Origin of the sequence: Acidithiobacillus ferridurans (genome assembly GCF_003966655.1) — a bacterium.
GTDB lineage: Bacteria > Pseudomonadota > Gammaproteobacteria > Acidithiobacillales > Acidithiobacillaceae > Acidithiobacillus > Acidithiobacillus ferridurans.
Window position 1 is genome coordinate 1,901,069 of record NZ_AP018795.1, and the last position, 56,538, is coordinate 1,957,606.

Annotated in this window: 56 protein-coding genes and 3 pseudogenes (2 of these 59 only partly in view); 43 read left to right on the forward strand and 16 right to left on the reverse strand. The window is 57.1% G+C overall.

Annotated features, from left to right (window positions below; genetic code table 11):
- The 5 genes in view from AFERRID_RS09820 to pilM are tightly spaced (at most 44 nt apart) and all read right to left on the reverse strand, a layout consistent with a single transcriptional unit that may run on beyond the window.
- On the reverse strand, nt 1-97 hold the beginning of the coding sequence (locus tag AFERRID_RS09820; protein WP_126605106.1) for a type IV pilus secretin PilQ. It extends 2,258 nt beyond the left edge of the window; the window shows 97 of its 2,355 coding nt (coding positions 1-97); the start codon lies at nt 95-97; the stop codon falls past the left edge of the window.
- A 44-nt stretch (nt 98-141) separates the two neighbouring features.
- Nucleotides 142-690, reverse strand: a complete 549-nt coding sequence (locus AFERRID_RS09825; protein WP_126605108.1) for a pilus assembly protein PilP — start codon at nt 688-690, stop codon at nt 142-144.
- On the reverse strand, nt 687-1,340 hold the full coding sequence (locus AFERRID_RS09830) for a type IV pilus inner membrane component PilO (RefSeq protein WP_113527037.1): 654 nt from the start codon (nt 1,338-1,340) through the stop codon (nt 687-689). The genes AFERRID_RS09825 and AFERRID_RS09830 overlap by 4 nt, the downstream gene beginning before the upstream one ends.
- Entirely contained in the window at nt 1,337-1,930 is a 594-nt protein-coding gene (locus tag AFERRID_RS09835) for a PilN domain-containing protein (RefSeq protein WP_113527036.1), read from the reverse strand. Before AFERRID_RS09835 ends, AFERRID_RS09830 begins: the two co-directional genes overlap by 4 nt.
- Nucleotides 1,927-2,991 carry a type IV pilus assembly protein PilM gene (gene pilM, locus AFERRID_RS09840; protein WP_113527035.1) on the reverse strand — a complete coding sequence of 355 codons (1,065 nt, stop codon included), beginning with the start codon at nt 2,989-2,991 and terminating at the stop codon, nt 1,927-1,929. Before pilM ends, AFERRID_RS09835 begins: the two co-directional genes overlap by 4 nt.
- 224 nt (nt 2,992-3,215) lie before the next feature.
- Here pilM and tadA point away from each other — a divergent pair, with 224 nt between their 5' ends.
- The 9 genes from tadA to pssA all read left to right on the forward strand — a co-directional run bounded on the left by tadA (nt 3,216) and on the right by pssA (nt 11,168).
- Nucleotides 3,216-3,752 carry a tRNA adenosine(34) deaminase TadA gene (gene tadA / locus AFERRID_RS09845; RefSeq protein ID WP_226832954.1) on the forward strand — a complete coding sequence of 179 codons (537 nt, stop codon included), beginning with the start codon at nt 3,216-3,218 and terminating at the stop codon, nt 3,750-3,752.
- Nucleotides 3,749-4,180, forward strand: a complete 432-nt coding sequence (locus AFERRID_RS09850) for a secondary thiamine-phosphate synthase enzyme YjbQ (RefSeq protein WP_126605110.1) — start codon at nt 3,749-3,751, stop codon at nt 4,178-4,180. The genes tadA and AFERRID_RS09850 overlap by 4 nt, the downstream gene beginning before the upstream one ends.
- A complete protein-coding gene (locus tag AFERRID_RS09855; RefSeq protein ID WP_126605111.1) occupies nt 4,180-4,605 on the forward strand; it encodes a hypothetical protein in 426 nt (141 codons plus the stop codon). The genes AFERRID_RS09850 and AFERRID_RS09855 overlap by 1 nt, the downstream gene beginning before the upstream one ends.
- Before the next feature lie 63 nt (nt 4,606-4,668).
- A complete protein-coding gene (locus tag AFERRID_RS09860; protein WP_113527031.1) occupies nt 4,669-6,207 on the forward strand; it encodes an endonuclease MutS2 in 1,539 nt (512 codons plus the stop codon).
- Nucleotides 6,208-6,335: 128 nt separating this feature from the next.
- Nucleotides 6,336-8,081 carry a biosynthetic-type acetolactate synthase large subunit gene (gene ilvB, locus AFERRID_RS09865; protein WP_113527030.1) on the forward strand — a complete coding sequence of 582 codons (1,746 nt, stop codon included), beginning with the start codon at nt 6,336-6,338 and terminating at the stop codon, nt 8,079-8,081.
- A gap of 2 nt (nt 8,082-8,083) precedes the next feature.
- The gene (ilvN, locus tag AFERRID_RS09870) at nt 8,084-8,569 is read left to right on the forward strand and encodes an acetolactate synthase small subunit (RefSeq protein ID WP_126605113.1); all 486 of its coding nucleotides are present in this window, start codon (nt 8,084-8,086) and stop codon (nt 8,567-8,569) included.
- 52 nt (nt 8,570-8,621) lie between these two features.
- Nucleotides 8,622-9,638, forward strand: coding sequence for a ketol-acid reductoisomerase (gene ilvC / locus AFERRID_RS09875; protein WP_113527029.1), 1,017 nt, complete (start codon nt 8,622-8,624; stop codon nt 9,636-9,638).
- A gap of 118 nt (nt 9,639-9,756) precedes the next feature.
- The gene (locus AFERRID_RS09880; protein WP_113527028.1) at nt 9,757-10,419 is read left to right on the forward strand and encodes a phosphatidylserine decarboxylase; all 663 of its coding nucleotides are present in this window, start codon (nt 9,757-9,759) and stop codon (nt 10,417-10,419) included.
- The gene (pssA, locus tag AFERRID_RS09885) at nt 10,416-11,168 is read left to right on the forward strand and encodes a CDP-diacylglycerol--serine O-phosphatidyltransferase (protein WP_012536330.1); all 753 of its coding nucleotides are present in this window, start codon (nt 10,416-10,418) and stop codon (nt 11,166-11,168) included. The genes AFERRID_RS09880 and pssA overlap by 4 nt, the downstream gene beginning before the upstream one ends.
- On the opposite strand, the gene AFERRID_RS09890 is transcribed toward pssA, so the two are convergent.
- Nucleotides 11,144-13,018, reverse strand: a complete 1,875-nt coding sequence (locus tag AFERRID_RS09890) for a pyruvate kinase (protein WP_126605115.1) — start codon at nt 13,016-13,018, stop codon at nt 11,144-11,146. The two genes, pssA and AFERRID_RS09890, sit on opposite strands and share 25 nt — an antisense overlap.
- Before the next feature lie 165 nt (nt 13,019-13,183).
- Here AFERRID_RS09890 and AFERRID_RS09895 point away from each other — a divergent pair, with 165 nt between their 5' ends.
- Nucleotides 13,184-13,609, forward strand: coding sequence for a universal stress protein (locus AFERRID_RS09895; protein ID WP_113527026.1), 426 nt, complete (start codon nt 13,184-13,186; stop codon nt 13,607-13,609).
- Nucleotides 13,610-13,697: 88 nt separating this feature from the next.
- Here AFERRID_RS09895 and queF read toward each other — a convergent pair whose 3' ends face one another.
- On the reverse strand, nt 13,698-14,123 hold the full coding sequence (gene queF / locus AFERRID_RS09900; protein WP_126605116.1) for a preQ(1) synthase: 426 nt from the start codon (nt 14,121-14,123) through the stop codon (nt 13,698-13,700).
- Between the two features lie 60 nt (nt 14,124-14,183).
- Here queF and smc point away from each other — a divergent pair, with 60 nt between their 5' ends.
- Both smc and AFERRID_RS09910 read left to right on the forward strand, forming a co-directional pair.
- A complete protein-coding gene (gene smc, locus AFERRID_RS09905) occupies nt 14,184-17,636 on the forward strand; it encodes a chromosome segregation protein SMC (RefSeq protein ID WP_126605117.1) in 3,453 nt (1,150 codons plus the stop codon).
- A gap of 258 nt (nt 17,637-17,894) precedes the next feature.
- Nucleotides 17,895-18,863, forward strand: coding sequence for a protoglobin domain-containing protein (locus tag AFERRID_RS09910; protein WP_126605118.1), 969 nt, complete (start codon nt 17,895-17,897; stop codon nt 18,861-18,863).
- Between the two features lie 5 nt (nt 18,864-18,868).
- Here the strand turns inward: AFERRID_RS09910 and AFERRID_RS09915 are convergent, their stop codons facing one another.
- Nucleotides 18,869-19,561 carry a histidinol-phosphatase gene (locus AFERRID_RS09915; protein ID WP_113527022.1) on the reverse strand — a complete coding sequence of 231 codons (693 nt, stop codon included), beginning with the start codon at nt 19,559-19,561 and terminating at the stop codon, nt 18,869-18,871.
- Nucleotides 19,562-19,677: 116 nt separating this feature from the next.
- On the opposite strand from AFERRID_RS09915, the gene ligA reads away from it, so the two are divergent.
- The 3 genes from ligA to AFERRID_RS09930 are packed head-to-tail and all read left to right on the forward strand — an operon-like array spanning nt 19,678 to nt 22,878.
- The gene (gene ligA / locus AFERRID_RS09920; RefSeq protein WP_126605119.1) at nt 19,678-21,693 is read left to right on the forward strand and encodes an NAD-dependent DNA ligase LigA; all 2,016 of its coding nucleotides are present in this window, start codon (nt 19,678-19,680) and stop codon (nt 21,691-21,693) included.
- A 2-nt stretch (nt 21,694-21,695) separates the two neighbouring features.
- The gene (atpC, locus tag AFERRID_RS09925; protein WP_012606638.1) at nt 21,696-22,211 is read left to right on the forward strand and encodes an ATP synthase F1 subunit epsilon; all 516 of its coding nucleotides are present in this window, start codon (nt 21,696-21,698) and stop codon (nt 22,209-22,211) included.
- A gap of 16 nt (nt 22,212-22,227) precedes the next feature.
- Nucleotides 22,228-22,878 (forward strand): class I SAM-dependent methyltransferase, encoded by a 651-nt coding sequence (locus tag AFERRID_RS09930; protein WP_126605120.1) that lies wholly within the window; start codon nt 22,228-22,230, stop codon nt 22,876-22,878.
- A 147-nt stretch (nt 22,879-23,025) separates the two neighbouring features.
- Here the strand turns inward: AFERRID_RS09930 and AFERRID_RS09940 are convergent, their stop codons facing one another.
- Entirely contained in the window at nt 23,026-23,760 is a 735-nt protein-coding gene (locus AFERRID_RS09940; protein WP_126605121.1) for a M48 family metallopeptidase, read from the reverse strand.
- Nucleotides 23,761-23,957: 197 nt separating this feature from the next.
- Nucleotides 23,958-24,866, reverse strand: a complete 909-nt coding sequence (locus tag AFERRID_RS09945) for a LysR family transcriptional regulator (protein ID WP_126605122.1) — start codon at nt 24,864-24,866, stop codon at nt 23,958-23,960.
- A gap of 275 nt (nt 24,867-25,141) precedes the next feature.
- Here AFERRID_RS09945 and AFERRID_RS09950 point away from each other — a divergent pair, with 275 nt between their 5' ends.
- From AFERRID_RS09950 to AFERRID_RS10050, 21 genes and pseudogenes are all read left to right on the forward strand, one after another.
- On the forward strand, nt 25,142-27,475 hold the full coding sequence (locus tag AFERRID_RS09950; RefSeq protein WP_126605123.1) for a TonB-dependent receptor: 2,334 nt from the start codon (nt 25,142-25,144) through the stop codon (nt 27,473-27,475).
- Between the two features lie 350 nt (nt 27,476-27,825).
- A complete protein-coding gene (locus AFERRID_RS09960) occupies nt 27,826-28,620 on the forward strand; it encodes a sulfite exporter TauE/SafE family protein (RefSeq protein ID WP_113527123.1) in 795 nt (264 codons plus the stop codon).
- 703 nt (nt 28,621-29,323) lie between these two features.
- On the forward strand, nt 29,324-30,028 hold the full coding sequence (locus tag AFERRID_RS09965; protein WP_113527015.1) for a MotA/TolQ/ExbB proton channel family protein: 705 nt from the start codon (nt 29,324-29,326) through the stop codon (nt 30,026-30,028).
- A gap of 48 nt (nt 30,029-30,076) precedes the next feature.
- Entirely contained in the window at nt 30,077-30,475 is a 399-nt protein-coding gene (locus AFERRID_RS09970; RefSeq protein WP_126605125.1) for an ExbD/TolR family protein, read from the forward strand.
- Nucleotides 30,476-30,566: 91 nt separating this feature from the next.
- Nucleotides 30,567-31,316, forward strand: coding sequence for an energy transducer TonB family protein (locus AFERRID_RS09975; RefSeq protein WP_126605126.1), 750 nt, complete (start codon nt 30,567-30,569; stop codon nt 31,314-31,316).
- 60 nt (nt 31,317-31,376) lie between these two features.
- A complete protein-coding gene (locus tag AFERRID_RS15645) occupies nt 31,377-32,129 on the forward strand; it encodes a cytosine permease (RefSeq protein WP_232027495.1) in 753 nt (250 codons plus the stop codon).
- Nucleotides 32,081-32,794, forward strand: coding sequence for a hypothetical protein (locus AFERRID_RS15650; RefSeq protein WP_232027497.1), 714 nt, complete (start codon nt 32,081-32,083; stop codon nt 32,792-32,794). The genes AFERRID_RS15645 and AFERRID_RS15650 overlap by 49 nt, the downstream gene beginning before the upstream one ends.
- A gap of 2 nt (nt 32,795-32,796) precedes the next feature.
- Entirely contained in the window at nt 32,797-34,026 is a 1,230-nt protein-coding gene (locus AFERRID_RS09985) for an amidohydrolase family protein (protein ID WP_126605127.1), read from the forward strand.
- A gap of 47 nt (nt 34,027-34,073) precedes the next feature.
- Nucleotides 34,074-35,117 carry an adenosine deaminase gene (locus AFERRID_RS09990; RefSeq protein ID WP_113527010.1) on the forward strand — a complete coding sequence of 348 codons (1,044 nt, stop codon included), beginning with the start codon at nt 34,074-34,076 and terminating at the stop codon, nt 35,115-35,117.
- A 23-nt stretch (nt 35,118-35,140) separates the two neighbouring features.
- Nucleotides 35,141-36,142, forward strand: coding sequence for a purine nucleoside permease (locus AFERRID_RS09995; RefSeq protein WP_225981957.1), 1,002 nt, complete (start codon nt 35,141-35,143; stop codon nt 36,140-36,142).
- Nucleotides 36,143-36,203: 61 nt separating this feature from the next.
- Entirely contained in the window at nt 36,204-38,462 is a 2,259-nt protein-coding gene (locus tag AFERRID_RS10000) for a xanthine dehydrogenase family protein molybdopterin-binding subunit (RefSeq protein ID WP_126605128.1), read from the forward strand.
- Between the two features lie 2 nt (nt 38,463-38,464).
- On the forward strand, nt 38,465-38,914 hold the full coding sequence (locus AFERRID_RS10005) for a (2Fe-2S)-binding protein (RefSeq protein ID WP_126605129.1): 450 nt from the start codon (nt 38,465-38,467) through the stop codon (nt 38,912-38,914).
- Nucleotides 38,914-39,780 (forward strand): FAD binding domain-containing protein, encoded by an 867-nt coding sequence (locus AFERRID_RS10010; protein WP_126605130.1) that lies wholly within the window; start codon nt 38,914-38,916, stop codon nt 39,778-39,780. Before AFERRID_RS10005 ends, AFERRID_RS10010 begins: the two co-directional genes overlap by 1 nt.
- Nucleotides 39,781-39,783: 3 nt before the next feature.
- Entirely contained in the window at nt 39,784-40,368 is a 585-nt protein-coding gene (locus AFERRID_RS10015) for an ureidoglycolate lyase (RefSeq protein ID WP_126605131.1), read from the forward strand.
- A gap of 18 nt (nt 40,369-40,386) precedes the next feature.
- Entirely contained in the window at nt 40,387-41,478 is a 1,092-nt protein-coding gene (atzD, locus tag AFERRID_RS10020; protein WP_126605132.1) for a cyanuric acid amidohydrolase, read from the forward strand.
- The gene (locus AFERRID_RS10025) at nt 41,475-42,437 is read left to right on the forward strand and encodes an XdhC family protein (RefSeq protein ID WP_126605133.1); all 963 of its coding nucleotides are present in this window, start codon (nt 41,475-41,477) and stop codon (nt 42,435-42,437) included. The genes atzD and AFERRID_RS10025 overlap by 4 nt, the downstream gene beginning before the upstream one ends.
- Nucleotides 42,438-42,478: 41 nt before the next feature.
- Nucleotides 42,479-42,634, forward strand: a complete 156-nt coding sequence (locus tag AFERRID_RS10030) for a DUF4089 domain-containing protein (protein WP_232027505.1) — start codon at nt 42,479-42,481, stop codon at nt 42,632-42,634.
- The gene (locus AFERRID_RS10035; RefSeq protein ID WP_126605135.1) at nt 42,631-44,028 is read left to right on the forward strand and encodes an AtzE family amidohydrolase; all 1,398 of its coding nucleotides are present in this window, start codon (nt 42,631-42,633) and stop codon (nt 44,026-44,028) included. Before AFERRID_RS10030 ends, AFERRID_RS10035 begins: the two co-directional genes overlap by 4 nt.
- A gap of 13 nt (nt 44,029-44,041) precedes the next feature.
- Nucleotides 44,042-44,428: an oxalurate catabolism protein HpxZ gene (hpxZ, locus tag AFERRID_RS10040; RefSeq protein WP_113527000.1), complete on the forward strand. Its 387-nt coding sequence runs from the start codon at nt 44,042-44,044 to the stop codon at nt 44,426-44,428.
- Nucleotides 44,429-44,436: 8 nt separating this feature from the next.
- Nucleotides 44,437-45,045: an NTP transferase domain-containing protein gene (locus AFERRID_RS10045; protein WP_126605136.1), complete on the forward strand. Its 609-nt coding sequence runs from the start codon at nt 44,437-44,439 to the stop codon at nt 45,043-45,045.
- Nucleotides 45,006-46,210 (forward strand): annotated as a pseudogene (locus AFERRID_RS10050) (gamma-glutamyltransferase family protein). The gene AFERRID_RS10045 and the pseudogene AFERRID_RS10050 overlap by 40 nt, the downstream one beginning before the upstream one ends.
- A 21-nt stretch (nt 46,211-46,231) precedes the next feature.
- On the opposite strand, the gene AFERRID_RS10055 reads toward AFERRID_RS10050, so the two are convergent.
- A complete protein-coding gene (locus tag AFERRID_RS10055) occupies nt 46,232-47,554 on the reverse strand; it encodes an IS701 family transposase (RefSeq protein ID WP_070807692.1) in 1,323 nt (440 codons plus the stop codon).
- A 133-nt stretch (nt 47,555-47,687) separates the two neighbouring features.
- Between AFERRID_RS10055 and AFERRID_RS15655 the strand changes: the two are divergent.
- Nucleotides 47,688-47,764 (forward strand): annotated as a pseudogene (locus AFERRID_RS15655) (hypothetical protein); the annotation flags it as partial.
- Nucleotides 47,762-48,217, forward strand: coding sequence for a gamma-glutamyltransferase (locus tag AFERRID_RS10060; RefSeq protein ID WP_232027507.1), 456 nt, complete (start codon nt 47,762-47,764; stop codon nt 48,215-48,217). The pseudogene AFERRID_RS15655 and the gene AFERRID_RS10060, both read left to right, overlap by 3 nt.
- A 71-nt stretch (nt 48,218-48,288) precedes the next feature.
- Here AFERRID_RS10060 and AFERRID_RS10065 read toward each other — a convergent pair.
- From AFERRID_RS10065 to AFERRID_RS15660, 3 genes and pseudogenes are all read right to left on the reverse strand, one after another.
- A pseudogene (locus AFERRID_RS10065) lies at nt 48,289-48,588 on the reverse strand (IS66 family transposase); the annotation flags it as partial.
- Nucleotides 48,589-48,610: 22 nt separating this feature from the next.
- Nucleotides 48,611-49,135, reverse strand: coding sequence for a HugZ family pyridoxamine 5'-phosphate oxidase (locus AFERRID_RS10070; protein ID WP_113526997.1), 525 nt, complete (start codon nt 49,133-49,135; stop codon nt 48,611-48,613).
- Nucleotides 49,136-49,169: 34 nt separating this feature from the next.
- Nucleotides 49,170-49,487 carry a type I restriction-modification system subunit M N-terminal domain-containing protein gene (locus AFERRID_RS15660; protein ID WP_113526996.1) on the reverse strand — a complete coding sequence of 106 codons (318 nt, stop codon included), beginning with the start codon at nt 49,485-49,487 and terminating at the stop codon, nt 49,170-49,172.
- A 298-nt stretch (nt 49,488-49,785) separates the two neighbouring features.
- Here AFERRID_RS15660 and AFERRID_RS10080 point away from each other — a divergent pair, with 298 nt between their 5' ends.
- From AFERRID_RS10080 to AFERRID_RS10100, 5 genes are all read left to right on the forward strand, one after another.
- The gene (locus tag AFERRID_RS10080; RefSeq protein ID WP_126605137.1) at nt 49,786-50,526 is read left to right on the forward strand and encodes a polysaccharide deacetylase family protein; all 741 of its coding nucleotides are present in this window, start codon (nt 49,786-49,788) and stop codon (nt 50,524-50,526) included.
- 91 nt (nt 50,527-50,617) lie between these two features.
- Nucleotides 50,618-51,937: an NAD(P)/FAD-dependent oxidoreductase gene (locus AFERRID_RS10085; RefSeq protein WP_126605138.1), complete on the forward strand. Its 1,320-nt coding sequence runs from the start codon at nt 50,618-50,620 to the stop codon at nt 51,935-51,937.
- 1 nt (nt 51,938) lies between these two features.
- Nucleotides 51,939-53,012 (forward strand): chorismate transformation enzyme, FkbO/Hyg5 family, encoded by a 1,074-nt coding sequence (locus AFERRID_RS10090; protein WP_113526993.1) that lies wholly within the window; start codon nt 51,939-51,941, stop codon nt 53,010-53,012.
- A complete protein-coding gene (locus tag AFERRID_RS10095; RefSeq protein WP_113526992.1) occupies nt 53,009-53,812 on the forward strand; it encodes a lysophospholipid acyltransferase family protein in 804 nt (267 codons plus the stop codon). Before AFERRID_RS10090 ends, AFERRID_RS10095 begins: the two co-directional genes overlap by 4 nt.
- On the forward strand, nt 53,809-54,570 hold the full coding sequence (locus AFERRID_RS10100) for a glycosyltransferase family 2 protein (protein ID WP_126605139.1): 762 nt from the start codon (nt 53,809-53,811) through the stop codon (nt 54,568-54,570). Before AFERRID_RS10095 ends, AFERRID_RS10100 begins: the two co-directional genes overlap by 4 nt.
- Here the strand turns inward: AFERRID_RS10100 and AFERRID_RS10105 are convergent.
- Together AFERRID_RS10105 and fabG are read right to left on the reverse strand one after the other, a co-directional pair.
- Nucleotides 54,552-55,898 carry a cation:proton antiporter gene (locus tag AFERRID_RS10105; RefSeq protein ID WP_113526990.1) on the reverse strand — a complete coding sequence of 449 codons (1,347 nt, stop codon included), beginning with the start codon at nt 55,896-55,898 and terminating at the stop codon, nt 54,552-54,554. The genes AFERRID_RS10100 and AFERRID_RS10105 overlap by 19 nt on opposite strands.
- 15 nt (nt 55,899-55,913) lie before the next feature.
- Nucleotides 55,914-56,538, reverse strand: the 3' portion of a protein-coding gene (gene fabG, locus AFERRID_RS15665) for a 3-oxoacyl-ACP reductase FabG (protein WP_232027509.1). The gene runs 587 nt beyond the window's last position; only the last 625 of its 1,212 coding nucleotides appear in the window; the start codon falls outside the window, past its right edge; the stop codon is at nt 55,914-55,916.

The following is a 56,538-nucleotide window of genomic DNA, read 5'->3' on the forward strand; positions in this document are numbered from 1 at the left end:
GAATGGCAAGGTGTGCAGGCCTTGGCAGCGGAAGCCGTGGGTGCGAACTTGCGCTGACACGGCGGGTGTGGCGGGAGGTACTGGATGCAGTGCTCATCTTTTCGCTATCCTCTGTATTCTTTGGGGTTAGGCAAGTCGTGTTCAGTGGCTGTTCTGCATCTGCAGGACAGTCTGCTCTTTTTGGAATCCACCGAAGGCGTTGGGCATGAATTGTTCGACGGTAACCGACCGCTTCGTCATGCCGTCGTCAATATGGACGATGCGACCGTCATGGGTACCGATGTAACTGCCGACCGTAGCGCGATACACCTTATGATCCGGCGTGAGGAACACGGCCCAGAGCTTGCCCTGGCTGTCGCGAACGATGCCGGTCACGCTCAGGCTGGAAAGCGCGTACTTCTCCAGGGGTTGGAGTGGTCCATGACTGGCGGGACGTGGACCCGTGCTGGCGGCGGCGGCCTCCTTGCGAAGCAGCAGTTCCGAAAAGCTCGTGAAGGGGTCGCGATTTGTCGGATTTTCATAAGCCTTCGGCTGGTAAGCAGGGGTCTTGGGCAGCGGCGTGACATGCGCGCTGATTTTCGGTCCGTTGGCCACAAAAGCCTGAAGATGACTGAGGTTGTCGCTCTCCGAGCAGCCGCCCAGCAACGCCATGCCGGTAAGCACCATCATGAACCGGAAAGAACGCTTCATGACTTGCCCCCATTCTTGTTCCGGCCACCGGCATTGTCCCGGCTATCCAGGTAACGATAGGTGGTTGCCGTGCATTGCATGACCAGTTTCTGGGAGGCCTGCGCCTTGGCGAGGCTGGTCGCACCCGCATCAGGCATCCGCGCAATGTCGATATCGTTGATGGTGACGATACGGGGCATGGCGGCCACCGCAGCGGCGAAGCGACCGATATCATTGTAGGTACCGACCACTTTGAGCTTTACCGGAATTTTCGCGTAGAAATTTTTGTTGACCTCGCTGGTCGGCTGGAAAAGTTCGAAATCCAGCCCACGGCTGCGTCCCGCCAGGGTTACGTCATCCAGCAAGGATGGGATCTGGGTGCGGTTGGGCAACTGCTGCAGAAAGTCCTGAAAACGCCGGTTCATTTCTTTGATCTGGGCTTGGTAGGCGGGCAGGGAGGCGGCCAGCAACTGTTTTTGACGCACCTGGGTCTTCAGGCTGTCCTCCTGGGTTTTTAGCTGATGGTATTGGTTGTTCTCGGGTGAGATGAACTCCAACCAGGCCACGATACCGAGTATGAGGACGATGATAACGATGGCGACGAGTTTGGTTTTGGCGGGCCAGCGGACGATGTCGTCGATTTGCAGATTGCGGAGTTCGTCAAAGGTCATGGCCGGATCTCCTTATTCTGCGCAGGCGCGCCACTTTTATCCGCGGCAGTTGGCGTGCGGATGCTCATCTGCAGCGTGAATTGCCCTACTTCTTCATTACCCAGTTTGGATTTACTGATGATGTTGAGTTCCGGCTTCGCAAAAATCCTGGAGGCCTCGATGTTGCGCATGAATGCCGCGACCTGATCGTTTGCCTGGGAATAGCCGTCGACGGTAATGCTGTCGCCTACCTGCTTGAGGTGGGTCAGAAATACGCCATCGGGTGTAACCCTGGCGAGGGTATTGAAGAGACGCACCACCATATCCCGCTGGTCCTGCAGGTCAGTGATGATGCTCTCGCGGGCGAGCAGTTGGTCGCGTTTCTTGCGCAGGTCGGCAACGGACGCGATTTTTTGATCCAGTTGGGTGGTGACGTTTTGCAGATACTGCACTTTTTGCTGTTCGGCGGAAACGCGTGCGCTGAAAATGCTGTAGATGCCGTAGTAGAAAAGCGCGGTGAGCAGCAGGATACCGACGAGAGCTAGCGCCAAAAGCTGGCTGCGCTGAACCCGCCGGGCCTCCCGATAAGGCAGCAGATTGATGCGGATCATGCAGAAATCCTCCTTAACGCCAACCCGCAGGCCACCGCCAGGGATGACCGGTCTGCATCCATGAAACGACGACTGATCTGAGGGGCCATTTCCATGCCCGCAAAAGGATCTGGCACGTGGACCGGAAAGTTCACGAGCTGGCGCAGTTGTTCGGCAAGTTGCGGAATCCGGGCTCCGACACCAAAGAGATGCACCGATCCCGCCGGAATATCCGGCATACTGGCCTGAAAGAAATCCAGAGAGCGAAATAGTTCCTGGGCCGTGCTCCGGGTAAAGGGGCCGAGCACATCACGCCCGTAGTCCGGTGGTAGACCGCCGAAGCGCTCCATGCGTTGCGCATCGTTGAGGGCGAGGTCGTAGCGGCGCTGGATTTCTTCGATCAGACGACTGAGACCGAAATGATGTTCTCGGGAGTAAACCGGGTGGCCTCCCTGAAAAGCGTAAATGGTGGTGGTGATGCTACCCATCTCCACCAGAATGACTGCGCTGCCCGGAATACTGCGCTGGGGTGGGGACAGACTGGCAAGGTGCTCATACAACAACCAGAGCGCAAAGGGCTTGACGTCGACAATTCTGGGCTTGAGGCCGGCCTCTTCCAGCACCGCCGCGCGGTCTTCGACGGCTTCTTTTTTGCACGCCACCAATAATATATGGTTATACCCTTTTCTGTCGGCGTCTGGTCCGAGCACCGCGAAATCGAAATGGACGGCATCCATGCTATAGGGAATGTACTGGCCACCATCGAAGCGGATCTGCTCCTCCATACCCACCTCATCGAGGCCTTCCGGAAGTGCTATGACCTTGACGATGGCGGCATTGGCGGGCAGAGCGGTCGCCACGGCCTTGGTGCGGATGCGGGATCGTTCCAGAATGGCGCGCAGCGCGCGCCTGACCGCCTCGGTGTCGAGGATGTCGCGATCATTGACGGCGCCTGGCGGAAGCGCTTCGGAGTCGGCGTGTTCGACGCGAATTCCCCCCCGGGACTTCGAGAGTTCCACGAGTTTTACCGCGTCCGGACTGATATCCAGGCCGAGCAAAGGAGGACTTGGTAGACGCAGCACGTTTACTCCCTTTTTATAGTCTGACGGATACTACAACCAATGTGATTTGCAAAAAGCCAACAACGCTTGTGCAAGTTGTGAGGCTTTTGCGCAACTGGTAGAGGAGATTAGCCGCATTCCCGATTCTGTCAAGGCGGGCGGCGGCGGAAATTGTTACCATGCACCCAAACACCGGCGGTGCTGCGTGGCCGCCCGGTCTTCAGTGACGTGATCTGAGGAGTTTCATGATGGTAACGGACGAAGACTCCGATTCCCGGGATGCCGCGTGGATGGCGCTGGCGCTGGACTATGCAGCGCGTGCGGCAGGGCAGGGTGAGGTGCCCGTGGGCGCCGTCCTGGTGGATGTCGGCGGGCATCTGCTCGCGGCCGCGCACAATACGCCGGTGCGGGACCACGACCCCAGCGCCCACGCGGAAATGCGCGTACTGCGCCAGGCGGCACGGTCCCGGCAAAACTATCGGTTGACCGGCACCACCCTCTACGTCACTCTGGAGCCGTGTGTGATGTGTGTGGGGGCGCTGCTGCACGCGCGGGTCGCGCGTCTCGTCTATGGCGCGCCAGACCCCAAAGCCGGTGCAGTGGAAAGTCTTTACCAACTGTTGAAAGATGACCGCTTTAATCACCGCGTCATGGCGCAGGGTGGCTTGTTGGCGGAGCCATCCGCAACTCTGCTGAGGGGTTTTTTCCAGGCGCGGCGCCGTGGCAAGCGATCCGGGATTGCAGGCATTGCCGGGGCTGAGGAGCGGGGGGAAGAGGAATGAAGCAGCACAGTAGTGTATGGCAGATGGACAATGGTGGTCGCGGACTCTACGATCTCACCCCGAAATTGCAGGAGTGGTTGGAGGAGGTGTGTGCTGGAGAGGGGTGGGTGAACCTCTTCGTCCCCCACACGTCGGCCAGTCTGTTGTTGCAGGAAAACGCTGATCCGGATGTGCAAAGGGATATCCTTGATTATTTTGCACGCATGGTCCCGGATGGTGATCCCGGCTTTCGTCATCGCAATGAAGGGCCGGATGATATGTCGGCACATCTGCGCAGCGCGCTGACCCAGAATAGTCTGATCATTCCGGTGCGGGAGGGGCGGGCGGGGCTGGGGGGCTGGCAGGGGGTTTTTCTGTTTGAACACCGGGTGCGACCAGTCAGCCGCCGGGTGCTGGTCAGCTTCCAGGGTGTTGTAAAGGAGGTGTAATGTCTGAGTTCATGAAATTATACAATGGCATGCTACGCGGCATCCGGGACTGGGCGCGCTGGGATACATTTCAGAAAACGCTGGTGGAACAGGCGGATGGCGGATGGTATGTGTATTTCGTCGGGGTGGATTTTCCGCAGGCGCCGCTGGACGCGGTGACCTTCTGCAAGGCGCTGGGTGCGATCGATATATTGTTGCATCACGACCACAAAGAAAGATATCTCGGCATCGTCTATGTGGATGATTTTGAACATCCGCAACTGGTCAAGATTTATGATCCCAACAATCTGGGTGCGTCCTGTGGCAGCAGCGGCAAAGTGGTTCCGGCCGGCTGGATACTCTCCCGGGTTTCTCCCGAGCCTTTGGGGGAGTTCGTGGTGCCCGAAGGACGCAAGCGCTGGTGGCGGGAGATTTTTCAGGACTGAGCGGGTTGGCATTGCCGCCCCGCCTTTTGCCCCCTTTTTGTCAACCAATCGCCAGGAGTACACATGGAAGCTGACCTCAAGCCCCTGGAATTCGAGGGTATCCGCCGGCTGCTCGAAAGGCTCTGCGCAACGCCTTTCGGGGCCGAAGCCGCGCGCAATATTGCCCCCGCCCCAACGCTGACGGCCGCTCGCCAGTTGCAGGCGGCCATCACCGCCGCCCGCCTGGGCCTGGAATCCGGTGAAGGCCCAGTCCTCCCGGAGCTGCCGGATGTACGGGCTGCCATCCGCCAGGTGGCCTCGCCCGGGGCGGCGCTGGCCGGCACCGCCTTTCGCAAGCTCGCACTGTTGTTGCGCGTCGGCGTGCAGTTGCGGCCTTATGTGGAAAACCGGCCGGCGCTTCTGCCTGCCGGACCCGAGCGCCTGGATGCGGCGGCGGACCTGTTGCCCCGGATGGACGCTGTACTCCTGCCCAACGGCAACGTACGCGAGGATGGTAATGAGGCGCTGCGCCGACTGCATGGTGAACTGAGGACGGAGCGCGAACAGATTCAGAAAACCCTGCAGGGGCACCTGCGGGTAGCGGGAGCGAAGATCCACTGGGCCGGTCAACGTGCTTGCGTGCATTTGCCCGATGGGGCGGCGGACAATATTCGTGGTGTGCGGCGCGGCACAGGTCCGGGCGGGCATGGTATCCTGATAGAGCCGATGGAGATGGTGGCGGGCAACAACCGGCTGGAGAAGCTCGCCGGCCATATCGAGCAGGAAAACCAGGCTATCCTCCGTGCCCTTAGTGACGCGGCACGTGACCGTCTGAGCGGCCTGCAGCACTTGGTGGAGTCACTCACCTGGCTGGATCTCGCCATCGCCGGCGCGCAACTGTCCATCCATCTCCATGGCAAAGCGGCGGAGATGGTGGATGAGCCGGTGCTGGTGCTGGAAGGGGCTTATCATCCACAACTGATCCTCGCCTATGCGGAGAAGCGTGGCCCCCAGCCCCGGCCGCTATCGGTGCATATCGATGCGGAGTGTCCGATTCTGGTGGTGACCGGACCCAATACGGGCGGCAAGAGCGTTTCGCTGAAGACGGTCGGATTGCTCACGGTGATGGCCCACTGCGGTTTGCACGTTCCGGTAAGCGGGCGCGCTGTGGTCGGAAATTTCACCCGCATTTTTGTGGATATGGGCGATCCGCAGAGCGTCGCTTTTGCGTTGTCTACTTATTCCGGCCATGTAGAAGTTCTCAAGAGACTGCTGGCGGATGCGAATGACCATACCCTTATCCTGCTCGACGAACTGGGCACTGGTACGGACCCGGAGGAGGGGGCCGCACTGGCGATGGCGGTGCTCGACGACCTGGCGGGACGCGGAGTGCGTGGAATGGTGACGACCCATCTCACACCACTCAAGGCCTTTGCCGATGGCCACTCTTGTCTGCGTAACGCCTCCATGCGCTTTGATCAGGAGCGCCTGGAGCCCACCTATGATCTGCAGATCGGCGTGCCGGGGTCTTCCATGGGGCTGGCCATCGCGGCTCGGCGCGGGCTACCTGAGGCGTTGGTCAGCAAGGCACGCGCTTATCTGGAGTCTCTGCACCACCGGTAAAACAAAGCACTGACGACGGGCTATGATGCCATAACTGGCAAGCCGAGGGTGTAAAGGCTTTTTTATTTGACCTCACCGCAAAAAATGTCTAGCTTTTGCTGACACTTTGTTCCCAGAGGAGTATGACGATGACGTCCCCGACGACCACGCAGGAACGCCCCGGTCCCGGACAGCAGACAGAAGAGCTGACGGGAGCGGAGATTGTGGTCCGTGCCTTGCGTGACGAAGGCGTGGAATATGTTTTCGGCTATCCGGGCGGCGCCGTGCTGTATATCTATGACAAACTGGCCCAGGAAGATGCCGTCAAGCATGTTCTGGTGCGCCACGAGCAGGCGGCGGTACATGCGGCGGATGCGTATTCCCGGGTGACCGGCAAGGTTGGCGTGGTGCTGGTCACCAGCGGCCCGGGTGCCACCAATGCGGTTACCGGCATTGCCACGGCGTATATGGATTCCGTGCCCCTGGTGGTGATCACCGGGCAGGTGCCCGTTGCGCTCATCGGTAATGACGCCTTCCAGGAAGTGGATACGGTGGGTATCACGCGGCCCTGCACCAAGCATAATTTTTTGGTGAAGGACGTTCGTGATCTGGCGAGCACCCTGAAGACCGCGTTTTATCTGGCGGCGACGGGACGACCTGGGCCAGTGCTGGTGGACATCCCCAAAGATGTCACCAGCCATAAGGCCGCCTATCACTATCCCGAAAAAATCACTCTGCGTTCCTACAAACCGACGGTGAAAGGTCACTCGGGGCAGGTGCGTAAGGCGTTGCAGACCATTACCAGCGCGCAGCGGCCGATGTTCTATACCGGCGGTGGCATTATCCTTGGTAACGCCTCTGAGGCGCTTCGCAAGCTGGTCCGTACCCTGGGCGCACCCATTACCCATACCCTCATGGGGTTGGGCGCTTATCCGGCGTCAGATCGCCAGTTCCTCGGGATGCTGGGCATGCATGGCACCTATGAGGCCAACATGGCGGTGCAGCATTGCGATGTGCTGGTGGCCCTGGGTGCGCGTTTTGATGACCGTGTCACGGGTAACCTCGCCAAATTCGCGCCGCACGCACGGATTGTACATGTGGATGTCGACCCTTCCTCCATCTCCAAGAATGTACGGGTGGATGTGCCCGTCGTCGGCGATTTGCAGCAGGTGCTGCTGGAGATGAATCATATGCTGGAGGAGAACGATCAACGCAACGACCCCCAAGCCATGCAGGCCTGGTGGGCACAGATCGAGGAGTGGAGGGGGCGTGACTGTCTGCACTATAACCAGGATGATCGCGTCATCAAACCGCAGTTTGTGGTGCAGAAACTCTTTGAACTGACGGAAGGTAACGCCATCATCACCTCGGATGTGGGGCAGCACCAGATGTGGGCGGCACAGTTTTATGGTTTTGACCGGCCACGGCGCTGGGTCAACAGTGGCGGGCTGGGCACCATGGGCTTCGGGCTTCCGGCGGCCATGGGCGCACAGGTTGCCGAGCCGGATTCGACGGTGGTCTGCATTACGGGTGACGGCAGTATCCAGATGAATATTCAGGAGTTGTCCACCTGTCTACAACATCGTTTGCCCGTCAAGGTGGCGTGTCTCAACAATCATTATCTGGGGATGGTGCGCCAGTGGCAGGAGTTCTTCTATGAGAACCGTTATGCGATGAGTTATGTGGATGCCTTACCGGATTTCGTCAAGTTGGCCGAAGCCTATGGGCACGTCGGTCTGCGCGCCCACACGCCTGCCGATGTGGAACCGGTGATCCGCGAGGCACTGCGTCTGAAAGACCGGATGGTGTTCATGGACTTCCAGGTGGACCCGACCGAGAACGTCTACCCCATGGTGCCTGCGGGTGCAGCCCTCTCCGAAATGATTCTGGTATAACCATGCGCCATATCATTTCCATTTTACTGGAAAACGAGGCGGGGGCCCTGTCGCGGGTGGCGGGGCTGTTCTCGGCGCGTGGCTATAACATCGAGGCGATGACGGTCGCGCCGACCCATGACCCGAGTATCTCGCGGATGACCGTGGCTACCCGCGGCTCCGACGAGATCATGGAACAGGTCCTCAAGCAGTTGAACAAGCTGGTGGAAGTGGTCCGCGTCCATGACCTGACCGAAGGACCGCATATCGAGCGTGAGTTGATGCTCGTCAAGGTCCATGCCATGGGGCCGGATCGCGAGGAAGTCAAAAGGCTGTCGGATATTTTCCGGGGGCGCATCATCGACGTGACGGATTGTTCCTATACCATGGAGCTGACTGGTACCGGCGAGAAGCTGGACGCCTTTATTCAGTCTCTTGATCCCGGCATGGTCATCGAGGTGGTGCGCAGCGGGGCCAGTGCCATCAGTCGCGGTGCCAAGGCCATATAGGATCGGAACAAATCCGTTTATCATCCCTTAACCGATATTTAAGAGGCTCAACATGAAGGTTTTTTACGATAACGATGCCGATCTCGCCCTGATCCAGAAGAAAAAAGTGGCTATCATCGGCTATGGTTCCCAGGGCCATGCCCATGCGTTGAATCTCAAGGATTCCGGCGTGAGCGTAGTGGTCGGCCTGCGCAAGGACTCTTCCTCCTGGGAGAAGGCCAGCAAGGCGGGGCTGGAAGTCAAGGAAGTGGCTGCAGCCGTGGCCGCAGCCGATGTGGTGATGATCCTGACCCCCGATGAAGGCCAGGGCGCACTGTACCGCGATGAGATCGCACCGAATATCCGGCAGGGCGCGGCACTGGTATTCGCCCACGGCTTCAACATCCATTTTGGCCAGATTCATCCTCGTGCCGATCTGGACTGCTTCCTGGTGGCGCCCAAGGGTCCGGGGCATCTGGTGCGTTCCACCTACACCCAGGGCGGCGGTGTACCCAGTCTGATCGCGGTGCATCAGGATGCCAGCGGCAATGCCACCAATATCGCCCTGTCTTACGCCAAGGCCAACGGCGGCACCCGTGCCGGCGTGATCGAGACCAGTTTCCGGGAAGAGACCGAAACTGACCTCTTTGGCGAACAGGCGGTGCTTTGCGGTGGTGCCACGGCGCTGGTGCAGGCGGGTTTTGAAACGCTGGTGGAAGCCGGCTATGCGCCGGAAATGGCCTACTTCGAGTGTATGCATGAGTTGAAACTGATTGTCGACCTCATGTACGAAGGCGGCATCAGCAACATGCGCTACTCCATTTCCAACACCGCCGAATACGGCGACCTGACCCGCGGCCCGCGCGTCGTCAATGCGGATACCAAGGCGGAAATGAAGAAGATTCTCACAGAAATTCAGAATGGCCAGTTCGCCAGGGAATTTATCCTGGAGAATCAGTCTGGTAGGCCGACCATGCAGGCCATGCGCCGGATAGGTGCCGAGCATCCCATCGAGGTGGTGGGCAGCAAGTTGCGTTCCATGATGACCTGGATTGGTCAGAGCCGGATCGTGGACCGCTCGCGTAACTGAGTTCGCAACCAGGATCGGCGGCGATCTGCACGGGGTGAAATAGCTGTGGGCAAAAACGCAATTTGCCTGTGGTGATTCCGCCCTTTTATCGTTGCCCGGCTCCTGATACGCTCCGCGCATGAAAACAGACTATCCATATCCGTTGCTGGCGCGCGAGGGTTGGCCTTTTATCGCACTCTTTCTGGGTGTGGCCATCGTGCTCCAGGTGCTCACCAACAGTTGGTGGGCATTGCCCTTCTATCTGCTTTTTCTCTTCAGTCTTCAGTTTTTCCGCGACCCGCGGCGACCGTTGCCCACTTTGTCGGAGCGATCAGTGCTGTGTCCGGCAGACGGCAAGGTAATCGCCATCGAGCAGGTCGAAGACCCCTATCTTTCCCGTCCCGCGCTCAAGATCAGCATTTTTATGAACGTGTTCGATGTGCACGTCAATCGCATGCCGGTCAGCGGACAGGTGCAGAAAGTCTGGTATTTCCCCGGTAAGTTCTTCAATGCTGCCCTTGACAAGGCATCTCTGGAGAATGAACGCAACGCCCTCTGGGTCAGGACGGGCGACGGCAGCGATGTGACCGTCGTGCAGGTGGCAGGCCTGGTCGCACGACGTATCGTCTGTTATATCGGTGCCGATGCGGCAGTGGTGTCGGGGCAGCGCTTCGGCTTTATCCGCTTCGGTTCGCGGGTGGACACCTACTTGCCGCTGGGTGCCCAGCCTTTGGTGGCCATAGGGGAGCGGGTGCGTTCCGGCGCCCAGTGTATTGCGACCTTGGGTGTGCGGCAGGCATGAATCCCAGATATCCGCGCCGTGGCGTTTATGTCCTGCCCAATCTCTTTACCACGGCCAGCCTTTTTGCGGGTTTCTACTCCATCATCGCTTCCATCAATGGCCACTACCGAGTGGCGGCCATGGTCATCTTCATCGCGATGATGCTCGATGGGCTGGACGGGCGTGTGGCACGGATGACCCATACGGAAAGCGCATTCGGCGCGGAATATGATTCATTGGCGGATGTGATCGCTTTTGGTATGGCACCGGCCATTCTGGTTTTTCTGTGGGGGCTGCGGGATTTCGGCAATTTTGGCTGGCTGGGGGCCTTTGTTTATACGGCCTGTGGCGCCCTGCGCCTGGCTCGCTTCAATACCCAGATACATAGCGCATCCAAGCGCTACTTCCAGGGTTTGCCCATACCTACGGCAGCGGCCGTGCTGGCCAGTCTGGTTTGGGTGGCGGTAGGGGAGGGATACCCCTGGCTGACGCAGATCAGCGAATATCTGGCGCTGGGACTGGTCTACGCGCTGGGTTTGCTGATGGTCAGCAATGTTCGCTTCCGCAGTTTCAAGGATTTCGACCTGCACGGGCGGGTGCCCTTTGCGTTGGCGATTCTGGTGGTGCTGGCGGTCGCCCTGGTGGCCGTGCATCCGCCGCTGGTCCTGTTTATCGCCGTGATTTCCTATGTAGCGATAGGTCTGTTGCAGACCCTGTGGCAAATTCGCAGCCGCCGTATTCAGCGTCAGCGCGGTGGTTCCGGCCACTGATCCGGCGGTTCTTCCGTCGCGCCCCAGTGCAGGGCACGTAACTGGCTGAATTTTTTGTGTTGGTGTGCCTGCATACGGGTGAGAATGTCGTTCAGGGTATGCACCGCCTCCACGGCGTACGGGCCTTTGTTGAGCATCACGCACTCGGCGCGTACCCCCATGGCCGCGTCAGTGAATTCGGGCCGGGAGATGACGCCTTTTTTGGTGAGTTGTTCCAACACCTGAGTGGCCCAGATGACGGGCAGATGTGCCGCCTCCGCCAGCCAGAGTATCTCTTCCTGGACTTCTGCCAGCCGTTCCGGACCCACTTCGACAGCCAGATCACCGCGCGCGATCATTACGCCCATCGGTTGGCGCCCGAGCGCGGCAAGCAGGATCTCCGGCAAGTGGTGAAAGGCGCTGGCCGTTTCTATTTTCGCGATGACACCCAAGTGTTCGCCTTGCCGCTGACGCAGGGCCTCCAGCATGCTGCGCATGTTCCCGGCGTTCTCCACAAAAGAAAAACCGACGAGATCCGCCAGGGGAATAATCGTGCCCAGATCGTCCAGGTCTTTGGCGCTAAGAGCCGGAAGTTCCAGGGCGAGGCCGGGAAAATTGAGACCCCGGTCCGGCAGCAGGCGGGCGCCTCCTGGTTTGGTTTTGGTGATGCGCAGTAGCGCTCCTTCGGAGGTCTGTTCCAAGACTACGGCGGCGATCTTGCCATCGTCCACCCACACCTGCTGACCGATGGGCAACTGGGGAATGACCTCGGGGACGGTGCAGGAAATCCTGGCCGGCCGCCCGTTCAGGGCGGGTCCGCCGGGTCCGCCCTGACTTTGCAGCAGGAGCGAATCGCCGATTTCCAGATGCAGGGGGACGACGCTTTGGGGAATGCCGGCGAAGTATCCCTGCACATGGCGGCGGCGCCGGCTCTGGCAACGGTTCCCGGCAGTGAAATAACAGCCTTGCGTGGCTTGCAGCGTGATCACCTCGTTTTCAACCCGTTCCACCACCAGCACACGCTCCTTGCCGCGGGCGTCGTGGCAGAGCAGGTCTTCGCCCTGCTGGGGCATCGCGCTGCCGGATACCAGGAGGAGCAGGCAGTCCACTCCCGAGGGCAGCGAGGATGACGCCTGATGGCAGGCCATCGCGGTCATGCGCGCCGGTTCCAGCAGACGGCCGAGGCGGTCCCGTTCGGGACGCAGATGGATCACTCCCGGTGCATCGGGAAGGGGGCCGGTGCGGATCTTATGCCCGGCGAGGTCGGCGAGAATTCGGCAGGGCTGGCCCGTATCCCGACTCGCGGTACGAACCTGTTCAGCGAGCCTCCGCCATATGCCTGGGCTATCATGGGCGCAGTTGATCCGCGCGATGTTCATGCCGGCAGTGAAGAGTCTGCGGAAAAAATCGGCATCGTCGGCGCGATCGCCGGACAGGGTCACCATGATGTGGGTGCTGCGCTGGTGCGGCGGACTGCCGAGTAGGGCCAGGGTGTTGTCCGTAAGAGCCCGCTGACCCTGCTCCCGAGTGATGGCCGTGGCGTCGCTGAAATCGGCGGGTGGCATTTGCAGGGCAGCATACAATATCTGCAGGGTACACTGCACGCTGTCGAGCACGTGACTTTCGGCGCGGCCGAGGGAAGAGAGTCCAGCGTCTGACAGGGCCCCCTGCAGGGGGCGCAAATCGACGCTGCGCAGAGCCAGGTAGTGCAGCATGTTACGGATGCCGGGATGCCACGGCAGGCTGGGGTCCTGCTGCTCCAAAAGAGGAAGTTGGGCCGCTTCACTCTGGACAATCCGCGTGCGAAGCCCTTCAAGGGCTTCCCGAAGGTCCTGCCATGCCTTGTTCAAGCGTTTCGGCCGCTGCGTCATAGCCGAAGTATATCCGATGAATATTGCAGTATGATGACAGTATGGCTTCGTCTGGAAAGAGGATATGCTGAACCCTCCATAGGGGGGCAGTCCTACCTGGCGGGTGCCAGTGATCGCGGTTGATCGTGAACCCGTGGGGGCCGAAGGAGAAGGGAGGTTTGGCAGATGTTTAACCAGATATTACTGGCGGCAGACGGGAGCGATGCCTCCGCAGCCGCAGTGGCGACCGCCATTGGACTGGCGCGGGAGCAGCGGGCCCAGTTGCTGGTCGTGCATGTCGTCGATGTCTACGCCATGTATTTCGCAACGCCTGAGTCCATCGACTTTCTGGTGGCTGCCGGCGAAGGCATCCTCAAGGCGGTACAGGACCAGGCGCTCCAGTCGGGCGTGGTGGCCCACACCAAACTGCTGCAGTCGGATGTGGGCGGGCGTCATATCAGCGAATTGATCATCGATGAAAGTAACGCCTGGCCGGCCGACCTGGTTATCATCGGCAGTCATGGCCGACGCGGCCTGAACCATTTTTTGCTCGGGAGTGTTGCGGAGGGGGTTTGTCAGCGCGCCAGGACGCCGGTGCTTTTGTCGCGATAGCGAAGCCCTGCGCGGCGGTAGTCCGGTAGGAAGGGTTTTTTCCGTTGGCGGCATTTATTGGGACAGCGGGCAGCGCATGGGCGGCGCGTCAGTGACCCGGCTGGTGTTGTGCCCAGCGCACGGTTGGTAATTGACTGAGTATGTCGGGATTCTGCCAGCCGGGCTGACGATGTTCGATGAGCACATCGGTGGTGATGCCGCCGCGCACATACCAGCGTCCCAGCAGGCGCAGATAGCGCGGGTTGATCAAGCAGATCAGATCGTCGGCGATACGGTTGGTCATCGCTTCGTGAAAGGCGCCCTCGTCGCGGAAGCTCCAGAGGTAGAGCTTGAGGGATTTCAGTTCGACATTGTGCTGATCCGGGATAAAATCCAGCATGAAATGCGCAAAGTCGGGTTGTCCCGTTAGCGGGCAGAGGCAGGTAAATTCGGGCAGATCCATGTGTACCACATAGTCCCGCTCGGGGTGGGGATTGGGGAAACGCTCTAATTCCCTGCTGGGTTGACTGGGCATTCGCAACTCCTCATCATCGGTGCTTCATCCATTCGGCACACTATAGCAAAACACCCTTTCATGCGCCTCTCGGCCATCATCCTTCAGGGCTTTAAATCTTTTCGCGAAAGTACGCGCATCCAGTTCGACGCCAATCCGGTGGTGATCATCGGCCCCAATGGCTGCGGCAAATCCAATACCGTTGATGCGGTGCGCTGGGTACTCGGTGAATCCTCGGCACGCCAACTGCGCGGTGGCTCCCTCAGTGACGTGATCTCCAATGGCGGCGGCAGTCGGCCGGCCGCATCGGTGGCGACAGTCGAACTGCGCTTCGATAACAGTGACGGGGCGGCACCGGGTGCCTTTGCCGGAGCGGCTGAAATCAGCGTCCGGCGCAGTCTGGACCGCAAGGGCGATGGCCATTACCGGATCAACGGCGCCCGCTGCCGGCGACGCGATGTGGGGGATCTGTTTCTCGGTACGGGACTCGGCGGCAATGCCTACGCCATCGTTGAGCAGGGGACCGTCGGGCGCATCGTCGATGCGCGGCCGGACGATCTGCGCGCCATTCTCGAAGAGGCGGGGGGCATCAGCCGATATAAGGAGCGTCGGCGGGAGACCACACAACGCATCGCCGAAACGCGGGAGCACCTTCAGCGCTTGTATGATATCCACGGCGAGATGGACGGCCAGTGGCAGCGCCTGCAGCGGCAGGCCGAGTCTGCGCAAAGGTTGCGCGCCCTGCGGATGGAGGAGCGTCAATGGCAGTGGTGGGGTCTGACCCTGCGCGTGGATGCCCTGGAAGCAGAGCGTCGGCAGAGCCTGGAGCAGCGCTCCCGGCTGCAGGCGAAATACCGAAGGGAGGAGCACCTTCTTGACGCGGTGACCCAGTCCCTGGACCAACTCCGTGCGGAGGACCGGCGCATGCAGGAAAACATCGCCGCGGCGCAGGGCGAACTGTATGCGGTGCAAGCCCAGCAGAGCGATATGGAACATCAGCTGCGAGAGCACCAAGCTGCCCTTCAGCGCGTGCAGACCAGTCTGGACCAGGGCCAGGCACAGCAGCAGAAAGTCCGGTCTGAGCAGACATGCCAGGCGGAAGACGAAAACCAGCGGCAGCGGCGTTTGCAGGATTTGGCTGCGCGACGGCAGGCACTGAGCGGCGAGGAGGACAGTGCCCGACGCCTGCGGCGGGAAGCGGAGCGGGAACTCGAAAAACAGGATGAGGAACGTCAGAACCAACAACAGGCTCTGGCCGAAATGCGTCGCAAACGGGATGTGACGACGGCGCAAATCCGCGAACTGGAGCCTCGCCTGGAGGATATCGAACGCCGCCTGCAGCAGCAGTCCGCGAACATACCCTCGGAACGCGCCGCCATGGAAGCCCTGGCAGCGCTTTGCGATGCCGCAGAAACCGTGTTGGCGGAAGCCGCATCGGACCTTCGGACACATCGGGAAGCGCTGGAAACCCTCCAGACCCGGATCGTCGTTTTGCGAAATGCCCGCGATGACACTCTGGCCAAGGCGCAGGAATATGGTGCCCGGCAGAAGGCGCTGGAGGGCCTGCTGCAGCGGCTGCAAAAACCGCAGGCGCGAAATGACCCCGCTGGCTCGCGGCTGGTGGACCAGATACGCGTGCAGCCCCGCTGGGAGCGTGCGCTGGAGGAGGTCTTGGGCGATCGCCTGAACGCTCTGGTGATGGAGGGCAACAACATGGTCACCCAGGGCAGCATGTTGTGGGTGAGCACGGTCATGCCGGTCGATCTGCCGCCGGATGCGTTGCTGCAGGTCTTGGAAATGCCTGAGACTTTAACTTTGGGATTGAGTGACTGGCTGTGGGGGCTGCGCATGGCGCCGGACTTGGCCTCCGCCCTTGATCAACGTCACCAGCTACGGGCGGGAGAGGCCTGGATTACGCCGCAGGGGGTGCTGGTGCATCGTTCCGGGGTCGCGTATCCGGAGCATGAAGACGGCGCCAGCCTGCTCCAGTGCCGCCGTGAATTGGCGGAAAATGGGGAGTGTTTCCAGCGGGCGCAGGCGGATGCAGCCGCCGCCCATGCCGCGTTGATCGCGGCGGAACAACAGGCGCGCACCCTGCAGGAGCAGGTCAGAAGGGCAGATGCCCGCTGGCAGGAGATGGGCCGGCAAAGCGCCCGGGAGCGGGAGTCTCTGGTTCGTCTGCGCAGCCGGGTAGAGACAGAAGAACGGCAGCGTGCGGAAAGGGCGGCCGAGTCCCAGCGCCTCGACGTCGAACGCAACGCCTTGGAAACTCGTTTGTATGGACTTCGTCAGGAACTGGCGGCTGACGACCGCGGATGGCAGGACCTCGAGCAGGCGGTGCTGGACTCTCGACGGATGACGGATACGTTGCGTCGCCGGGTGGACGAACTGCGCGGAATTCATGGACGCGTGCGGGGGGAATATCAGGCGCTGGAACTCCGGCAGCAGCGCCTGCAGGCCGAATCGGAAGCCGCCATCGCCCGCGCCAAAGACCTGCAACAGCAGTGGGACCAGCTTGCTGCCACTGTCGCCGAGAATGAAGGGGAACTGCTTCGGCTACAGGCTGCCCTTCCGGAAATGCTCGAGGCACGAGATGCGGTGGGAGCATTGCGGGCGGATCGTAGTGTGCATCTGGAGGCCTTGCAGTCAGCGGCACAGACTGCAGAGCAGCAGATTCGCGAACAGGAAAGCCATCTCCATGCCCTGGACAATGGGTTGCGCGCCTTGCAGAAGTCCGAGGCTGCCGTCGATCAGCAACTCGCGGGCCTACAGGCGCGTCTGGATGAACTGCAGCAGCGTGCCGCAGTGCTTGCGCAGGATTTAGGCGACGATCCGGGGCCTTGCCCGGATGCGACACGCTGCGAAGAGAGTCTTACCCGAATCGGCGCGGCCATCGCCAGCCTCGGCAACGTGAATCTAGCCGCGGAAGACGAGTTGCGGGAACTGGAAGGGCGCCGCGATAACCTGCAGGCTCAGGTGGAAGATGTGGAATCTGCTCTGCACGGCCTGGCGGAGGCTATGGCGGCCATGGATCTGGAGACGACGGTTCGCTTTCGAGACACCCTGGATAAGGTCAATCAGGCCTTGCAGGAACTCTTTGCCGTTCTTTTTGGCGGCGGACAGGCGCAACTCAGTCTGGTGGGCGAGGATGTGCTGGACGCGGGACTGGTGCTGCGCGCCCAGCCTCCGGGCAAGCGTAACGCCACTCTGCAGCAGCTTTCCGGTGGCGAAAAGGCCCTCACCGCCATCGCGCTGGTGTTTGCGCTGTTCCACCTGAACCCCGCGCCCTTCTGCATATTGGATGAAGTGGATGCGCCACTGGACGACGCAAATGTGGGGCGATTCTGTCATCTGGTGCAGAAAATGGCGGCGCAGACCCAGTTTTTGATTGTGACCCACCGCAGCCTGACCATGCAGGTCGCAGAGCAACTGGTGGGTGTTACCATGACCGAACCGGGTGTCTCCCGCGTCGTACGGGTGGATGTGGCGGATACCCTGGCGCAGACAGCCTCCCGTGAGGGAACTGCGCCCTAGTGCGGATTCCGGCTGGAATCGATGTTTCCGGATATTAGTACAACGCCATATCAACATGTTATAGTATCGCTTCTATGTTCCCCGGACGCCAAGCAAAAATGTCGAGCGCAAAATTTACCGTATCTCGATGTAGATGTTCCGGTTCGCGGCGTGGAGCAGGTACGGCAGATCAAGGTGTTTCGTGTTTCACATGGGCGAACGATATCTTATTTATATGTTGGCATGATATACATATACTGCCACAGTATGGAGCGTGATATGGATACGGATTTGCTACCATATGCTGCATATAATAATCGGGCTATAGAGTTGTTGTCCCGTATGCAGGCCATAATCTCTGAACAAGCGAACGATGCTGTCGAGTCGTTTTATCGTTCTTTAAATGATATTCCCGAAGCGCAAAGCATCATATCCATACTCTCGGAAGATGATTTTTATTTTCTCAAACGTAAACAGGTTCAGCATCTTTTGCTGTTGTTGTCGCCTGGCACCGCAATGACGGATCAGGCTCTTTTATCGCGGTCAGCGGGATATAGGCATGCATCCATAGGCGTTGATCAGATCGTTTTAAAGAAGGCAAGCGAGCACTATTTGAAGTACTTGTTGAATTCTATAGAGAGACGTGATTTTTCTATGTTCTATCAATTGGTAACCATGCGTCTCGCATTTGATATCAAATCTCAAATAGATGGATACAAGGATTATGAGTTGTATTATATAAATGCTATAGATGGACTTGGTGTTGATTCAGAATGTATCGGTCCTGCCGCAGACGTTAATTCTTGCGCACGTAATATGGCAAGAAAAATAATGCAGATTCAGTTTGTTGAAGGAGTTGTAATCGGTAATGTCGATGGTGAGGTTGTGGATGTATTTTACCGCCTAGGGATAACCCCAGGAGTTGATCGCCATACAAGAAGAATGCGTCTGGAATTGTTAAAAATTGTTACCTCTGTTTGGGAGGACAGGAATCCTGTATATATTCAAAATGTAGAGAATTGTCCATTATTGGAGGGGCATGATATGCGTCGGTGTTTATCCGCCGGCATCCGGTCAATCGGGGTCTGGCCGTGTCAGGGGGCGGGTGGGCACGTTGAAGGTTATTTGATGATATTTTTTAAGTACCCAGGTGCCATGCATGGCGAGCAGAACATTATGTACTGGTCTACCATTTCCCAAAAAGTTGGTTCGGCGTTGGAGGCTGTAATGGCCAGGCGTATCACCTGACAGGTTCACAAAGCCAACTTCGCAGACGCCGGACGCAGAGAGAGAATCGGCCAGCCCCGCTCTTCGGCCAAGGTGCGCAGACGCGGATCAGGATCCACGGCTACTGGCCGGGTGACATATTCGAGCAGGGGCAGATCGTTATATGAGTCGCTGTAAAAGCTGCTGTCCCCGATGCTTTGATTCCAGTCCAGGCCCTGTGTCTCCAGCCAGTCGCGCAGACGTTGCACCTTGCCGGCCTGGAAACAGGGAAGGCCGATACTGCGGCCGGTAAAGTCTCCGGAGGCCGTTTCCTCAGCCTCTGTCGCCAGCAGGTGGGCGATGCCCAGTTCCCGGGCGATGGGTGCCGTCACAAAGCGATTGGTCGCAGTGATGATGACCAGGGTGTCGCCCTGCCGGCGATGATCCTCGATCAGGGCGCGGGCTTGGTCGGAGATCATGGGCAGCACCCGCTCCTGCAGATATTCCCGGTGCCAGGCATCGAGCAGCGCTCGGGGATGCGCCGCCAGAGGGGCCAACTGAAACTCCAGGAAGGCGTGAATATCCAATTCGCCCGCCAGGTATTCTGCATAGAACTGATCATTCATGCGGTGGAAGCGCTCTGTATCGACAATGCCGCGACTGGCGAGAAACTCCATCCAGGCATGGTCGGAGTCGCCGGAAAGCAGGGTGTTGTCGAGATCAAAAAGGGTGAGGGCCATGGGTTCTTCGTCCAGTCGAGGGGGCCGTAGCGAATACTCGCGAATTATACCAGAAAGTGTATTTGCGATATGCTGGCGCAGCAAATATTTCCAGTTTTTTACAGAAGGAGCCGGCGGTGGAGCGGGTCAACCATACTGACTTCGAGCGTATTCAGCAATTGCGTGCGGAATTGGTGGCGGCCAATAACGCCTACTATCGGGAAGATTCGCCGACCCTGAGTGATGCCGAGTACGATGCGCGCCTGCGCGAACTGCGCTCCCTGGAAGACCGTAACCCCCAATGGCAAAGCGCCGACTCTCCGACCCGTAGGGTCGGGGCGGCTCCGGTGGAGGTCTTTGGGGAAGTGCATTATGCCATACCCCTGACCTCTCTCGACAATGTTTTCGATCAAGACGGTTTTGGCGACTGGCTGGCGCGCGTGCAGAAGGGGCTCGGCCGCGAGGATGTTCCGCTCAGTGCTGAACCCAAGTTTGATGGCCTCTCGGTCAACATTCGTTACATCGGCGGTAAGCTGGTACAGGCTGGTACCCGCGGAGATGGCCAGACCGGTGAAGATGTCACCGCCAACGTCCGCACCATTCGCAACGTCCCCCTGCAACTGACCGGCAAGGATTGGCCGGAACTGCTGGAAGTCCGTGGAGAAGTGGTCATCCCCGTGGCCGCTTTCCGGCGTCTGAATGGCGAGCGCCTGCGCGCCGGGGATAACCCCTTCGCCAACCCCCGCAATGCGGCGGCAGGCAGTCTGCGACAACTGGATTCCAGGGTAACGGCAAAGCGCCCCCTCGCATACTTCCCCTGGGGATGGGGAGAAAGCAGCGTGCCACTGGGGACAAGCCACATCGCGGTTATGGAACGCCTTTCCGCCTGGGGCTTCGAGGTGACCTCCTACCTGCGCGGTGTTCACGAACTTACGGAATGCCAACGCTATTTCAGCGAGATGCAGAAAATACGCGAAGGCATGCCTTTTGAAATAGACGGCCTCGTGTTCAAAGTTGACGATCTGCCCGCCCGGGAACAGTTGGGCTTCACCGCCCGCGCACCGCGTTGGGCCATTGCCTATAAATTTCCGGCGCACGAAGAGCGTACCGTGGTCGAAGATATCCTGGCTTCCGTAGGGCGCACGGGCGTGATTACTCCTGTGGCTGTCTTGAAGTCCGTGCAGGTGGGCGGCGTGACCGTGAGCCGCGCCAGTTTGCATAATCAGGATGAAGTGGATCGTAAAGATATTCGCGTGGGCGACACGGTGCTGGTACGCCGCGCCGGCGACGTAATCCCGGAAGTGGTCATGGTGATCAAGGAGGAACGGCCGCCTGCGACACCACCCTGGCACATGCCGCAGCGTTGTCCGGTCTGCGACTCGGAGGTCTTGCGCCTGGCCAATGAATCGGCGCATCGTTGCATGGGCGGGCTATATTGTCCGGCACAGCGGATGGGCGCCATCCGGCACTTTGCGTCGCGTCGGGCCATGGACATCCGGGGGCTGGGCGAAAAGCTCGTACAGCAACTGGTCGGGCATGGTCTGGTGCACACCGTGGCCGATATCTACCATCTGGATGAAGCGGCTCTGTGCGGCTTGGAGCGCATGGCCAGCCGTTCGGCGCAAAAGCTCCTCGCCGAAATCGATCGCTCCCGCCATACCGCCTTGCCCCGTTTTCTCTACGCCCTGGGTATCCGTCAGGTTGGGGAGGGTACGGCCAAATCCCTGGCCATCTATTTCGGGGATCTGGACCCCCTGATGGCCGCAACGCCGGAGCTTTTGCAGAACATTCCCGATGTAGGGCCTATCGTGGCGGAATCCGTTGCCCATTTTTTCGCCCAGCCCCATAACCGCGACGTCATTGCTGCCCTGCGCACCGCGGGAGTACAGTGGGCTGTGGTCCAGCCGCAAAAAGGCGGGCGTTTTCAGGGTATGACCCTTGTGCTCACTGGAACCCTGGACAGCATGACCCGGGAAGAGGCCAAAATCGCCATAGAAAATGCGGGCGGGAAAGTCAGCAGTTCCGTGTCGGCCAAAACAAGCTATGTGGTAGTCGGCAAGGACCCAGGCAGTAAGGCCGAAAAAGCCACAAAGCTGGGTGTGAAACAGCTTACCGAGGCGCAATTTTTGGCGATGTTTTCAGAAAAGGAATGACCATGCAGCAGAACAGAACATTCCGCTTGAATGTTGTCGATGTCCATGGAGAAGTCTACACCGGTATGGCGCGTTTTGTGGCGGTACCGGCGGAACTGGGTGAGATCGGTATTCTGCCGGGGCATGCGCCCCTGCTGTCCGGGCTGCGGCCCGGCGAGTTACGCATTACCCAGCCAGACGGCCAGACGCAGATTCTTTTTCTGGAGGGTGGAATGCTGGAGATTCAACCCGATATCGTAACCATCCTCGCCGATGCCAGCCTGCGGATTGCGGATATCGATATTCACGAAAGCAGGGAACGCATCAAGGACGCACAAAGTACGCTGGCGAAACGTGCGGTTCCGGCGATGGATTTTGCCCGCGCCGAACTGGAATTGCAGCGGGAAGTGGCAAAATTGCATGCGTACCAGCGCTACCAGATACAGGAGCAACGGGGTGGCGGTACGGGCAATTATCATTGGGAGCGCCCGGCTTTGCAGAATGTGCCGAAGGTGAACGTGCAGGAACTGGAGGATTGACGGCTCCGGGCCGGGTATGGGGCCGATGGACGCCGCCGCCTATGACGCCTGGTATGATACCCCTCGCGGGCGCTGGATCGGCATGGCGGAGTTCCGCCTGCTTTCCAGGCTCCTGCAGACGCAGCCGGGGAACACACTTCTGGACGTGGGGTGTGGTACCGGCTGGTTCACCCGCCGCTTTGCCGAAGAGGGCCTCCTCGTCACTGGCCTGGATCCCAACCCGGACTGGCTTGCCTTCGCCCGCGCCAAGGGCCCCCCTGAGATCCGCTGGATAGCCGGAGATGCTCGCGCACTGTCTTTTCCCGACCGCAGTTTCGACCAGGTGGTTTCGGTTGCGGCACTGTGTTTTGTGGAAGATGAGCGGCGGGCCGTGGCCGAGATCGTGCGGGTGGCGCGCCGGCGTTTCGTCATCGGCTGGCTCAACCGGGCAAGCCTGCTTTATCGACAGAAAGGGCAGGGCGGCGGGAGCGGGGCCTACCATGGGGCGCACTGGCATCGTCCCAACGAGTTGCTCGACTTTTTCTCCGGTTTGCCGGTACGCCGACTGGCGGTGCATTCCGCCATATTTCTTCCTGCCGGGGACGGGATGGCGCGAACGCTGGAACATCTGCTGCCCCACACGCTGCCCTGGGGCGGCCTGGTAGTCATTTCGGGGGAGGCGGAATAGCCACGCCATGGGAATGGTGGCCATCGATTGGATCGCCGGCGTCTACGGGGCCGTCTGGGGGCTCTCACAACCCAGGACCGGCTATCTGACCGATCGTATCGGGCGCAAGATCCCCATTTGTCAGCGGCATTTTCCTTATGCGTCATTTCAGCCGCCCAATGGTTCAGGGGTTGTCAACGGTACGCCTTTTTTCAGAACCGCCCGCACGGCCCGCCAATCCGGCATTACCTGATCCAGAATGCGCTTGAAGCGGTCATTGTGCAGGCGCTCCAGCAGGTGCGCCATTTCGTGGACTACCAGGTATTCCAGGCATTCCTCGTCGTAATGCACCAGTTCCAGATTCAGCCAGATTCGGCGTGCCCGGATATTGCAGGTGCCCCAACGGGTTCGCATGCGCTTGATACCCCACTCAGCGACTCTGACACCCATGATGGGCTCATAATGGGCAATGAGCGCCGGGATGCGCTCTTTCAGCGTCTGCCGGTGCCAGGCTTCGATAACCCGTGCCTTGTGGTCGCGGCTCGCCCCTTCCCGCACATGGAGATCCAGGTAATGGGCCTGCTGGCAGGCGACATGGGCGGCCTGCGTCGTAGGATATACCCGCAACCGGTAACATCTGCCCAGATAATAATGGCTTTCTCCGGAGACATACTCCCGGGGCGAGAGCCGGTCCTGCTGGGCGAAGTTCTGCTGATGTTTTTTAATCCACTGCAAGCGAATCAGTACGGCGGCACGGATGGCTTCTTCACTGAGATGCCAAGGCGCCGTTACCCGGACTCTGCCCTCCGGCGGATACACCCCCAGATGCAGATTTTTGATTCGTTTCCGGACCACCTGCACGGTCAGGTCGCTGACTTCCAGCGTGTAGGCCTCAGGAATCACGCTGTTCCTTGACCAAGGCGATATTGAATCTGTAGGTATGAATACCACCCCCGAAGATCAGTAGTCATGTCGTGGCGTGTTCACCTAGTGTGCCTGAACTCATCCTGGTGATTGAGGGCTACATCCCCCATCACCATACCAACGTGCTAACGGCCATTTAAGCAGCAAACAGAATTCAACGCTACACTAGCACCATATTATTCCATGATATTCATATTATTTAGCTCCTCGGCTAGGTAATTGGAAAAACGGGCGGCAGAGACCGAAATCCCTCGGTTTTTGAGTTGCGCACATACTAATGGTACGGGGCGTATGTCCACGGCAGAAAACGGTCGATACACGATATTTTCGTTAATGCGATTTTTGGGTATCCCCGTTGAAATGACAAAGCCAATATTTTGCGTGCCGTACAGCAGGCCACGCATCACCTCATAGGAGTTGCTCTCGGCGGCGATATGAGTTTCTGATCGTCGACCGTGGAGCACGGACTCCAGCATTTCGCGTGAGGTAAGCCCCGGTGTCGGCAACACCAAAGGATACTGGATGCAATCACTCAAGCGAAGTGTACCTTGACTGGCAAGAGGGTGTGCGCGATCCATCGCCGCTACCAGAGGCTGCTCGGATATAGCAAGGTCGATGACGTCTGGGTGTCTGGGCGGTGCCACGATGACCACCAGATCGGCTTCAAATGCTAACAACGCACGAATCGCATCGCTATGTTTCGCTACGGTCACCGAGAAGGAAACCCCAGGATACTGCTCTCTGAATGTATTAATAATTCGTGGGATGAAATCGGCCGCCAATGCGGGGCTGACGGCGAGGGCAACATGGCCGCGGCGAAGTCCCTTGAGGCTATCAATTTCTGAGCGTAGGCGCTGCATGTCGGAAAGGTGCTGGCGTATATAACCCAGAAAAACTTCGCCTGCGGCCGAGAGACGCATCCCGCGCGGGTGCCGCTCGAAAATGCCAGTACCCAGTTCTTCTTCCAGATCCTGAACGCGGCGATCCAGTGCCGATGCCGTGATATGCAGCTTTTCGGCAGCGCGGCGAACCGAGCCTTCCCTGACAATCATGTCAATGTAGTTAAACAAGCGCAGGTGTTTCATGGCCAACCCCTCAAAGCGTTGCGTTTTATGTAACGCATTCACAACAAAATAACACTTTAATCATACATTGTATATGGTCAGTATGTCTTAACAGACAAGATGCACAGAATCATAAGGCGATAGCTGGTGCATCGTTTTTGGGCAGAGAATATCGGTATGCACCATTATGGTGCGGATAGAGAAAGGATACCTTACGTATCGTATAAATATACTGGTAGATCGGCATGGTATGGATATTGCGTATCTGGTAAGCAGTATAACCTCTGGAGTCTACAATGAAGAAATCAAATAAACACCCTTTAAGGCAGAGCCTATTGGTAGCAACAGGACTACTGGGCAGCTCACTTCTACCGGTCTATGCAGAAGTGGCCACCCCTACATCGCCTCCGGCCAAAAAAGTATATAAAATTAAGTCGGTTTCTAAGAATTTGTTGAGAATCGTCGAGAAGGCGGCGCTTACCCAGGTCAAACCAGTCTATGGTGCAGAAACTGCACTCATCCCCCAAAAGTTTTTGGAGGGCCAGGAGTCTACGCAGAATGCCTCGACCATTCTGAGTTTTGTGCCTGGGGTCAATGCCACCAGCACGAACCCCATTGGCGTCAAGACCCATATTTCTGTACGTGGTTTCTCTCAGACACAAGTAGGCTACACCTTTGATAATTTGCCCATAGCTGATTTGTTCAATGGCGGTTTATCCGGAGGTAATAACAATTATGCGGATTTGACGAATCTCATCCCGGTTACGCTGGGCGAAACCTCCGGCATCCGGGTGACCTATGGCACACCATCGCCAGATATCAACGCTGTCGGCGCTATTGGTGGGAATATTGATTATCTGCCAAAGATTCCGTCGGCAAAACGTTACGAGTCAGTATTTGCCGGTTATGGTTCTTTCGACACACGCAGCTATGGTGCCGAGATCAATACCGGCGCAAACCCTGGTTATGGCAACCTCCTGTTGAGATTCTCTTCGCGCCAGACTGCAGGCTACCTGGACCACAGCCCTGATCGCGAATATTCCTACTATGCGGCCTATGATTTACCGCAGATATCGCCGACCTCCAAGTGGTCAGTCATATTTTTGCTGAACAAAAACAAGGGCGCGACCGCGGCGCGAATGCCGGTTGCGCTGTTGCAGCAATATGGACCCTATTACCAGTGGCCGCTGTCCGTCACTTATGCGAATGGCACGGCGGAACATATGATGGCTATTGTGCAAAATAAAACGCTTATCTCATCTCACGCCGTTTTTGGTTTCAAGGGATTTTATGCCTTTACCAACTCCAATCGTTTGGAGTATGTGAATCCCAGTGTCAATATGCCTTATAACAGCTTTGTTACTTTTTATCTCAATCCGGCACAAACTGTCTGTCAGTATTCTGGAAATGATTTTGCAGGTAATAATTCTGCGGCATGTCAGGCGCAAACAATTAACGGGGATAATTATCACAGTTACAGCTATACCACAAATACTTTCGGGTTTAATCCTTCTGTCGAGTGGCTCAGTCATTATGTGGACTTAAAAGCCGGAGGATTAGGCGCGTTCTCTCTGTATCATTCGCGGGACTATGTTTACGGAACCCCGAATGTTCCCGAAGTGGCTGGTTACAATAACCTCTGGGATGAGCACGCATGGCGTCTGTACGGTAAGCTCTATGCGCAAGCAAAAATCAAGCTGGCGCACTCTTTGGCGATTACCCCTGGTCTGAAATATGAGACGGTGAGCACGCATATCAATGATGTGCCGGGGTACTACTACACCGTAGGTGCGAGCAGTGGCCGCTCTTACAGTGAGGTGAGTCCATACGCTGGTATCCAGTATAAGCCGATAAAAGCGGTAACTCTGTATGCCAACTATGCGGTTGGCTACAAGTATCCGAATATCACCGCATTCTATGCGGCTGACAGCAATGCTACATCGACATCGCCATCGACGCCAGTGACGATAAAACCGGAGCAAGTCAACACCTACCAGTTTGGGGCGGCTTACAAGCATGATGGCCTTGATGCGAGTATTTCTTTCTATCGCTCAGACTTCACACATACGTTCAGCTCTTACTATGATACAACAACAGGGTTGACTTATGAGTACAATATCGGTTCTTCATCGTATCAAGGTATAAACATTGCCACTGCTTACGCATTAGATAATTATATATCGATTTATGGTAACTACTCACTTCAGTCGGCACATTACACCTCAAACTCGTCAAGCGCTTATGGAGTTGCCACCAGCATTGGAGAGCCGCGGGCCAATACCCCGACTTATCTTGCGGGTGTGGGGATAGAAGGGCATTACATGGGTACGCGCGCCCGATTGTACGGCAATCTGGTCGGCCCGCAATATATTGAGGCCAGTACGGGTGCACCAACTTCTATCAGTATGCCCGCCTATGCGACCATGAACTTCAACCTTGCGCATACCTTTCGAATACATCAGTACGGGTTTAAAAATGTGACGTTCAGCTTGAGCGGGGTGAATCTCCTGAACTCCGAAGCCTCGGTGCTGGAAAAGCAGTTTCCTTATATCAATCAGCCCGGCAATTATTTAGAAGCGGAGCCGATGATGCCGCGCTCCTTCTTTGGGACGGTGAAATTAGTATTTTAAACCATGCCACCACCGGTCTATGGCTGATCCCGTGAATAGCGGCGCCGCGTTGGAGATTCACCATCTGGAAACCTTCTGGGTAGCGCCAGTCCCCGACCGGGATCGGTGCATGCATCCCGGTATGCCCTTCGTGATCTGGGTGTTGGGATCCCGCCTTGGCAGCGACGCCCGTGATCGGTGTGCCCCTTTATGGGATGGGATTGTGGAATTTTACCCTGTTCGTGTGTCGTCGGGCACGCTGATCTAGCTAGCTCCAGCCATGCTGCTATCGCTCATGGTCCGCCAGGTGCCATCATCTTCCTGGGATAGCGCGATGTACTTTAGGAAGTTAAATAACTATGGGTACGAGCATGAACATCGTCTGGCTTTATGCGTTTTCTGGGGCGATCGCGGGCATAATTTCAGGAATGCTAGGAGTTGGCGGCGGGATCGTCCTGGTCCCTATCCTGATTTTTATCTTTGGTGTTCTCGCCATACCCGAAGGCATAGCAGCGCATATGGCAATCGGAACGTCCCTGGCAACAATTATATTTACCTCAATGTCGGCAATATATGCTCAGCACAGGCGAAAAGCAATTGACTGGAATCTGGTCAGAAAGCTTGCTCCGGCGACCATTCTTGGAAGCCTCATCAGCGGTTATCTGGCAGGGCTGATTCCCGGGCTGGCATTGAAAGCAATATTTGGCGTATTTTTAGTGGCGGCGGCGGTGCAAATGTTTTTTGAATGGCGACCGGCACCTCATCGTACCCTGCCAAGCCCCTTAGCCCTTTTGGGCATCGGTACGGGTATTGGCGCGCTCTCCGCAATGTTGGGGATTGGCGGTGGCACGCTCACGGTTCCATTCTTCAATTGGTGTAATGTGGATTTGCGTCGGGCCATAGCTACATCAACGACTTTGGGGTTTGGACTGGCGATCTTTGGCACCATTGGTTTCATTGCATCCGGATTTCAACGGCCCGGGTTGCCGTCGGCCAGTTTTGGTTATGTTTCCTTGCCAGCTATGCTAGGAATAGCAAGTACTGCAGTGCTATTCGCGCCGTTTGGCGTTCATTTATCATATCGTCTTCCCGTGCGCCGACTCAAACGTATATTCGCTTTACTCCTCCTCTGCCTTGCGTTTAATATACTCCTGAATTTCATATAACTATGGCATATATGATTTGCCCATCAGCCGGAAGTAGCCTTCCCTACCACCTGAATTGTGATCTGGTAACCTGGTGGCCACTAAAGTCGACCAGGAAGAACTTACGGGTTACCTTAAACATGCTGACTAATGCGGAGAAATCCGTCTACAAGCAGATGGTGTATGACTCCGTCACGAACTGTACGCCAAACTCCCCAGCTGGTTCAAGGTACTTGCGTCCCTAGCAGCAATACTGTTTAGTTGGAAACAATCCCGGGGCATCGGTCACACGTCAATCGCAATGGATTGCCCCTATCCCTGATTAGGTATGCGCTCATTTCTCCGCGTACGCCGAGTGGCTTACGTTTGTCACGACCGGTAACGGCCGACCGGAAGCGATTGACGAGCGATCAATAGTGAACCCAACAGGTCTTTAACAGCGGCAAACCGTTGCGTTTTTTGAATACGTATCGCACCAAAAAAGAACTTTACCGAATCCAAAAATATGTCCATCATCATTATGAAAGAATTTTTTGGATGGAGGCGAAGCCTGCACTATTGTAGTGCAGTACAGCATTTCCTGCACCAAAAAAGAAGTTGCCAACTTGTGTTAGTGCGGTAACTATATGATCGTACGTGTGATATAGTCAATTGGTGCAAATGGCATGTTCTATGCTTAGTCTATGCCGGAGAGTTTTATCAATCACCTTGTGATGGAGTTTATATGACCTCGTTCAGTTATCTCGTACACCTTGCCAATTACTCAGATGGTGTTCTGTACCTGTTGATGATTCTTTTCGTGGTTGAGCTTGCCGTGATTTTCGATCGGGGCTGGTATCTTCGTAACGCCATCAGCAAAGGTAAGAAAATTCTTTGGGGAATATCCGTCCGCGGCAAGTTGAGGCGCCCCGACCTGGAAGATCTGGTGGCTTTGTCCAAGGGTCTTCCCGAAGAATCTCTGCTGGGCGTGGCGCTCCGGCATTTCAATTTGATTCATCATTACGGTAGCGCGCGTGGAGAAGCCTTCGCGAATCGTTTGGATGAAGCTATTTTTCTAATGACGCCCAATCTGGATAAGCGCCTTTGGATTTTGGACACCATCGTCACTCTGGCGCCCCTGCTGGGCCTGTTCGGAACCATACTGGGTATGTTCCACGCGTTCTCCATTCTTGCGGTGCCTGGTCATAATCCCACTTCTGTTACTGGCGGTGTTGCGGATGCGCTGATTGCCACCGCGTCTGGACTCTTTATTGCCATGATCGGCTTACTGAGTTTTAACGCATTCAACAATGCTATCGAGAAAACCATTTTCCAGCTTGAGTCGCTGAAAGTGGTGCTCATGAATCGCTTGGATGGGGCGCCCGTGGTGCTAGAGGAGACAGCAGTCAACGCCACGTCATCAATTACCGCATCTGAAATGGCCGTATGACGTTTCGGAAGATCTTTTTACTTTGGCAGGCAACGCAAGGAGTAAAGCATGTTACCCCAACGCCGGCCCCGCAAAAAAGGGCGTGTAGAAATCATCCCGATGATTGACGTTATGCTGTTTCTGTTGGTTTTTTTCATCATGATTACTTTGCAGATGATTACGGATAAGGGGTTAAAGCTAGACTTGCCCACATCCAGTGATACAAAAGTACTGCCGCATCCGCATTTCGTGCTCAATATACTGAAGGATGGCGGTGTTGTGGCGAAGGGCAAAAAAATGAGTCTGGATCAACTGCAGAGTTTCCTCGCTGGCGATGGCGATGCTAAACACACACAGGTGACGATTGCTGCCGATAAAATGGTGCCCTTCAAGGATTTTGTGCAGGTGATGGATGCATGTCAAAAAGCGGGTGTAACCAACATTGGTATTGCGGCGAAGCCAGCATGAGTATCCGTGTCTGTGCTCTGGGTGACGTGAGCGGATACCAAACGTACAGTTGGCGAGTGAGACAGTATTTGAAGATTGGGAATAGATTTGTATGACTACCACGATGCCTAGGATTGCGAATAATGCACTCATGCCGGAGCCGAAGGAACGCCATTTCAAGTATGCCGTGGGCGGTGCAGTGGTGGTTGAGGCTCTGCTCGTGCTCGGCTTGATCTGGTATGGACACAGCACGCCTCCGGTAAAGGCCGTTAAGCCCAAGGAGCACGTCATTGCGGTACAAATGGTGACTTTGCCGCAACCATCGCCGAAGGTGGTACCCAAGCCTTTACCGAAACCGGTTCCACCCAAACCAGTGGTGCATCATGTGCCTCCGCCACCGCCCCGTCCGCACCCGAAGGTGGTGATTCCGCCGAAACAACCGGCGCCAACGCCACCCGCGCCGCCGGTAAAACAGGTTACTCCTCCGAAGCCGGTGCCAATGCCGGCCCCTAAGCCGGTGGTGACTCCGCCGCCTGCGCCACCACCGATGTCAGCTCAGCAGACGGCGTCAATGATGGGGCGTTATGTTGGTATGGTACGGCCGATAATTCAGCAGAGCCTGCGTGTTCCCGCTGAGTTGCGGGCGATGGGGCTGAGTGGCAAAGCTACTGTGGAGTTCGAAATTTCTCCATCGGGTCAATTGCTTTGGGCGAAAATTATCAAGCCGAGTCCGTTAGGCGCGGTAAATCGTGCGGCACTTGCCGCGATTCAAAAGGGTGGCTTTCCACCATTTTTGAAAAAGATGCCTAAGCAGAATACGGTTTTTCAAATTGATGTAAAAGTAGGTGCTGGATCAAATTAGCGCTCTTACGAGTTAGTAGTGCTTCGGTCCAACGGGTTGTAACACTGAGGGAGAAGGGTGATGGGTGACAGACATTCAATAAGCGCCACGACAGAGGCAGAACGTACCAGCTCGGCGCCTCATGTCGCTCTGATCTGGCTCGCCGCGACCATGACCGCCTCCAGCCTGCCGGTCGGCGTCCTCATCGCCCAGTTGTTTCCTTTGGCGCCATTTCTGTGGGTTGTGCTGCTGGCGTCCACACTATTTGCCGCCGTGGGCATCCTCAGCATCCCGGGATTCCTGTATGGGATTCCGACCATGGCGGTTTCCGCACGCGTTTTTGGAAAGCCAGTCAATAAGCTGATTTCTCTAAGTAACTGGTTGTCTCAGTTGGGTTGGCAGGCCGTGGTGTTGGTACTTGTGGTGTATATCCTCCGCAGTGTTTTTGACAGCTATGGATTAGCACCTGCGAATAGCAGTATTTATTATGCCTTGGTATTGGCTATACTGGGCAATTTTGTGGTGCCCATTATCGGATATAAGGCCATCGTGACGGCGCAGACGGTGGGGGCGCTATTCCTCGCCCTGTTTGCGATAGCCATACTGGTATATCTGCATGGTGGACAGGCGCTTCCGATGCTGTCTGCCGTAGGCAACATTGACGGAATTCAAACCCTGGGTGGAATTTCATTGGCGCTCATGGGCGGCGCGTTCTCATGGACGATGTTTGCTTCGGATTATTCGCGGTATGTGCGGTGTGACACGAGCCTGGCTAAAATGGCGCTATGGCCGAGCCTCGGCGGATTTGCGGGGGTAGCCTCATCCTCGCATTAGCCATCACGCTGTATGTGCATGGCGGTATCCAGGTAGGACCTGCAGGAATAAGTCTCACGGCGGCCGGACTGGGCACTTCGGTACTGTATTTAGGTTTTTGCACTTTTGCGATATTGGGATTGTTGGCATCCAATTTCCTGAACTCTTACAGTTCCGCTTTCAGCCTCGCGGTGGTAGTGGGTAAAGATTTGGATCGCAAGAAAGTTACGGTACTGGATGCCCTGCTGGCAACATTGGTCGGTATCTATATGCTTTTTGTAGCGCCGTCATTCTGGGAATCTTTTCAAACTTTCCTGGATTTGCTGATTATTGTTGCGGCACCGTGGACCGGTGTGATGATCATCTACGTGCTGTGGGACGTGCTCCCGGAAGCACGCGGAGGGTGGAGCAGAATGCTATATAGGCCTGCCAATGTCTGGGTGCTCGCTATAGGGATCGCAGTTACCATATTGTTCTCCAATAATCCGATTTGGGAGGGATACGGAGCGCATCTATTGCATGGTACAGATATATCTCCATTGGCGGGTGTCGCGACGACAATTGTGGCATCAATACTCTATCGGATTTTGTTTTGTCACCATACGGCTACTGACGAGATGTGGCAGGTGAGAACGTTATCCAAACCGATTGTCAGTGAGATTACCGATGAAGGCGCCAACGGGTAAAGATGATGGAAAAAATATTTAGGGCGTCGATACTTAATCCGATAGATGCCAATACCTGGAGATTTTTCCAGGATGGTGCTTTAGGTGTCGATCAGGGCATCATTATGCGTATGGGTGATTTCACTACGATGCTGAGTCAGATCGACGCTGATACGGAAGTAGAAGATCTGGATGGGGTTATCGTTCCAGGCTTTGTCGATGTCCATTTGCATTGGGTGCAACATCGTGTCAGGGGACGTTTCTCTGGCGAACTCCTGACCTGGCTGCGAGAGTATATCTGGCCAGAAGAGGCGCGCTATGTGGATACCGATTTCGCCAGGGCTGCGGCGGCGCAATTCTATGGCGATGTATTGCGTGCGGGGACCGTGATGGGCATGAGCTATTCCAGCCCGCATGCCGAGGCCACGCAGATTGCACTGACGTCGATGCGTGGCGATTGGGTCATTGGTAACGTCCTGATGGCGATTAATGCGCCCCGTACATTGACTGACTACAGCCTGCATGATCCTGACGCGTTGCGTGCGTTTATGCGCCAAACGGATATTACACACTATGCACTGACACCCCGTTTTGCACCCAATCTGACGGCAGCATCGCTGAAGGCATTGGGACAGATCGCCGCCGAGAGTCCATGTTTAATCCAGACGCATCTCGCGGAATCGGTCGCGGAGCTGCAATGGGTTAAAGAGCTGTTTCCCGACGCTGCTCACTATACTGAGGTGTATGACCGCGCGGGTCTTCTGACGCCCCGAACGATATTGGGCCACTGTATTGAGATGCGTGACGAGGAATGGCGCTGTCTTCGGGCACGCGGCTCCTGGGTGGCGCATTGTCCTACCAGTAATGAGGCGCTGGGAAACCGACGCATGCCCTTGGAGCAAGTACGTGCTTACAACATCCCCTTTGCGCTGGCGAGTGACATAGGCGGTGGTCCCAGCCATAGCATGCTACATGTTATGCAGCGATTTCTGGGCGTACATCGGGAAGCTGGCGTTTCTGTTGTGCCGCAGGAGGCCTTGTATCGTTCTACCAAGGCGGGGGCCGAATGTATGGGCAGAGGATCCATCGGCGGTGATTTGACGGTGGGGAAACGTGCCGATTTTGTGCTCCTGCCGCAAAAGCCCGCAGTGGATTCTATAGAGCACTGGTTTGAGGAATGCTTAAGTGGTAACCCCACTGATCTGGAACAGCGTCCGCTGGGGACCTGGCTCAGCGGTGCACGGGTGGCCTAGGAGATGTATATGCATAGCCTTATAAAACATACGGAGCAACACCTTTTATGGAAGCTATAACAAACACTAAGGAAATACTGACAGATTTTGTGGGGAATCTGCCCAAGATAGAGCTGCATTTGCATATTGAGGGCACTCTGGAGCCTGAATTACTTATTGCGCTGGCTCAGCGTAACGGCGTGGATATTCCCTATAAGACGATAGAGGCGGCACGGGCCGCGTATCAATTTGAGGATCTGCAAAGTTTTCTGAATATCTATTATCTGGGGGCGTCAGTATTGCGGGAAGAGCGGGACTTTTATGAACTGACCCTGGCCTATATGTCCCGCTGTAAAGCCCAGCAAATTCGTCATGTGGAACTGTTTTTTGATCCGCAGACGCATCTTGCCAATGGTGTGGCATTGGCGGCGGTGATGGGTGGCATCACCGCCGCCTTACGAGACGCCGAGCGTGACTGGCATATATCCAGCGCATTGATTCTTTGCTTTGAGCGGGATCGCGATCCGCAACCCGCGGTGGCGCTGTTGGAGCGTGCTTGTGCTTTGGGGCGCATCGCCGGCATCGGTCTCGACTCCGCTGAGTTGGGCAATCCCCCAGAAAAGTTTCAGGAAGTGTTTAAGGTGGCCAAGTCCATGGGTCTGCATCGTGTTGCCCATGCGGGGGAGGAAGGGCCGCCCTCCTATATCTGGCAGGCACTGGATGTGCTCGATGTCGAGCGCATAGATCACGGGGTTCGCTGTTTGGAGGATCCGGCACTGGTGCGTCGCTTGGTGGATGACCGAATCCCGTTGACGGTCTGTCCATTCTCCAATGTCGCGCTTAAAGTGTTTAGCCGGTTATCTGAACATAATCTGGGCCGAATGTTGAAAGCAGGTTTGTTGGCGACGATTCATTCGGACGACCCGGCGTACTTCGGCGGTTACCTAAGCGAGAACATCATCGGGACACTTTCCGATCTGGATTTAACTGCGAAAGACGCATTACTTCTTGAGCGTAACGCCGTTGAAGCGGCTTTTTGTACGGACCAACGAAAGCAATCCCTGTTCATGGATCTAGATCAGTACAGAGCATCATATCAGAACCTATTATGAAAAACTCATCAGGGAGAAATCTTGTGAAGAAATACACGGTTTGGAAGCATATAATGTTGTGTGGTGCAGCCGGCTTCTCATTGACGGTGCCGCTGGCATACGCTCAGGCTATACCGGCGGCTGCAAAAATGCGTCCGCAAGTGATCGTGCTGACAGCATTCCCGCCCGAATGGCAAGCATGGACGGTGCAAAAATCTTTTCAGCATCAAGTGTTGCATGTGCCAGGTCTCATCACGCCCTTGATTTGCGATAGTAAAGGCGTCTGTGTTACGGAAACCGGGGAAGGGGAAATCAATGCCGCAGTCACCGTCACCAGTCTGGTGAAAGACACGGCTCTGGATGTGAAGAAGACCATTTTTATTCGTAGCGGCATTGCCGGAGGTGTGGACGAAGAAAACTCTGCATTGGGCAGTGTGTACATCAATAATTGGATAATTTCTTGGGCTTTTGGACATCATTACCTGAGTGATAAAAAGCAGTTGGCATGGTCCCCTCCGGGCTGCACAGATTATGCCGTGCCAGGCCACTGCGAGAATTATACTCGGAATATCATGGAAAATCTAGCATATAAAATAAATCCGGCACTGCTGAACATGGCGGTAAATGCCTCTGCCCATGTCGCGTTGGATAACTCAGTAGAAGCCAAGAAACTGGATAAAATATTTGGTATCTCTGCGGCGCCGAAAGTGATGGTGGGAGCCACTATCACGGGCAATGATTTTTGGATAGGCAAAGAGAATCAGGCTATAGCCGAGCAAATTGTGCATCTCTATACCCATGGAAAGACGACGTATACCAATACCGCCATGGAGGATCTTGGGGATGTGGCGGCGCTCTCGCGTTTCGGTTTGGCGGATCATTATCTGTCCATACGAGGGATCTCTGACGTGGATGTCCCGCCCCCCGGTAAGACCGAAGAGGAAATTTGGAAAACAGGCGATTTATATGCCAGCGCTCTCGCCGAGCGTAATGCGGTGATCGTCACCGAGGCCGTTATCGCGCGCGTGTTACAGGATGCTGCATGAACATACGGGTCACCGAAATATCCGTTGGTGCGTTTCTGGCCCCGGAGCAAGGAGTGTCACCGTGTCTTTGACCTTGATGAAGCAGCGACCTGACCAGCAGGCGGCGACCCCCAGCCGTGTCGACGGTGTTGCCAAAGTCAGGGGAGTGGCTCTCTATGTCGATGATCTGCCCTGCGCAGATGTGATCTATGGAGCGACGGTGCGCACTACTGAGGCTGGTGGAACGCTGCAGGAGGTGGCTTTTGATCCCGCCATAGACTGGTCGGAATTTGTGGTGGTGACGGCGCGGGATATTCCGGGTAGGAATGCCGTAAGGCTCCTGGAGGATGACCAGGTAGTGCTTGTTGACCACGCGTTTCGGCACGCTGGGGAGGCCGTGGTATTACTGGCTCACGCAGACCAGGAAAAACTCAGAAAAGCGCTGAAAGGTGTTTCTCTGGTGGAATTACCCAACCCATCTCCGATTTTTGACATCGATGCGGCACTCGCTGCGCAGCAAGAAATCATACCCGGCAATATTTATACGGATTATCTTCTGGATCGGGGTAATGTTGCGGAGGGAGAGCATCTTGCCGGTGTCGTCATCGAAGAGCGCTTTCTCACCCCATCCCAGGAGCAACTCTATATTGAGCCGCAAGGTATGCTGGCGCATTTGCAGAAAGACGGCAGCATTCTGGTAGAAGGTTCCATGCAGTGTCCCTACTACGTGTTGGACGCATTGGTTCAGTGTCTGGGGATGGATAAGGATCATCTGCGGGTGGTGCAAAGTACCACCGGTGGGGCCTTTGGCGGCAAGGAAGATTATCCCTCGGTGATTGCCTGTCATGCGGCGTTACTGGCGCTCAAAGCGGGTGGCCGTCCGGTAAAACTCGTTTATGAGCGGGGTGAGGATTTGCGGGTAACGCCTAAGCGTCATCCTTCCCGCACCCTGATTCGTTTGGGGGCCAATAAGGCCGGAGAATTGCAGTTTATCGATATGGATTTCGCCATTGATGGCGGGGCTTATCGTACCCTCAGTCCGGTAGTGCTCTCCCGTGGTGTTATTCATGCACCGGGACCATATAAGTGCCCCCATATCCGGGTCAGGGGGCGCGCCGTGGCGACCAACCATCCGCCCTTTGGCGCATTTCGCGGATTTGGTGCGCCGCAAAGTATTTTTGCCATGGAAGTGGCCATGGACCGGCTGGCGGGAAAACTGGCTATGGACCCTGCCGAATTGCGCCGGATAAATTTGTTGCGTACCGGCGATGTGAATCCCACGGGTGATGTGATGGGAGCTGACTGCTTTGCCCATGCCGCGCTCGATGCGGCATTGGAGCACACGCATTACTACCATCGGCTGGCGGAGTATAGGGCCTGGAATGCGGCCGGACACCAGACCCGCAAAGGTATTGGCCTGGCGACTTTTGCCCATGGCGCTGGTTTTACCGGCAATGGCGAATTGTATCTGGCGTCCCGGGTTTCTCTGCAAGCTCTGGCCAATGGCCATGTCGAAATTCTCTGTTCCAACACTGAAATGGGGCAGGGCGCGGCGACCACGCTGGTCCAAATTGCGGCTGACGCGCTGGGCCTGCCCATGGATTGCGTACATCTGGCGCAGGCGGATACCTCCAGGGTGCCAAATTCCGGACCGACGGTCGCCTCCCGCACCTGTATGGTGGTCGGGGATCTCATCCAGAAGGCGGCGGGACAATTATTGCAACGGCTGCGGGAAACGGCGGCGTTAGCGGCGTCCCATGACGCACAAAGTTTTGCCGCAGCCTGTGCCCGGCTTTGCGCAGCCGCCGGGGATACGCTGGTGACCGCACAATACCAACCGCCGGCGGACATGCGTTGGGATGAGCAGGCCTTTTTGGGGCGGGCTTACGCCAGTTATGCCTGGGCGGCTTACATTGCCGAAGTGGAAGTGGATGTGTTGACGCTCGCAACGCGGGTGCGTGATTTTACTGCGGTACAGGAAATCGGCAATGCGGTGCATCCGGTGATTGTGCAGGGCCAGATTGAGGGGGGCGTCGCCCAGGGTATTGGTTATGCCCTCTATGAGGATGTGCTCTGGAATGAGCGCGGGGTCATGGCCAATGACCGTCTGACCAATTACATCATCCCCACTAGCGCGGATTTAGGATTTATTCACGTGGTGTTGCTGGAAGGCGGGTTGGGAGCTGGTCCCAAAGGAGCAAAGGGCGTCGGTGAATTGCCCATGGATGGTCCGGCGCCCGCTATCGTCAACGCGATTCAGCAGGCCTTGGATATCGATATTCGCCAGATCCCGGTCAGGCCTGAAATGCTGCTGGAGCTGACGGTGAGCGGAGGGAATTGATCATGACGACGATGCGCATCAACGGTAGGGCATTTCAGAGCAGCTCAGCGCCGAACACCCGTTTACTGGATGTATTGCGTAATGAATGCGACCTCAAGGGGGCCAAAGAAGGCTGCGGTGAAGGAGAGTGTGGCGCCTGCGCGGTACTGGTGAATGGCAAGCTGGTGAATAGCTGTCTGGTTCCTCTCGGGCAGATGGAGCAGGCGGAGATTACCACGGTGGAGGGCCTTCCCGAAGATAGTGCCCTGGCACGGGCCTTTGTTCACTGCGGCGCCACCCAATGCGGGATTTGTACGCCGGGTATGATGCTCGCGGCGACCGCCCTGTTGGCGGAGCATGCGAATCCGACACTGGAGGAGATTCGCTGGGGCCTGAGCGGCAATCTCTGTCGCTGTACCGGGTATGGGCGCATTTATGCGGCCATCGCCCAGGCCGCCGGAGGGGTCTGCTGATGTCTGATTGGATAAGGCCGCGACATTTGCCGGAAGCCCTGGAGCTATTGGCGGCAGCCCCCCGCCCATATCGGGTGATTTCGGGCGGAACCGATCTTATGGTGGAGAGTCACCTCGCCCCGGAACGGCGCCCGGAGTCCTGGCTGGACATCAGCGGACTGCAGGAGTTGCAGGGGCTGCAGATTACGGAAGATGGTATCCGGATTGGCGCGGCTACTTCCCTGGAAGCGATTCGCCGGCATGCGGAAGTGGTCGCCCACTGGCCGATGCTGGCAGCCTCGGCGGCGGTGACCGGGGCGCCGCCCATTCAAAATCGCGCCACGCTGGGTGGCAACGTTTGCAATGCCTCACCTGCGGCGGATAACGCGCCGGTATTGCTGGCTTATGGCGCACGTCTGGAGATCGCCCATCATCACGGTTCGCGCTGGTTGCCTTATGGAGATTTCCATCAGGGGTATCGTAAGACGGCCTTGCAAGCTGGAGAGTTACTCAGCGCTCTGTGGATTCCTTACCCCCCCAAACACAGTCGCAGCTATTTTCGGAAAGTCGGAACACGGGCAGCGCAAGCTATTGCCAAGGTGAGTATCGCGGCGCTCATCGAAGAAGATAGTGATGGAATTATTCGGAGCGCGCGTTTTGGCATGGCGAGTGTGGCGGCGACTCCCTGTACCTTGCCATCCGTGAGCCACTATCTGCTGGGACGTGCGTTGCGTGATATTTCCGAAACTGATGTGCGCCATGGGGTAAGGCAGGATATTGCACCGATTCAGGATATTCGCTCGACGGCAGAATACCGTTTGGAGATAGTCTCCCGGTTGGTACTGGAGGCCATACATAGACGTAGTAAATCGAAAAAGGAGGATTAGAATATGGGTACCTATGCAAAGCAGACAGAGGCGGTTTATGTAGATGTTCCATTGCTGGATGCGACCCCGGAGAATCTCGCGGAATACGGTGTGATGATTGGCGAGGCGGTACACCGGCCTGGACTTTCGATTCCCTTTTATAAGGGGAGTGTGGAAGAGGGGCAAAATCTCGATTTTGAATATACCGGTCGCGCGGTGGTCCGCACGGCGCGGATATCCCACCGCAACCCCGAGATTACCTGGCTGGAACGGCACCTCAATATGACGCAGATTTTTGTCGGGCTGGGCAGCATTCCCTTCGCCATGGTGTTGGGTAAACCCAATCAGGGCAGCGGGGAAAATGTCCCCCGCCTGGACGACGTCCGCGCTTTTCGCATTCCAGCGGGGCAGGGGGTGATGATTTATGCGGGTACCTGGCACGATTTCCCCATGTCCATTGGCGATCCGGTGACGGTGATGACCATGAATTCTGACGAGGTGGTCACTGCTTTGGCGAACGCTCAGGCAGCAGATGAGATGGATGACGGTGATGTGTACAAGATCGACATCCAACGTCGCACCGGGCGGGTACTCCGGGTTCCCTTTTAGTCGCAGAAGGCGAAGACCATGCGTACCTCCGTCTACCGGTTTTTTACGACAGACCCTGCCGACGTTTCCGGGCTGGCCCGGGCGATTGCCGAGGGGATGATAGATCCCCAGAGCATCGTCGCGATTATTGGCAAAACCGAGGGTAACGGCGGCATAAACGACTTTACCCGGACTTTGGCGATGATGGCTGTGAGCCAAGTGCTGGCAACGCATTTGGATTGCAGTCCAGAGTTGGTGGAAGAACGCGTGGTGTTGTCCTTTTCGGGAGGTAGTGAAGGGGTTGCGGCGCCGCATATTCTGGTGTTTACGGTATCAGGCCGGGCGGCGGAGCAAGCCTATCCGATAAAACGTCTGGCGCTTGCATCCGCCCATACCCGCCCTTTCAGCGCGCAGGAAGTGGGGCGGATGGTGATGGTGCGGGAGACCGCCCGCGCGGTGACCCGGCTCATGCATACCTTGCAGGTCGAGCCTGCGGATGTGCATCTGGTACAGATCAAAGGGGCGATTCCAGCGCTGGACTCTACAACGACCGGAAATGTCCGTGGCGAGCACCTGCGCTGTGACATGGCCTGGTCGCGCGGCGCTTCTGCCTTGGGGGTGGCCCTCGCTCTGGGTGAGGTCACCGAATCCGAACTGTCGGATGACGTCATCAACCAGGATTGGTCTTTGTACTCCAGTCGGGCCAGCGTTTCTGCCAAACCCTTATTGCGGCGCTCCGAAATAGTGCTCTTCGCCAATTCGTGCTGGTGGGAGGGTGATCTGGTCATCGCCCATGAGGTGATGCGGGACATCATCGATGTGGCGGCGATTCATGCCGTGCTGAATCAGCTGGGACTGCAGCCCGTCAACGGGCAGTTGGCGGCGGTCGATGCGGAGAAGGTGCTGGCGGTCTTTGCCAAATCCGATGCCGACCCGCGGGGCCATATCCGCCATCGTCGTCATACCATGTGGACAGACGCGGATATCTCCGATATGCGCTATTCCCGCTGTGTAGTCTCAGCCTTGTTGGCCGGAATCACCGGGGAAACCGGCGTTTATGTCTCGACGCGCGCGGAGCATCAGGGTCCCCAGGGGGGCGGGCCGGTGGCCGTGATCGGGTACGCATCATGAATGCCCTCGCCAGTCGTCAGCGGCCCTTGCTTCCGGTCCGGGAAGCCGTCGTGACCAGGGTGCAGGGGTCTGCGCCCACGGTGATCGGGGCCAGCATGTGTCTCTTGGCAGACGGCTCGCTGCTGGGCACGGTAGGTGGTGGCCGTATGGAATATCAGATCTGTCAGGTGTTGCGCTCTCCCCGTTCTGAAGCACCCCCGGCATTGCTGACTTTTACCCTGGGCACGGCGGATGATCAGTGCTGCGGTGGGCAGGTGGAAATCTGTGTGTTGGATGTGCCCCTATTTTTTTCCGAGCTGTACCAGTCCGGCGCCTCCCGTCTCTATCAAAGGGATTCGGCAGGCCGGTTGCAGCTCGTGGCCGGGATTACCCGTCTGGGACGGCAAATCGGTTCCTTTGATGCCTTGACTGTGCTTTTGCGCGCTGACGCTCCGGGTATGGATGTCGAGGAGCGGCACTTCGCGCTGCCTGCTCCCCATCATCAGCCGCTATGGATTTTTGGTGCGGGGCATGTGGGGCGGGCGGTTGCCAGGATGGCGCACGAATTGGATTTTGCTTTATCGGTATTTGATGAGCGGGTCGAATGGGCCGATCCTGCGGCCTTCCCGCCAGAGGTCGCCGTGGTAGACCAATGGTCCTGGGTGGACCTGCAGGCCCCGGCAATCGATGCCGTAGTGCTCATCATGACCTACAGCCACGCTATGGATTACGCGTTGCTGGAGCATTTTATCGGGGAACCATTGGCTTATCTCGGAGTAATTGCCAGCCGGTCTAAAGCGGCGCGTTTCAGTCACGCTCTGGCCCGCTCCGGACATGATATTCCGGACTATTTGCACATGCCTATGGGTTTACCAGGACTGGGTAAAAAGCCCCCAGAAATCGCGATCAGCGTGTTGGCGGAGTTATTGCGATTACGGCAGCAAAAAACCCGATTTTTAATAAAAGGAAAAGCAGAATGAATCCACCCGGAACAGATGCCGAAACGCCCGAGGATACGTATATGAACTATCTCTTCGATTCTTTGGGGCTCAGTGTGCGCGAAGAATGGCGTGCAGACGTGAAGCATTATTTCATGCTGAGTACCCGGATGGCCAAGGTGCTGGAAGCGCATCCGCTGGACATGACGGAAGATTTGGCCCCGGTATTCCGCTCATGAAGCCAGAGGACGACTCATTTCCGCAGGCGCAGGAAATTGCGCAGCGGGTCCGTAGCGGCGAGTGGCGCGCAACGGAGGTGGTGCAGGATACGCTCCGGCATATCCACGCCAGGAACGGCGAGATCAATGCCTTCACCAGCGTCACGGAAGCGCGTGCGCTACGGGAAGCGGAGGCAGTGGACCAGAAGGTGGCGCGGGGCGAAGACCCTGGGCCTCTGGCGGGGGTGCCCTTTGCGGTCAAAAATCTTTTTGATTTGCAGGGCGAGATTACCCTCGCCGGTTCCAAGATCAATCGAAAAGATGCCCCCGCCGTAGCGGACGCCACCGCCGTAAGGCGGCTCACGGCAGCGGGCGCCGTCATGGTGGGCGCTCTCAATATGGGCGAGTACGCCTATGATTTTACAGGAGAAAACATTCACTATGGGCCTTCCCGCAATCCCCATGACCGTTTGCGGATGACAGGCGGGTCCAGTGGTGGCAGTGGTGGCGCCGTAGCGGCAGGCATGGTGCCCATCGCCCTGGGTTCTGACACCAACGGTTCCATTCGGGTGCCGTCTTCCCTCTGTGGTATTTTTGGACTGAAGCCGACCTATGGCCGCTTGTCCCGGGCTGGAGCCTTCCCTTTCTGTCCCAGTCTCGATCATATCGGTCCACTGGCACGCAGCGTGGTGGATCTCGCTCTCGCCTATGATGCCATGCAAGGGGCGGATGCTGCGGACCCCGTTTGTGCGGATAGGGCGATTGAGCCGGTCAGTGGAAGTCTGGCAGACGGTGTCGCCGGCCTGAAAATCGCCATTGCCGCCGGCTATTTCATGCAACAGGCGACGTCAGCAGCGGAGCAGGCGCTGGCGCGGGTCGCGGCGGCGCTGAATGTGACGGATCTCGTCGAAATTCCCGGCACCGCGCAGGCGCGTGCCGCCGCCTATCTCATCACCAATGCCGAAAGCAGCAATCTGCATCTGGATCGTTTGCGTCATCACGCCGCCGACTATGACCCGGATGTGCGGGATCGCATGCTGGCCGGTACGCTATTGCCCGCGTCCTGGAATATTCAGGCTCAGCGTTTCCGGCGCTGGTATCGGGCGGAAGTACTCAAGGTTTTCGCGCGCTATGACCTGTTGCTGGCACCGGCTACCCCCATGTCGGCGCCCGCCATCGGGCAGCGATATATGGAACTGGATGGGGAGCAAATGATGGTGCGACCGCATTTGGGGTTGTACACCCAACCCCTCTCTTTCATTGGCCTCCCGGTGGTGGTGGTGCCCGTAGCCAGCGCAGGGGAGATGCCTATCGGGGTCCAGATTATCGCCGCACCCTGGCAGGAGGCGCGAATATTTAAAGTCGCAAGAGAGCTTGAGTTGCACGGATTTACCAGTCCAATCCCCGCTCGCTAAGAGGAAAAATCCCATGGTTCACACCGAAATCAATGCGCCCGAAGTCTTACAAGAAATGCAGGCAGCTTTTTTTCGTTATGAAAAAGCATTGGTGGAAAACGACGTTCATGTATTGGACGAGTTATTTTGGAATAGTGTATACACGTTGCGCTATGGAGTGGCAGAAAATCTCTATGGCTATGCGGCCATTGCCGAGTTCCGGGCATCCCGTCCAGCCCCGGCGCTAAATCGGGAGTTGGTCAATACGACGATCACCACCTATGGACAGAGTTTTGCGACTGCCAACACGGAGTTCCGGCGCGAACAGGTGCATGGGCGACAAAGTCAGACCTGGATACGCACGCCAGATGGTTGGCGTATCGTCGCGGCGCATGTGAGCCTGATGCCGATGGCAACTTAGGCCGTAGCATGGATGCAGCCATCATTCTGGCGGGTGGCCGGTCCCGGCGCTCGGGGCGACAGCACAAAGCGTGCAGGCGTGTGCCCGGTGATGGCCGGAACTGGGTTGATCGGCAGGTGGATATCCTGCGGCAGGCGGGGTTCGCGCCGGTGTATCTGGTGACAGGGTACCGGCCACGGCGGATTTTGGCTTGCCTGCATCGTCGTGCCATGAAACGGCATAACTTTCGGGCAAGGCGTGGGCCTTTCTCGACGCTTCAGATGGGGCTGCATAAACTATCCGGCTCTGCGTTGGTGGTGCAGGTAGATACGACTTTGCCGCCCGTACCATGGCTCAGGCGGCTGCGGCGCATCGCACATGCTCGGAATATTGCGGCGGTAAGTCCGATAGATCGATGGTGTAGCGGCGGGCATCCGCTGATGGTGTCGCAGGGTTGGCTACAGTCGCTCTGCGCAGTACCTGTGGATGCAGCCGATGCAAGGTTAGATCGACAACTGGGTTATTTGTCGGCGGCAGAGCATATTCGCTTGCCGTGGAATCATTTTTTACGTTATTCCCGGCTGAACACCCGCCGGGAATGGTGTTCAGCGCGTCGCAAACTGAGGTCCATTCTGTGAAACGCGGTCAAGTCTCCTTGTCGGCGAGCTCGGAGGGGGGTGCCGTGAGTGCTCCGCACGCGCTGGCGGCCGAGGCCGGGGCCGCTATTTTGCGCAGCGGTGGTAATGCCATAGAGGCGGGTATCGCGGTGGCATCGACCCTCTCCGTGGTCTATCCCCACATGAACGGGCTGGGGGGCGATGGGTTCTGGCTGATCTCGGACGGCGATGCGCATACGGTACGCGGACTGGCCGCCGCGGGTCCATCAGGACGACACTATTCGGCAGCGCTGTTTCATGAACGTGGGCTGCGCGAGATTCCGTTCCGTGGCGGCTTGTCCGCTTTGACAGTGCCGGGTGCGGTGGGCGGCTGGGGAGCAGCATTTGGGTTCTCCAAGGATCGCTGGCGGGGCTGTAAATCCTGGTCCGATTTGCTGGAGAGCGCCTACTGCTACGCCGCCACCGGTTTTCGGCTCAGCCCTAACCAGAGCCATACCCTCACCAGATTTGGCAATGAACTCCGTCAGCAGCCGGGTTTCGCGGCACAATATATGCCGGGGGGGAGATAATGCCAACCGGGCGACTGTGGAGTCAACGGGCGCTGGCACAAACGCTCGGGACTCTGGCGGAGAATGGTGCAGAGGCTTTTTATCACGGTCCGCTAGCCTGGCAAATGGCGAAGGGTCTCAAAGCCGCCGGCAGTCTGCTGACAGAAGCGGATTTGCGGGCCTTCGAGCCCCGCTGGGTGGAGCCGGTGCGCACCGCCTTCGGCATCGGCGAGGCTATCAATATGCCGCCGCCCACCCAAGGGGTAGCCTCGCTCATGATCCTCGCCCTGCTCAATCGTGTTGGACTCAACAGCGGGGACCATCTGGGCGCGGAACTGATTCATAACACGGTAGAAATTACCAAACTGGCCTTCAAGTATCGGGACCAGCTAATAGCTGATCCTGACTTTGGCGATGTGGATATTGCGTCATTGCTGAATCCGGATTTTCTGGATGACTGCGCCAGAGAGATACATCCCCTTATGGCGATGCCATTGCCACCCATTGGACTCGCCAAAGGCGATACGGTCTGGTTCGGGGTGGTGGATGGGCAAGGGCGAATGGTGAGTGTGATTCAGAGTCTGAAGTTTAGACATGCAGCCTCCTCGCCAGCTTCTATGTGTGGCGATATGGCGTAGTAAATGTGGAGCAGGATTGAGTCAGGCGACCTTTTTGCGGGGTGGGTCATCGGTATCGGCCCAAAAGGCGGGGGCGGGGCACTGGAATTTCCCGGACTTCGGGTCGTAGCCCTTCCAGAATGGAACCCGCAGAAATTGCAGATGAAGCCATTGGGCCATGAGTCCTGCGGTGACAGGAGTAGCGATACGCCAGGGCGCTACTGCAGTCATGGGGAAATCTTCGGATAGGGTTTCGGCGAGGAGTTGCACCATGGACCAAGCGATGCAGCGGATTTGCATCCAGCGTTCCAAGACGGTGCGTTTTTGCTGCCAGAGGTTATGGATGCCCCACCAGCGTTTGAGATTGTGGAAGATCGGTTCGATCTGCCAGCGGTTGCTGTAGAGGACGACGATTTCGCTGGCGGTGAGATCCGTCTCGGAAGCGAGATAGAGGCGGGTGGGAGACCACCGATGATGCTTTTCATCGTAGATCGCACTCCATACGGCACGGACCGGATGGCCGTTCAGGAATCGTGCATTGGCGATGATGGATTGAAGACGGACCTTCTGCCGTTTCCCATAGAGATCCAGAGAGACGATCTCGGTGGGCAGCGCAGCCATGTCTTCCACGGTGTACTTGTTTCCATATATCCGAGGACGCCCGCGTTGGGATGTCCTCGGCGGTGGGTCGCGGAGCAGTACAGTATCTTTGCGCACCTGGCCGATGAACTGGCCTGCCGGCTGCAGGCCGTGCTGACGCAACAGGGGCAAGAGCAGGCGCCGCCGCATGAACCAAGCATCGGTGAGCAACCGGACGGGTACGGGGATGTGGGGTATAAAGGCGCGCAGCAATGCTCCGGCGATTTTCAGCTTGTGGGTGTTGCCGGTACTGGGCACCAGGCGCAAGCGGATGGGAAAGGAAATGGCTTTGCCGGAACGGGTACGCAGGGTCAACGCCAGACCCACCCAATTCTGGGCGAGGACATAACTGGGGCGGTTGTGCTTATGACTGTGGTCGAAGCGGATGGCCGCGCCTGGGGCCTTGGTAGAGTGCCGCAGGACCATCGTGTCGTCGACGACTAACTCGACGATCAGGGGCTTGGGCAAGGACTGCAGGAGCCAGCGTACCTGGGTTATGGCCAACGCCTGTGTACGCAAGGACGCACGCTCCAGGAGTTTGTAATAGGTGGTCCAGTGGCAGCGGAGGGAGATGCTGCTGAGGGCGCGGGTGACCCAGCCTTCGGGCGAGATCAGGCAACCGCAAAGCAGCTCCACAAAACTGCGCCGCGAGCGGGGCGGCACGACCGTCAGAAAGTAGGAAATCCACTCCGAGAGGCGGAGGGCAACGAGACGATGAAAGGGCATGACAGTGATTCCGAGAAGCCTAAAACGCTTCTCATTGGCCGACCCTTTTTTACAAGGGTCGGCCGCACGGCACTATCACTGTGTCAAGCACTTTCGTAGCAAAAATAGAAAAAACCCGGCGGAGCCGGGCTGTATGTCTAAACTTCAGATTCAGAGTCTCTACCATGAGTTTGGTACTGGCGTGGTGGCCGGTAATACTGGGGTACTGTGGAACAATCGCGGCTGTGCTTTTTCTCTGGAGCCGGGGCATATCAATATGCTGGAGCCCGGAAAACGCCCTTTTCATACTCTGAATCCCGCGCTTTATGCCGAGCAGGGGCGGGTGCAACTCGCCTACGGCAGTATGGGGGGGATGGCCAGCCCCAAACCCAGGCGGCACTACTCATGCGCGTCAAGCACTATGGGCTTTCCCTCGCCGAGTCAGTAGCCAGTCCGCGCTGGCTGTATGGGCGGACCTGGGGAGAGATCTCTGCTGGGTTGCGTCTGGAGCAGCGCTATTCCAGGACTGTTTTTGAGGATTTGCAGCGCTGGGGGCATCAAGTGTCATGGGTTCCTGGTTACAGTGATTTTATGGGTCATGCTGGCATGGTCGCGCGTGACCTGGAGGGTCGATTCGCCGGTGCTGCTGATCCCCGCAGTGATGGGAGCGTGGCAATGCCGTAAGATGCCTATTTAAATAGTAGCTATTCACCAATGGCGCAGCCACCCCATGGCGGGCTGCGGGGTTATGCCGATCAGACTAGAGCGGGATTTTTCCAGTTCCACGGCAAGAGGTTGTGGAGAGGCTTATTGGGCAGGGGGGAGCTTTTCGAGCACATCGCAGAGTTTAGCGAAGGGCTCAATGCCGTTGAGGTTGCAGTTTCGATGATGCTGTAGAAGGACGCGGCCCGTTCACCACCCGCGTCATTGCCCACGAAGAGGTAATTTCCCCGGCCAATGACTACACCTCGCAGCGCCCGTTCTACCGGATTACCGATGCTGAGTTGTCCTGCTTCGAGGTAGAGGGTGAGTGCCTTCCAGTGCTTCAGGGCGTACCTACGTCTGGCAGGGCGGTGGCTATGGCGCCTGTTCCAGTCCGGGCCCCTTACGGAGATTGTCCGGTCCAATCGGGGTGATGGAATCACCCTTTAAGAGATAGGCGCCCCCGAAGCCCGCGATATAACGCCCGGATAAGGGATTCAGGCCGAACAGGCGAAAGTCCGGTAATTGGAATAACAGTTCCATGATGCCGCCGAACTTGGCCTTGAACTGCTCGTAGAGTATATGGCAAAGTTCGGTTTCCCTGAAGATTTCATGGACGTCACAGGTATAGCTCACGCGCTTTCTGGCAAGCACCTGAGGGGCACCCTGTTCATCCGTGATGATCATTATCCCGACGGGTTTTTTGGCCGCCAGATAGGCCGTATGGGGGGAAAGTCCACTCACGGCAGTATAAAATTGGTGGGTTGCCGCATCATGAATAAATGGTGCCATAGACGCCTCTGGGACACCTGCTGAATCGAGTGTGGCCAGAGTCATGGTTTGTGCATTGGCTATCAGATAGTTTATTTCAGCGGCTACGATCTCTATTTTTTCCATCATATGTTCACCTCGTTCGGCGGATTGTTCAGCGAAATCAGTACGCGGCGAAATGGATTATCACTGCCGCATCTTCACGGTTGGCGTGGTTCTGTCCGAAACCGATCTGTGTCTCGCTATGGGCAAACGAATCCTGTCTGTCCGAAGTCCCTGCATCATATCTTGTTTGAGGGCATGGGTTTTGTCGCGACAGGATTCGGGGGCGGTGATTTCGGCGTTCATGTTTGTCCGACACGTATTTGACGAAGATCAGAGCCGGCAGGTAGTCCCTGTACTGGGAGGCGTCCAGGTCTCCGCAGGGTTCATCACAGCTTTTCCAGAGGGAGGCGTAGAGTTCGGACTTCTTGAGGGGCATGGGATGGAGGCTTACCTAAGGTGATGGGTTGATGTACGGCATTCTATAACAAATACATAAAAGATGAAGCGCCCCCGGAACTTGCGCCCCTCCCTGTGCCACCAGTAGTCCGGTGGGTGTATATGCGTTCCGACTTGCTGGGCGGCATCTATCATGCCACACTTTGCACTAATCGGCAGCGGACCGATCGGGTACCACATCGAACACGCCAACAGCAGCGAAACGATATACCTTTGGAGGTTGTTTCTGTGGAGTATGGTCTGCCCGAGATGGCTTGAAACCGGAGGGTTCTGGAAATATGCTGCTGACGCCGACGTTATGGGTCTTGGCTGGTGCAGGAGCCTTGGGAAATGCCGTGTTGGGATCTCTGGTCATGTGTCCACGCTGCAAAATAATCAGCACCAACCTGGTACGCCTGCCAAAAGCGGCCATAGGGCGCGGTGAGATAGCATTAACTTTTGATGACGGGCCGGATGCTCACGTAACCCCCCTGGTGCTGGATCAACTGGATCTCTATGGCGCGAAAGCCAGCTTCTTTTGTATTGGCGAGAAGGTGGCCGCACAGCCAGATTTGGTTGCGGAAATCGTGCGGCGCGGACATAGCATAGAAAACCATAGCTATAATCACAGAAATCTATTTGCATTCAGTGGGATAAGGAAACTAAAAATGGAAGTCGTTGCCACGCAACAGGCCATCCATTCCGCGAATAACGGCATCAGTTCCAGGTTTTTTCGTGCCCCGTTTGGCTTTCGCAGTCCATGGTTGGGTGGTGTCTTGCGCCAGACCCATATGCAGCATGTGGCCTGGACCCGGCGCGGCTATGACGCTGTTTGTCGTAATCCCGATGTGGTGCTCCGTCGCCTCGTCCACAATCTTTCTGCCGGTGATATTTTGTTGATGCACGACGGAGGATCGGCACGTACACCTAATGGCCAGCCGGTTGTACTGGAGGTGCTGCCCAGGCTATTGGAACGGTGCGTGAGCCACGGACTGCGCAGTGTATCTTTGCCAATGGCGCTCAGTAATGCGCAATTATAAAAATCCGGTTCTTGCTTGCCGATAGGGTTGTCGATGCACACGCCATGGGCGCAAATGTTTTTGTGAAAAAATTAAAATGGAGCAGATCCTGATGGGAAAAGATGAAATGTCCACTTTGGCTCCGGCAACGCAAATCTGTGACGTCCTGGTGATCGGCGGAGGGCCAGCGGGCTCCACGATCAGTGCGCTACTGGCAGGCCGGGGCTACCAGGTGACCGTTCTGGAAAAGGCGCGTCACCCCCGCTTCCATATCGGCGAATCGCTACTTCCGGCCAACTTACCCTTATTGCAGGAATTGGGTGTTGCAGAGGAAATCCGGCGCATCGGCATGGCGAAGTGGGGCGCAGAGTTCAACTCGCATTACCATGTAGAGAAGAAACAGACCTTCTTCTTCGCCGACGCATGGGATAAATCCATGCCCATGGCCTATCAGGTGCGGCGTTCCGAATTCGACGAGATCCTCATTCGCAATGCCGAGCGAAAGGGCGCCAAGGTCACGGAAGGCTGTCGCGCGAACGCTGTGGAGTTTCTGCGCGATAACGCCGGGGTGCTGGTCCATGCGCAGCACGGGGATGGCCGCCAGGAAACCTGGCAGGCCCGTTTCCTGGTGGATGCATCCGGCCGCGATACCTTCCTGGGTAATCGTCTCAAATCCAAACGCCGCAACCCCAAGCATAACGGCTCCGCCCTCTATGCGCATTTTCGCGGTGCCCAGCGCCTTGACGGCAGGGAAGAAGGGAATATTTCGTTATTCTGGTTTGAGCACGGGTGGTTCTGGTTCATTCCCCTCGCGGACGGGACGACCAGCGTAGGGGCGGTGGTGTGGCCGCACTACCTCAAATCCAGAAGCAAACCCGTAAACGAGTTTTTTCAGGAAACCATCGACATGTGCCCCGCCCTCGCGGCACGGCTGGTGAATGCCCAGCGCACTACCGATGTCGAGGCTACCGGCAACTACTCCTACGCTTGCGATCAAACCCATGGGCCCAACTATCTTTTGTTGGGTGACGCATTCGCTTTCATCGACCCGGTTTTTTCTTCGGGGGTCATGCTGGCCATGCAAAGCGCATTCATCGGCGCCGAGACCATCGACACGTGCCTGCGGGAGCCGCAGCGCGCCGCAGGGGCGCTCAGGGATTTCGACCGCCGGGTGCGCCACGGCGGTAAGGTCTTTTCCTGGTATATTTATCACATCAGCCAACCCGCCATGCGCGATATGTTTATGCGCTCGAGCAACGTGCTGAGGGCCAGAGAGGCGGTACTCTCGGTCCTTGCCGGAGATATTTTCCGAAAGACGCCGATTTGGCCCTCTCTTGCCGTCTTTAAGGGTATTTATTACTTGTCTTCCCTGCGTCATGCACGTCGTTCATGGGCAGCCTGGAAGCAGCGTAAAGAAGATATACGAGTATAGGATGACGCCAAGAGCGAACGCCTTGCTGACTGATGCGGGAGAGCTTTTTTTTTCTTATGCCCGTCCTGCCGATGACGCGTTGTCGTCACTATCCAGGCAGGAAGGTTTGCTGGGAATCATCACATTCCAAACCGGTTTTTTTGGAGAAGGGGATGGTGCCAAGCCCGAGGGAATATTGCAGATACCGTTATCCGGCCGGGGAGATGATCGATGTGAAATATGGAAGACCACGCAACCGGTGCATGCCGGGACGTTTGGTGATATTACCTACCGCTGCAGCCGCGACTTTTTGTTTGGCAGCATCGCCCTGGCCGTAGCCGACCTTCCAGCCGGCAATCATGGCCTGATTCACCTCCCTTTACAGAACGCGGCCGAACTCGCGTATCAGCAGATATTCAGCCTGCTGGATCGCCACGGGTACCCGGGCCTGCTGCGTATTTGGAATTTTGTGCCGGACATCAATGGTGTTAGCCATGGTCTTGAACACTATCGCCAATTCAATATAGGTCGCCAGGATGCGTTCCTTGCCCACAGTCGCCTCCCGTCGAGGCAAAACATCCCCGCAGCCAGCGCACTGGGCTCCGTAGATGGACCGCTGGTCGTATACTTTCTTGCGGCACGGCGTAACTCGGTAGCCGTTGAAAATCCCAGACAGATCAGCGCCTACCATTACCCGCAAGAATACGGGCCAAGCAGCCCGACCTTTTCCCGTGCCGGCTGGGTTGATCTAGGGCAACAAAAAATTCTCTTTATTTCCGGAACGGCCAGCATCATCGGGCATCAAACCCGGCATGAGGGGGATGTCGCGGCGCAAACACGCGAAAGCATGGCGAATATCGCCGCCGTCGTCGCAGAGACAAATCGCGTCGCGGCTGGACCCCCATATGACCTCAACGACCTTTCCTACAAGGTTTATTTGCGGCGGTTCACGGATCTGCCGATCATTCGGGCCGAACTGGATCGTCTTGTTACACCAAAGGCTCCGGTATTTTATCTTCAGGCCGATATCTGCCGAGCAGATCTTCTGGTAGAAATTGAGGCAACCGCAGGTGTACTCCATGGCGGTATGGCATGAGTCAAGCCCAGGGATCGGGCATTCCTGCTATGTTACGTACGCTGCGGGAATATCTCGCCTTCTATTGCGGATTGGGACTGTTGGCGAGCGCCAGTCTCCTGTGGTCCGTGCTGGCCCTGCCATTGAGCCTCGTACTGCCCAGGAAATGGAAAAAACGAACGGGACGACTGGTTATTACCACGGGGTTCAGAATGTACCTGCGGGCCTTGTCCATTATGGGGGCCTGCCGTTTTGACCTGAAGGCGCTGGATACGCTCCAGGGCGAATCGCCCATGATCATCGCGCCCAATCACCCTTCGCTGCTGGATGCGCTGATGGTGATTTCCCGCATGCCCAACCTGGCGTGCATCATGAAGGCAGAGTTGGTGGATAACGTATTTTTTGGCGCAGGCGCCCGTTTGGCTGGTTATATCCGCAATGATTCGTTACGCGGCATGATCTACCTTGCCGTGGAAGACCTACGCAGCGGCAGTCATTTGCTGCTCTTCCCGGAAGGCACCCGGAGCAACCGTCTCCCCATCGGAACCGTACGCGGTAGCATTGCCCTGATTGCCAAGGAGGCGGGGGTGCCCGTCCAAACCGTTTTGATCGAAACCGACTCGGCGTTCCTAGCCAAGGGCTGGCCTTTTTTCCGCAAACCGGCCATGCCTATTCACTATCGAATACATCTCGGCCAACGCTTTGACCCGCCGACCGATGTGCGCGGCTTTACCGCGGAGTTGGAAAGCTACTTCCAATCGGCATTGGTGGATGCCAAATTGCCGCACCTTCCCGCAACAACGGATGTCCATTCTTCATGAGCGAGGCGTCGGCTACTCATCTATTGCTGATCCCTAGCTATAATCCCGGTCCAAGAGTATATGAAACCGTGGCATTGGCGCGGCGGCAATGGAATCCCGTATGGGTAGTGGTGGATGGCAGCACCGACGGAACGGCTGCGGGGCTGGAGGCGCTGGCTGCCAAAGACAGCGGGTTACACATTTTTCAATGCACCAGCAATCAGGGTAAGGGCGCGGCCGTGCTTTTCGGTCTGGATCAGGCCGCCTCGCAGGGTTACACCCATGTGCTGACGATGGATTCCGACGGGCAGCACCCCATGGATGCCATTCGCTCGTTTATGGCAGCATCCCGGCAAAATCCGGACGCGATGATCCTCGGCGTCCCGGTCTTCGATGCCAGCGCCCCGGTCCTACGGGTAAAAGGCCGCAGGGTGTCCAACTGGTGGGCCAACCTGGAGACGCTGGGAGGGGGCATTGGTGATTCCCTGTTTGGTTTTCGCGTCTATCCCATCGCGCCGTTGCGGCAACTGATGCACGCACAACGCTGGATGCGACGCTTCGATTTCGATCCGGAGGCGGCGGTGCGTATGTCCTGGCGTGGTGTCAGAATTATCAACATGCCAGCAACGGTCCGCTATTTCCGCGCCGATGAGGGGGGAGTATCCCATTTCCGCTATCTGCGGGACAACGTGTTGCTTACCTGGATGCACACTCGCCTGTTCTTCGGTTTTCTGGTTCGTTTGCCCGTATTGTTGTTGCGTTACTGGTCTGGGCGGTAATCTGTGGTCAAACGGTTTTGCGATCGCTCGGGCATGGGAGCGGGGGCGGTCAGTTGTACCCCGGCCCGGGGTAACCATGCACGGAGAAAAGGTGTCGTGATGATGGTGCTGAAGATGGCCATGATCACCAGCATGGTGAAAACCTGCTGAGATATGGCACCCAGATCGTATCCTACATTGATGACGATCAACTCCATTAATGCGCGGGTATTCATCATGATGCCCATAACCTTGGCCTGGTGGTGGTTCAAGCCGGCGATCCGTGCCGCCCCATACGCACCGCCGAACTTGCCCACCGTCGCAAGAAGTAAGATCAGTCCGCACCAACCCCAGAGTGACGCGCTATCCAATCCGCCAATATTGGTACGCAGGCCCGTATAAGTGAAAAAAATCGGGAGAAAGAAGACCAGCACAAAGGGGGAGACCCGCTCATTCCACGCCTCCACGAATTCATTCGCGTCATGGAGGATGACACCCATGATGAAGCCGCCAAAGATCGTAAAAATGCCCAACGAAGAGGTGATCAATCCGGAAACGAATATGCTGATCAGGATGATACCCAATAAATGTGGGGTGAGTTTTCCTCCCGCGCTGAAACGACGGATCACCCATTTCATCAGCGGCCGAATGCCAAATATCCAGATGATGATGAAAGCGAATACTAAAAAAACCTTGATGGCGAAGGCAATCGCCTCAAAATGGGACAGCGCCAGAGTCGTCACCAGCGCGAGCAACAACCAGCCGACGACGTCGTTGATCGCCGCAGCACTGATGGCGATGACTCCGAGTCGGGATCTGGTCATGCCGAATTCCATCATGATACGGCCGAGGATAGGTACGGCTGTAATGGAAAACGCGGTAGCGATAAATAGTGCCGATGCCCACGGTTCGGCTTGGGGAGAGAGTAGGGGCGCGCTGACCATGGCGAACCCCAGACCAAGAACGAAGGGTACCAGCATACTGGCTGCGGCCACCCATAACACCGCATTCCGGTTTGCTTTTTCTTCCAGGTGGGAAAAATCGAATTCCAGACCGATCTGAAACATCAACAGGATAAGACCCAGTTGGGAAAGGGCATCCAGGGGGCCAGCGGGGATCGAATGAAAAATGTAGTGGAAGGTGCCCGGCATCAGCAGGCCGAACAGCGACGGACCCAGCACGATTCCGGCGATGATTTCGCCAACCACCGCCGCCTGGCCGATCCTGGTGGCGATTTCTCCACCCATGCGCGCGGCGAGTATGATGATGCTGAGTTGCAGCAATGTGAAAAAGATCAGCAGTTCGGATTTCTGCGCGGGCAGATCAAAAACATGACTAAGCGTGCTCATGGAAAGCTCCAGGGTTCATGCCATGGCGCCATTGATGGAAATGATCTGTCCACTGATGTAGGCCGCTTGTTCCGAGGCAAGAAACCCAACCAGATCGGCCACTTCCTCGGGGCGCCCGGCACGCTTCATCGGCACCATTTGCGCGATGGCGTCAATAGGGAAGGCATTCGCGCTCATTTCAGTCGCGATGATGCCAGGCGCCACGGCGTTGACCGTAATCCCGCGGCTGGCGACCTCCAGCGCCAGGGATCTGGTGGCCGCATGCAGCGCACCTTTGGCCGCCGAATAGTTGACCTGGCCGCGATTGCCCGTTAGTGCGGCCACCGAGGTGATATTGATGATGCGCCCCCAACGCGTGCGGATCATGGGCATGAGTACGGCCTGCGTTACATGGAAGAAACCATTCAGTGATACGTCTATCACGCCCTGCCACTGCCGCGCGCTGAGGGCCGGGAAGACCGCATCGTCATGAATGCCGGCATTGTTGACCAGGACCTGGATGGGCCCGGCTTCGAGTTCATCCCGCAAGGCGGCAGCGGTGGCCTGTGCATCGGTGACGTCGAAAGCCAATACCGCCGCATCGCCACCCGCAGCGATGATGGAATCTGCGAGAGCCTGGGCTTTCTCTGGGTTGCGATGG

Coding starts and splice junctions, on each gene's coding strand:
- AFERRID_RS09825 (WP_126605108.1), bottom strand. CDS start 690: ATGAAGCGTTCTTTCCGGTTCATGATGGTGCTTACCGGCATGGCGTTG.
- AFERRID_RS09830 (WP_113527037.1), bottom strand. CDS start 1,340: ATGACCTTTGACGAACTCCGCAATCTGCAAATCGACGACATCGTCCGC.
- AFERRID_RS09835 (WP_113527036.1), bottom strand. CDS start 1,930: ATGATCCGCATCAATCTGCTGCCTTATCGGGAGGCCCGGCGGGTTCAG.
- tadA (WP_226832954.1), top strand. CDS start 3,216: ATGATGGTAACGGACGAAGACTCCGATTCCCGGGATGCCGCGTGGATG.
- AFERRID_RS09850 (WP_126605110.1), top strand. CDS start 3,749: ATGAAGCAGCACAGTAGTGTATGGCAGATGGACAATGGTGGTCGCGGA.
- AFERRID_RS09855 (WP_126605111.1), top strand. CDS start 4,180: ATGTCTGAGTTCATGAAATTATACAATGGCATGCTACGCGGCATCCGG.
- AFERRID_RS09860 (WP_113527031.1), top strand. CDS start 4,669: ATGGAAGCTGACCTCAAGCCCCTGGAATTCGAGGGTATCCGCCGGCTG.
- ilvB (WP_113527030.1), top strand. CDS start 6,336: ATGACGTCCCCGACGACCACGCAGGAACGCCCCGGTCCCGGACAGCAG.
- ilvN (WP_126605113.1), top strand. CDS start 8,084: ATGCGCCATATCATTTCCATTTTACTGGAAAACGAGGCGGGGGCCCTG.
- ilvC (WP_113527029.1), top strand. CDS start 8,622: ATGAAGGTTTTTTACGATAACGATGCCGATCTCGCCCTGATCCAGAAG.
- AFERRID_RS09880 (WP_113527028.1), top strand. CDS start 9,757: ATGAAAACAGACTATCCATATCCGTTGCTGGCGCGCGAGGGTTGGCCT.
- pssA (WP_012536330.1), top strand. CDS start 10,416: ATGAATCCCAGATATCCGCGCCGTGGCGTTTATGTCCTGCCCAATCTC.
- AFERRID_RS09890 (WP_126605115.1), bottom strand. CDS start 13,018: ATGACGCAGCGGCCGAAACGCTTGAACAAGGCATGGCAGGACCTTCGG.
- AFERRID_RS09895 (WP_113527026.1), top strand. CDS start 13,184: ATGTTTAACCAGATATTACTGGCGGCAGACGGGAGCGATGCCTCCGCA.
- queF (WP_126605116.1), bottom strand. CDS start 14,123: ATGCCCAGTCAACCCAGCAGGGAATTAGAGCGTTTCCCCAATCCCCAC.
- smc (WP_126605117.1), top strand. CDS start 14,184: ATGCGCCTCTCGGCCATCATCCTTCAGGGCTTTAAATCTTTTCGCGAA.
- AFERRID_RS09910 (WP_126605118.1), top strand. CDS start 17,895: ATGGATACGGATTTGCTACCATATGCTGCATATAATAATCGGGCTATA.
- AFERRID_RS09915 (WP_113527022.1), bottom strand. CDS start 19,561: ATGGCCCTCACCCTTTTTGATCTCGACAACACCCTGCTTTCCGGCGAC.
- atpC (WP_012606638.1), top strand. CDS start 21,696: ATGCAGCAGAACAGAACATTCCGCTTGAATGTTGTCGATGTCCATGGA.
- AFERRID_RS09930 (WP_126605120.1), top strand. CDS start 22,228: ATGGGGCCGATGGACGCCGCCGCCTATGACGCCTGGTATGATACCCCT.
- AFERRID_RS09945 (WP_126605122.1), bottom strand. CDS start 24,866: ATGAAACACCTGCGCTTGTTTAACTACATTGACATGATTGTCAGGGAA.
- AFERRID_RS09950 (WP_126605123.1), top strand. CDS start 25,142: ATGAAGAAATCAAATAAACACCCTTTAAGGCAGAGCCTATTGGTAGCA.
- AFERRID_RS09960 (WP_113527123.1), top strand. CDS start 27,826: ATGAACATCGTCTGGCTTTATGCGTTTTCTGGGGCGATCGCGGGCATA.
- AFERRID_RS09965 (WP_113527015.1), top strand. CDS start 29,324: ATGACCTCGTTCAGTTATCTCGTACACCTTGCCAATTACTCAGATGGT.
- AFERRID_RS09970 (WP_126605125.1), top strand. CDS start 30,077: ATGTTACCCCAACGCCGGCCCCGCAAAAAAGGGCGTGTAGAAATCATC.
- AFERRID_RS09975 (WP_126605126.1), top strand. CDS start 30,567: ATGACTACCACGATGCCTAGGATTGCGAATAATGCACTCATGCCGGAG.
- AFERRID_RS15645 (WP_232027495.1), top strand. CDS start 31,377: ATGGGTGACAGACATTCAATAAGCGCCACGACAGAGGCAGAACGTACC.
- AFERRID_RS15650 (WP_232027497.1), top strand. CDS start 32,081: ATGGCCGAGCCTCGGCGGATTTGCGGGGGTAGCCTCATCCTCGCATTA.
- AFERRID_RS09985 (WP_126605127.1), top strand. CDS start 32,797: ATGATGGAAAAAATATTTAGGGCGTCGATACTTAATCCGATAGATGCC.
- AFERRID_RS09990 (WP_113527010.1), top strand. CDS start 34,074: ATGGAAGCTATAACAAACACTAAGGAAATACTGACAGATTTTGTGGGG.
- AFERRID_RS10005 (WP_126605129.1), top strand. CDS start 38,465: ATGACGACGATGCGCATCAACGGTAGGGCATTTCAGAGCAGCTCAGCG.
- AFERRID_RS10010 (WP_126605130.1), top strand. CDS start 38,914: ATGTCTGATTGGATAAGGCCGCGACATTTGCCGGAAGCCCTGGAGCTA.
- AFERRID_RS10015 (WP_126605131.1), top strand. CDS start 39,784: ATGGGTACCTATGCAAAGCAGACAGAGGCGGTTTATGTAGATGTTCCA.
- atzD (WP_126605132.1), top strand. CDS start 40,387: ATGCGTACCTCCGTCTACCGGTTTTTTACGACAGACCCTGCCGACGTT.
- AFERRID_RS10025 (WP_126605133.1), top strand. CDS start 41,475: ATGAATGCCCTCGCCAGTCGTCAGCGGCCCTTGCTTCCGGTCCGGGAA.
- AFERRID_RS10030 (WP_232027505.1), top strand. CDS start 42,479: ATGAACTATCTCTTCGATTCTTTGGGGCTCAGTGTGCGCGAAGAATGG.
- AFERRID_RS10035 (WP_126605135.1), top strand. CDS start 42,631: ATGAAGCCAGAGGACGACTCATTTCCGCAGGCGCAGGAAATTGCGCAG.
- hpxZ (WP_113527000.1), top strand. CDS start 44,042: ATGGTTCACACCGAAATCAATGCGCCCGAAGTCTTACAAGAAATGCAG.
- AFERRID_RS10045 (WP_126605136.1), top strand. CDS start 44,437: ATGGATGCAGCCATCATTCTGGCGGGTGGCCGGTCCCGGCGCTCGGGG.
- AFERRID_RS10055 (WP_070807692.1), bottom strand. CDS start 47,554: ATGCCCTTTCATCGTCTCGTTGCCCTCCGCCTCTCGGAGTGGATTTCC.
- AFERRID_RS10070 (WP_113526997.1), bottom strand. CDS start 49,135: ATGATGGAAAAAATAGAGATCGTAGCCGCTGAAATAAACTATCTGATA.
- AFERRID_RS15660 (WP_113526996.1), bottom strand. CDS start 49,487: ATGCCCCTCAAGAAGTCCGAACTCTACGCCTCCCTCTGGAAAAGCTGT.
- AFERRID_RS10080 (WP_126605137.1), top strand. CDS start 49,786: ATGCTGCTGACGCCGACGTTATGGGTCTTGGCTGGTGCAGGAGCCTTG.
- AFERRID_RS10085 (WP_126605138.1), top strand. CDS start 50,618: ATGGGAAAAGATGAAATGTCCACTTTGGCTCCGGCAACGCAAATCTGT.
- AFERRID_RS10090 (WP_113526993.1), top strand. CDS start 51,939: ATGACGCCAAGAGCGAACGCCTTGCTGACTGATGCGGGAGAGCTTTTT.
- AFERRID_RS10095 (WP_113526992.1), top strand. CDS start 53,009: ATGAGTCAAGCCCAGGGATCGGGCATTCCTGCTATGTTACGTACGCTG.
- AFERRID_RS10100 (WP_126605139.1), top strand. CDS start 53,809: ATGAGCGAGGCGTCGGCTACTCATCTATTGCTGATCCCTAGCTATAAT.
- AFERRID_RS10105 (WP_113526990.1), bottom strand. CDS start 55,898: ATGAGCACGCTTAGTCATGTTTTTGATCTGCCCGCGCAGAAATCCGAA.